Annotated in this window: 53 protein-coding genes and 11 pseudogenes (1 of these 64 only partly in view); 35 read left to right on the top strand and 29 right to left on the bottom strand. The window is 69.0% G+C overall.

Translation table 11 applies throughout. The features are described from left to right. On the bottom strand, positions 1-198 hold the 5' portion of the coding sequence (locus ACWC94_RS35210) for a hypothetical protein (RefSeq protein ID WP_450801345.1). 222 nt of this gene lie to the left of the window's left edge; 198 of the gene's 420 nt are visible here — the first part of the coding sequence; its start codon is at positions 196-198; the stop codon falls past the left edge of the window. A gap of 220 nt (positions 199-418) precedes the next feature. Then, positions 419-886, bottom strand: a complete 468-nt coding sequence (locus ACWC94_RS35205; protein WP_450801344.1) for a hypothetical protein — start codon at positions 884-886, stop codon at positions 419-421. 382 nt (positions 887-1,268) lie between these two features. On the opposite strand from ACWC94_RS35205, the gene ACWC94_RS35200 reads away from it, so the two are divergent. The 4 genes from ACWC94_RS35200 (at position 1,269) to ACWC94_RS35185 (ending at position 6,413) form a co-directional block, all read left to right on the top strand. Further along, the gene (locus tag ACWC94_RS35200) at positions 1,269-1,955 is read left to right on the top strand and encodes a response regulator transcription factor (RefSeq protein ID WP_450801343.1); all 687 of its coding nucleotides are present in this window, start codon (positions 1,269-1,271) and stop codon (positions 1,953-1,955) included. Then, entirely contained in the window at positions 1,949-3,574 is a 1,626-nt protein-coding gene (locus ACWC94_RS35195; protein ID WP_450801342.1) for a sensor histidine kinase, read from the top strand. Before ACWC94_RS35200 ends, ACWC94_RS35195 begins: the two co-directional genes overlap by 7 nt. 415 nt (positions 3,575-3,989) lie before the next feature. After that, the gene (locus ACWC94_RS35190; protein ID WP_450801341.1) at positions 3,990-5,249 is read left to right on the top strand and encodes a polyprenyl synthetase family protein; all 1,260 of its coding nucleotides are present in this window, start codon (positions 3,990-3,992) and stop codon (positions 5,247-5,249) included. A 93-nt stretch (positions 5,250-5,342) separates the two neighbouring features. Beyond that, positions 5,343-6,413, top strand: a complete 1,071-nt coding sequence (locus ACWC94_RS35185) for a polyprenyl synthetase family protein (RefSeq protein WP_450801340.1) — start codon at positions 5,343-5,345, stop codon at positions 6,411-6,413. Between the two features lie 247 nt (positions 6,414-6,660). Here the strand turns inward: ACWC94_RS35185 and ACWC94_RS35180 are convergent, their stop codons facing one another. Together ACWC94_RS35180 and ACWC94_RS35175 are read right to left on the bottom strand one after the other, a co-directional pair. Next, positions 6,661-7,242, bottom strand: a complete 582-nt coding sequence (locus ACWC94_RS35180; RefSeq protein WP_450801339.1) for a hypothetical protein — start codon at positions 7,240-7,242, stop codon at positions 6,661-6,663. 166 nt (positions 7,243-7,408) lie between these two features. Continuing rightward, positions 7,409-7,600, bottom strand: a complete 192-nt coding sequence (locus ACWC94_RS35175) for a hypothetical protein (protein ID WP_450801338.1) — start codon at positions 7,598-7,600, stop codon at positions 7,409-7,411. Between the two features lie 535 nt (positions 7,601-8,135). Between ACWC94_RS35175 and ACWC94_RS35170 the strand changes: the two are divergent. Then, positions 8,136-8,270: pseudogene (locus ACWC94_RS35170) on the top strand (IS5/IS1182 family transposase); the annotation flags it as partial. 65 nt (positions 8,271-8,335) lie between these two features. On the opposite strand, the gene ACWC94_RS35165 reads toward ACWC94_RS35170, so the two are convergent. Then, positions 8,336-9,076: a class I SAM-dependent methyltransferase gene (locus ACWC94_RS35165; RefSeq protein WP_450801337.1), complete on the bottom strand. Its 741-nt coding sequence runs from the start codon at positions 9,074-9,076 to the stop codon at positions 8,336-8,338. Positions 9,077-9,367: 291 nt separating this feature from the next. On the opposite strand from ACWC94_RS35165, the gene ACWC94_RS35160 reads away from it, so the two are divergent. Further along, positions 9,368-9,835, top strand: a complete 468-nt coding sequence (locus ACWC94_RS35160) for a hypothetical protein (protein WP_450801336.1) — start codon at positions 9,368-9,370, stop codon at positions 9,833-9,835. A gap of 793 nt (positions 9,836-10,628) precedes the next feature. Here the strand turns inward: ACWC94_RS35160 and ACWC94_RS35155 are convergent. Both ACWC94_RS35155 and ACWC94_RS35150 read right to left on the bottom strand, forming a co-directional pair. Further along, entirely contained in the window at positions 10,629-11,042 is a 414-nt protein-coding gene (locus tag ACWC94_RS35155; RefSeq protein WP_450801368.1) for a LexA family protein, read from the bottom strand. Next, a complete protein-coding gene (locus ACWC94_RS35150; protein ID WP_450801373.1) occupies positions 11,026-11,277 on the bottom strand; it encodes a hypothetical protein in 252 nt (83 codons plus the stop codon). The genes ACWC94_RS35155 and ACWC94_RS35150 overlap by 17 nt, the downstream gene beginning before the upstream one ends. On the opposite strand from ACWC94_RS35150, the gene ACWC94_RS35145 reads away from it, so the two are divergent. Further along, a complete protein-coding gene (locus ACWC94_RS35145) occupies positions 11,161-11,523 on the top strand; it encodes a DUF6233 domain-containing protein (RefSeq protein WP_450801367.1) in 363 nt (120 codons plus the stop codon). The genes ACWC94_RS35150 and ACWC94_RS35145 overlap by 117 nt on opposite strands. Positions 11,524-11,672: 149 nt before the next feature. Continuing rightward, a complete protein-coding gene (locus tag ACWC94_RS35140; protein ID WP_450801335.1) occupies positions 11,673-11,909 on the top strand; it encodes a chaplin in 237 nt (78 codons plus the stop codon). Positions 11,910-12,083: 174 nt separating this feature from the next. Here ACWC94_RS35140 and ku read toward each other — a convergent pair whose 3' ends face one another. Both ku and ACWC94_RS35130 read right to left on the bottom strand, forming a co-directional pair. Next, positions 12,084-12,845, bottom strand: coding sequence for a non-homologous end joining protein Ku (gene ku, locus ACWC94_RS35135; protein ID WP_450801334.1), 762 nt, complete (start codon positions 12,843-12,845; stop codon positions 12,084-12,086). A gap of 174 nt (positions 12,846-13,019) precedes the next feature. Then, on the bottom strand, positions 13,020-13,190 hold the full coding sequence (locus ACWC94_RS35130; RefSeq protein ID WP_037661814.1) for a hypothetical protein: 171 nt from the start codon (positions 13,188-13,190) through the stop codon (positions 13,020-13,022). A 573-nt stretch (positions 13,191-13,763) separates the two neighbouring features. Between ACWC94_RS35130 and ACWC94_RS35125 the strand changes: the two genes are divergently transcribed. Both ACWC94_RS35125 and ACWC94_RS35120 read left to right on the top strand, forming a co-directional pair. Further along, the gene (locus ACWC94_RS35125) at positions 13,764-14,348 is read left to right on the top strand and encodes a GNAT family N-acetyltransferase (RefSeq protein WP_450801333.1); all 585 of its coding nucleotides are present in this window, start codon (positions 13,764-13,766) and stop codon (positions 14,346-14,348) included. Positions 14,349-14,799: 451 nt separating this feature from the next. Further along, positions 14,800-15,693: a hypothetical protein gene (locus ACWC94_RS35120; RefSeq protein ID WP_450801332.1), complete on the top strand. Its 894-nt coding sequence runs from the start codon at positions 14,800-14,802 to the stop codon at positions 15,691-15,693. A gap of 21 nt (positions 15,694-15,714) precedes the next feature. Here ACWC94_RS35120 and ACWC94_RS35115 read toward each other — a convergent pair whose 3' ends face one another. Further along, the gene (locus tag ACWC94_RS35115; RefSeq protein WP_450801331.1) at positions 15,715-15,933 is read right to left on the bottom strand and encodes a helix-turn-helix transcriptional regulator; all 219 of its coding nucleotides are present in this window, start codon (positions 15,931-15,933) and stop codon (positions 15,715-15,717) included. A gap of 9 nt (positions 15,934-15,942) precedes the next feature. Next, positions 15,943-16,350 carry a hypothetical protein gene (locus ACWC94_RS35110; RefSeq protein WP_450801330.1) on the bottom strand — a complete coding sequence of 136 codons (408 nt, stop codon included), beginning with the start codon at positions 16,348-16,350 and terminating at the stop codon, positions 15,943-15,945. Between the two features lie 274 nt (positions 16,351-16,624). Here ACWC94_RS35110 and ACWC94_RS35105 point away from each other — a divergent pair, with 274 nt between their 5' ends. Further along, complete coding sequence (locus ACWC94_RS35105) at positions 16,625-17,479, top strand: IS5 family transposase (protein WP_450801329.1); 855 nt, start codon at positions 16,625-16,627, stop codon at positions 17,477-17,479. Positions 17,480-17,514: 35 nt separating this feature from the next. On the opposite strand, the pseudogene ACWC94_RS35100 reads toward ACWC94_RS35105, so the two are convergent. Both ACWC94_RS35100 and ACWC94_RS35095 read right to left on the bottom strand, forming a co-directional pair. After that, a pseudogene (locus ACWC94_RS35100) lies at positions 17,515-18,368 on the bottom strand (IS5 family transposase); the annotation flags it as partial. A 149-nt stretch (positions 18,369-18,517) separates the two neighbouring features. After that, complete coding sequence (locus ACWC94_RS35095) at positions 18,518-18,874, bottom strand: hypothetical protein (RefSeq protein ID WP_450801328.1); 357 nt, start codon at positions 18,872-18,874, stop codon at positions 18,518-18,520. Between the two features lie 336 nt (positions 18,875-19,210). On the opposite strand from ACWC94_RS35095, the pseudogene ACWC94_RS35090 reads away from it, so the two are divergent. The 3 genes and pseudogenes from ACWC94_RS35090 to ACWC94_RS35080 form a co-directional block, all read left to right on the top strand. Then, positions 19,211-19,516, top strand: a pseudogene (locus tag ACWC94_RS35090) (transposase); the annotation flags it as partial. A 120-nt stretch (positions 19,517-19,636) separates the two neighbouring features. After that, complete coding sequence (locus ACWC94_RS35085) at positions 19,637-20,143, top strand: DUF6624 domain-containing protein (protein WP_450801327.1); 507 nt, start codon at positions 19,637-19,639, stop codon at positions 20,141-20,143. Positions 20,144-20,350: 207 nt separating this feature from the next. After that, entirely contained in the window at positions 20,351-20,875 is a 525-nt protein-coding gene (locus tag ACWC94_RS35080) for a MepB family protein (RefSeq protein ID WP_450801326.1), read from the top strand. On the opposite strand, the pseudogene ACWC94_RS35075 reads toward ACWC94_RS35080, so the two are convergent. From ACWC94_RS35075 to ACWC94_RS35065, 3 genes and pseudogenes are all read right to left on the bottom strand, one after another. Beyond that, positions 20,866-21,832, bottom strand: a pseudogene (locus ACWC94_RS35075) (IS630 family transposase). The gene ACWC94_RS35080 and the pseudogene ACWC94_RS35075 sit on opposite strands and share 10 nt — an antisense overlap. A gap of 98 nt (positions 21,833-21,930) precedes the next feature. Then, complete coding sequence (locus tag ACWC94_RS35070) at positions 21,931-22,134, bottom strand: hypothetical protein (protein WP_450801325.1); 204 nt, start codon at positions 22,132-22,134, stop codon at positions 21,931-21,933. After that, a complete protein-coding gene (locus ACWC94_RS35065; RefSeq protein ID WP_450801366.1) occupies positions 22,134-22,265 on the bottom strand; it encodes a hypothetical protein in 132 nt (43 codons plus the stop codon). Before ACWC94_RS35065 ends, ACWC94_RS35070 begins: the two co-directional genes overlap by 1 nt. A gap of 519 nt (positions 22,266-22,784) precedes the next feature. On the opposite strand from ACWC94_RS35065, the gene ACWC94_RS35060 reads away from it, so the two are divergent. After that, positions 22,785-23,159 (top strand): hypothetical protein, encoded by a 375-nt coding sequence (locus tag ACWC94_RS35060; protein WP_450801324.1) that lies wholly within the window; start codon positions 22,785-22,787, stop codon positions 23,157-23,159. Positions 23,160-23,263: 104 nt separating this feature from the next. Here the strand turns inward: ACWC94_RS35060 and ACWC94_RS35055 are convergent, their stop codons facing one another. From ACWC94_RS35055 to ACWC94_RS35040, 4 genes are read right to left on the bottom strand one after another with little or no spacing between them, the layout of a single operon-like run. Further along, positions 23,264-23,806: a hypothetical protein gene (locus tag ACWC94_RS35055; RefSeq protein ID WP_450801323.1), complete on the bottom strand. Its 543-nt coding sequence runs from the start codon at positions 23,804-23,806 to the stop codon at positions 23,264-23,266. Continuing rightward, positions 23,806-24,489 (bottom strand): hypothetical protein, encoded by a 684-nt coding sequence (locus ACWC94_RS35050; RefSeq protein ID WP_450801322.1) that lies wholly within the window; start codon positions 24,487-24,489, stop codon positions 23,806-23,808. Before ACWC94_RS35050 ends, ACWC94_RS35055 begins: the two co-directional genes overlap by 1 nt. A gap of 25 nt (positions 24,490-24,514) precedes the next feature. Then, positions 24,515-24,877: a hypothetical protein gene (locus ACWC94_RS35045; protein ID WP_450801321.1), complete on the bottom strand. Its 363-nt coding sequence runs from the start codon at positions 24,875-24,877 to the stop codon at positions 24,515-24,517. Then, positions 24,874-25,566: a YqjF family protein gene (locus ACWC94_RS35040; protein WP_450801320.1), complete on the bottom strand. Its 693-nt coding sequence runs from the start codon at positions 25,564-25,566 to the stop codon at positions 24,874-24,876. Before ACWC94_RS35040 ends, ACWC94_RS35045 begins: the two co-directional genes overlap by 4 nt. A 387-nt stretch (positions 25,567-25,953) precedes the next feature. On the opposite strand from ACWC94_RS35040, the pseudogene ACWC94_RS35035 reads away from it, so the two are divergent. The 4 genes and pseudogenes from ACWC94_RS35035 to ACWC94_RS35020 all read left to right on the top strand — a co-directional run. Next, a pseudogene (locus ACWC94_RS35035) lies at positions 25,954-26,693 on the top strand (L-threonylcarbamoyladenylate synthase); the annotation flags it as partial. Continuing rightward, positions 26,694-27,012: pseudogene (locus ACWC94_RS35030) on the top strand (HAD family hydrolase); the annotation flags it as partial. It abuts the pseudogene before it with no gap. A 42-nt stretch (positions 27,013-27,054) separates the two neighbouring features. Then, a pseudogene (locus tag ACWC94_RS35025) lies at positions 27,055-27,821 on the top strand (transposase); the annotation flags it as partial. Between the two features lie 185 nt (positions 27,822-28,006). Then, the gene (locus ACWC94_RS35020) at positions 28,007-28,657 is read left to right on the top strand and encodes a DUF6518 family protein (RefSeq protein WP_450801319.1); all 651 of its coding nucleotides are present in this window, start codon (positions 28,007-28,009) and stop codon (positions 28,655-28,657) included. Here ACWC94_RS35020 and ACWC94_RS35015 read toward each other — a convergent pair. Together ACWC94_RS35015 and ACWC94_RS35010 are read right to left on the bottom strand one after the other, a co-directional pair. Then, positions 28,646-28,975 (bottom strand): annotated as a pseudogene (locus ACWC94_RS35015) (helix-turn-helix domain-containing protein); the annotation flags it as partial. The gene ACWC94_RS35020 and the pseudogene ACWC94_RS35015 overlap by 12 nt on opposite strands. Positions 28,976-29,329: 354 nt before the next feature. Beyond that, positions 29,330-30,001: a hypothetical protein gene (locus ACWC94_RS35010; protein WP_450801318.1), complete on the bottom strand. Its 672-nt coding sequence runs from the start codon at positions 29,999-30,001 to the stop codon at positions 29,330-29,332. A gap of 374 nt (positions 30,002-30,375) precedes the next feature. Between ACWC94_RS35010 and ACWC94_RS35005 the strand changes: the two are divergent. The 4 genes and pseudogenes from ACWC94_RS35005 to ACWC94_RS34990 all read left to right on the top strand — a co-directional run. Then, positions 30,376-30,497, top strand: a pseudogene (locus ACWC94_RS35005) (IS5/IS1182 family transposase); the annotation flags it as partial. Positions 30,498-31,270: 773 nt separating this feature from the next. Then, positions 31,271-31,660, top strand: coding sequence for a VOC family protein (locus ACWC94_RS35000; RefSeq protein WP_450801317.1), 390 nt, complete (start codon positions 31,271-31,273; stop codon positions 31,658-31,660). A gap of 280 nt (positions 31,661-31,940) precedes the next feature. After that, positions 31,941-32,369, top strand: coding sequence for a nitroreductase/quinone reductase family protein (locus ACWC94_RS34995; RefSeq protein WP_450801316.1), 429 nt, complete (start codon positions 31,941-31,943; stop codon positions 32,367-32,369). 268 nt (positions 32,370-32,637) lie between these two features. Continuing rightward, the gene (locus ACWC94_RS34990; protein WP_450801315.1) at positions 32,638-33,531 is read left to right on the top strand and encodes an NAD-dependent epimerase/dehydratase family protein; all 894 of its coding nucleotides are present in this window, start codon (positions 32,638-32,640) and stop codon (positions 33,529-33,531) included. Positions 33,532-33,573: 42 nt separating this feature from the next. Here ACWC94_RS34990 and ACWC94_RS34985 read toward each other — a convergent pair whose 3' ends face one another. Then, positions 33,574-34,368: a hypothetical protein gene (locus ACWC94_RS34985; protein WP_450801314.1), complete on the bottom strand. Its 795-nt coding sequence runs from the start codon at positions 34,366-34,368 to the stop codon at positions 33,574-33,576. Positions 34,369-34,620: 252 nt separating this feature from the next. Beyond that, positions 34,621-35,115 carry a cupin domain-containing protein gene (locus tag ACWC94_RS34980; RefSeq protein ID WP_450801313.1) on the bottom strand — a complete coding sequence of 165 codons (495 nt, stop codon included), beginning with the start codon at positions 35,113-35,115 and terminating at the stop codon, positions 34,621-34,623. Positions 35,116-35,196: 81 nt separating this feature from the next. On the opposite strand from ACWC94_RS34980, the gene ACWC94_RS34975 reads away from it, so the two are divergent. From ACWC94_RS34975 to ACWC94_RS34955, 5 genes are all read left to right on the top strand, one after another. After that, positions 35,197-36,048: a LysR family transcriptional regulator gene (locus ACWC94_RS34975; protein WP_450801312.1), complete on the top strand. Its 852-nt coding sequence runs from the start codon at positions 35,197-35,199 to the stop codon at positions 36,046-36,048. A 413-nt stretch (positions 36,049-36,461) separates the two neighbouring features. Next, positions 36,462-37,376: a hypothetical protein gene (locus ACWC94_RS34970; protein WP_450801311.1), complete on the top strand. Its 915-nt coding sequence runs from the start codon at positions 36,462-36,464 to the stop codon at positions 37,374-37,376. A gap of 822 nt (positions 37,377-38,198) precedes the next feature. Beyond that, entirely contained in the window at positions 38,199-41,291 is a 3,093-nt protein-coding gene (locus ACWC94_RS34965) for a hypothetical protein (protein ID WP_450801310.1), read from the top strand. Positions 41,292-41,484: 193 nt separating this feature from the next. After that, entirely contained in the window at positions 41,485-41,712 is a 228-nt protein-coding gene (locus ACWC94_RS34960; RefSeq protein WP_450801309.1) for a class I SAM-dependent methyltransferase, read from the top strand. Between the two features lie 36 nt (positions 41,713-41,748). After that, positions 41,749-41,886, top strand: a complete 138-nt coding sequence (locus tag ACWC94_RS34955) for a hypothetical protein (protein WP_450801308.1) — start codon at positions 41,749-41,751, stop codon at positions 41,884-41,886. Positions 41,887-42,016: 130 nt separating this feature from the next. Here the strand turns inward: ACWC94_RS34955 and ACWC94_RS34950 are convergent. The 3 genes and pseudogenes from ACWC94_RS34950 to ACWC94_RS34940 form a co-directional block, all read right to left on the bottom strand. Further along, positions 42,017-43,220: pseudogene (locus ACWC94_RS34950) on the bottom strand (PHP domain-containing protein); the annotation flags it as partial. 123 nt (positions 43,221-43,343) lie between these two features. Next, positions 43,344-44,498 carry a PP2C family protein-serine/threonine phosphatase gene (locus ACWC94_RS34945; protein WP_450801307.1) on the bottom strand — a complete coding sequence of 385 codons (1,155 nt, stop codon included), beginning with the start codon at positions 44,496-44,498 and terminating at the stop codon, positions 43,344-43,346. Positions 44,499-45,755: 1,257 nt separating this feature from the next. Beyond that, positions 45,756-45,971, bottom strand: a complete 216-nt coding sequence (locus tag ACWC94_RS34940) for a hypothetical protein (RefSeq protein ID WP_450801306.1) — start codon at positions 45,969-45,971, stop codon at positions 45,756-45,758. 38 nt (positions 45,972-46,009) lie between these two features. On the opposite strand from ACWC94_RS34940, the gene ACWC94_RS34935 reads away from it, so the two are divergent. The 5 genes from ACWC94_RS34935 to ACWC94_RS34915 all read left to right on the top strand — a co-directional run bounded on the left by ACWC94_RS34935 (position 46,010) and on the right by ACWC94_RS34915 (position 52,318). After that, on the top strand, positions 46,010-46,651 hold the full coding sequence (locus tag ACWC94_RS34935) for a carbonic anhydrase (protein WP_450801305.1): 642 nt from the start codon (positions 46,010-46,012) through the stop codon (positions 46,649-46,651). Positions 46,652-46,981: 330 nt separating this feature from the next. Beyond that, positions 46,982-47,290 (top strand): hypothetical protein, encoded by a 309-nt coding sequence (locus ACWC94_RS34930; RefSeq protein ID WP_450801304.1) that lies wholly within the window; start codon positions 46,982-46,984, stop codon positions 47,288-47,290. A gap of 140 nt (positions 47,291-47,430) precedes the next feature. After that, on the top strand, positions 47,431-47,688 hold the full coding sequence (locus ACWC94_RS34925; RefSeq protein WP_450801303.1) for a hypothetical protein: 258 nt from the start codon (positions 47,431-47,433) through the stop codon (positions 47,686-47,688). After that, positions 47,685-48,629, top strand: coding sequence for a pyridoxamine 5'-phosphate oxidase family protein (locus tag ACWC94_RS34920; protein WP_450801302.1), 945 nt, complete (start codon positions 47,685-47,687; stop codon positions 48,627-48,629). Before ACWC94_RS34925 ends, ACWC94_RS34920 begins: the two co-directional genes overlap by 4 nt. A 290-nt stretch (positions 48,630-48,919) precedes the next feature. After that, positions 48,920-52,318 carry an AAA family ATPase gene (locus ACWC94_RS34915; protein ID WP_450801301.1) on the top strand — a complete coding sequence of 1,133 codons (3,399 nt, stop codon included), beginning with the start codon at positions 48,920-48,922 and terminating at the stop codon, positions 52,316-52,318. Between the two features lie 46 nt (positions 52,319-52,364). Here the strand turns inward: ACWC94_RS34915 and ACWC94_RS34910 are convergent, their stop codons facing one another. Together ACWC94_RS34910 and ACWC94_RS34905 are read right to left on the bottom strand one after the other, a co-directional pair. Beyond that, positions 52,365-53,270, bottom strand: coding sequence for a TIGR03619 family F420-dependent LLM class oxidoreductase (locus tag ACWC94_RS34910; RefSeq protein WP_450801300.1), 906 nt, complete (start codon positions 53,268-53,270; stop codon positions 52,365-52,367). Between the two features lie 84 nt (positions 53,271-53,354). Further along, positions 53,355-54,038: a hemerythrin domain-containing protein gene (locus ACWC94_RS34905; RefSeq protein WP_450801299.1), complete on the bottom strand. Its 684-nt coding sequence runs from the start codon at positions 54,036-54,038 to the stop codon at positions 53,355-53,357. Positions 54,039-54,275: 237 nt separating this feature from the next. Here ACWC94_RS34905 and ACWC94_RS34900 point away from each other — a divergent pair. Beyond that, positions 54,276-54,545, top strand: a pseudogene (locus ACWC94_RS34900) (hypothetical protein); the annotation flags it as partial. A 132-nt stretch (positions 54,546-54,677) separates the two neighbouring features. Continuing rightward, positions 54,678-55,118, top strand: coding sequence for a hypothetical protein (locus ACWC94_RS34895; RefSeq protein WP_450801298.1), 441 nt, complete (start codon positions 54,678-54,680; stop codon positions 55,116-55,118). The last annotated feature ends 1,165 nt before the right edge of the window (positions 55,119-56,283 follow it).

Here is a 56,283-nt window from a genome sequence, read left to right as displayed (position 1 = left end):
CTGCGTGCCCTTGATGCGGATCTGCCTCACGCTGGCGGCCGAGGTGTTGTCGGACACCGGCACCAGTGTGGAGGGCTGGGCGGCTACATGCTGCGTGCCCTGCGCATCGGCGTGTGCGGGACCGGCCACGGCCAGGCCGCCGGCCGGAGCGAGGGCGGTCGCGGCCAACGCGAAGCTGCTGCGCACAGTAGAGGACATTGCTGTACTCCTTTCACTGGAACCGTACTTCGCGGCGCACTTGGGTCGTTACAGGGGCAGACCGACCCGATCTCGAGGCGGTCCGTGACGGGTTTTGGGCAACGGCCTTCCGCCCGAACAGGGCGGAGGACCGGGCTGCTGGCCGCTCCCCTCGCGCCGGCCAGCAGCCCGGCCCGGAATTGACGGCCCGTGATGAGGGGCCGCCCACCGGAGAGGTGGGTCAGTACGAGCGCCCAGTGGATCCCTTGGCAGCCGGTCGGTACGGCGCGCTCTGTCGTTTCTCGGACCCGTCGTCAAGTCCCATGACCACGTGGTAGCCGGGCCCGTGCCAGTACCAGGCGGTCTGATGGACCTTGTTCCTTCGCAGAACCCCGTGCGACAGAGTTCTGTACTCTCCGTGGCCCTTGTTGCGCCCCAGGTAGTAGGCGCAAATGCCGGCATCCGTCCTCTTGCGGAACGTGGCGACCACGAACCAGTGTCCGGGCGCCGTCTTCCTGGCGTCGAGTTGGGCCGTGCACGGGAGATTGGAGAAGCGGATGTGCCGCACGTCGGAGGAGTACTCGATGACCGTCGGCGATGCGGGCCTTGCCTGAGCGGGTTGTCCTGAAGCCGCGGCGCCCAGCCCGCCGCTCAGGGCCAGGGCGGCCACGGCCAGGGCGATCGGCCTGCTGATGGTGGTGATCGACACCAGGTGCTCCTTCGAACGAGGGGCTACTGCCTTCCGGAACGGCCGCGTGTGAGATGGCGGCCGGTGAACAGCCGGACCTGACGTGCAGATCCGGTGCCGTACGACCTCGACTTTCCCGGCCGCGCCATTGAACGGACAGCCGGGTCCGCCACCCTGATCAATGGCGACGTCGCAGTTCACGGGCAAGGCGCAGCACGCTCAATGAAAAGCGCGCGAGAGCCGTTGACGGCGTGGCGTGGGGAACGCCCTGCCAGGCGACGACTGTGGCAGCCAGGGGCTGTGGAGAAGCTGAAGGTTTCTGAAAGTAAGGCCCGTGCGTCAACTCCCGGACGGTGTCCGGTTCTTCAGGTTGGCCACAGGTGGATTCCCTCATGCTGGAGCCATGCGCGTACTGGTGGTTGAGGACGACCGGCGGATGGCGGAGCTGCTGCGGCGCGGCCTGGCCGGTGAGGGATGGGCGGTCGATGTCGTGCACGACGGACCGTCGGGGCTCGAGCGGGCGGGCGAGAACCCGTACGACGCGATTGTGCTGGACGTGATGCTGCCGGGCCTGAACGGATACGGAGTGTGCGGCCGGCTGCGTGAGGCGGGCATCTGGGCGCCGGTGCTGATGCTGACGGCGATGGACGGGGAGTACGACGAGGCGGAAGGCCTGGATGTCGGTGCGGACGACTACGTGACCAAGCCGTTCTCGTTCGTGACACTCCTGGCCCGGCTGCGCGCGCTGATGCGGCGCGGACAGCCGCAACGCCCCGCCGTGCTGCGCGTCGGGGACCTGGAGGTGGACCCCGCGGCCCGGCACTGCCGTCGCGGCACGGTGCCAGTGGCCCTGACGGTGCGGGAGTTCTCGGTCCTGGAGTACCTGGCGCGGCGCGGCGGTCAGACGGTCACGAAGACGGAGATCCTGGAGCACGTCTGGGACGACCGGTTCGACGGAGACGTCAACGTGGTCGAGGTCTACGTCAGCGCCCTGCGCCGCAAGATCGATACCCCTTTCGGACGGCGGTCCATCCGCACCGTCCGAGGGGTCGGCTACCGGCTCGACGTTGCCCCGGAGGGCGCATGCTGAGGGCTCGTAGGGACGGGCGAGCCGAGCGCGGTCTGCGCCTGGGCAGCGTGCGACTGCGGTTGACACTGGCCGCGACCGCCCTGGCCGCCGTCCTGCTGACGCTGGCCGCTGTCGCCAGCGCCGTCGCCGTGCGCAACTCGTTGGTGGCCTCGGCGATCGAGCAGGTCACCAACGGCACAAGCGCCGAGGTGGCCGAGTCGCCCGTGTGCGAAACCGGTCCCGACAACACGTCCTGCATCGAACCGCCTCCCGACTCGTCCCCTGACCAGCGTGACACGCGCCCCCTGGTCCGAGGCGAACACCTGTCCCTGTGGCCATGGACCGACCCGCACGACGCCACGTTCGTCGCATCGCAACAGGCCGACGGGACGTTCCCGCCGGACGTCTGGGCGGACCAACAACGCCTGAACACCACCGTGTGGTGGCTCGCCGGCGGCACGCTGGTGCTCACCCTGATGACTGCCGGCGGGACATGGTTGGTCGTCAGCCGGGCCCTGAAACCGTTGGACGGAATACGCAAACAGTTCGCCGCACTGAGCCTGAGCAGCCTCGACCAGCGCATACCGACGGCGCGCGGCGGCCGGGAGTTCACGCAACTGGTGGCGACGATGAACAACGCCCTGGACCGGCTCGATGAAGCGGCCGCCCGGCAACGGCAATTCACCTCCGACGTCGCCCACGAACTGCGCACCCCGCTCGCCTGTCTGCGCGCCGAACTCGAACTCGCGCTCGCCCCGTCCGGGAACGCCCACTGGCCCGACGCCGCCCGTGACGCTCTGCACGACACTCTTCATGTCCAGGACATCACCACGAACCTGCTGCTCCTGGCCCGCCTCGACACCCAGGCCCCACACTCGAAGACCCTCCTGACCAAGCAAGTCGACCTGCCCGACCTGATCCGCGACGCGGTCGCCCGCCGTGACGTACCCGATCACCTGAGCCTGGTCGTCACCGCACCCGACGAACCCGTGGCCGTGACCGGCCACCCGGGCCTGCTCGCCCGCGTCCTGGCCAACCTTCTCGGCAACGCCGCACGCCACGCGGCCACCACCATCGCCGTCACGCTCACCCTGGACCACGAACGCCGACAAGCCGTACTCGACGTGGCCAACGACGGCCCGCCCATCCCGCCCGAACACCGGGAGACCGTCTTCGAACGCTTCAGTCGGCTCGACGACGCCCGCACACGGGACGCCGGGGGCACCGGCCTCGGCCTGGCCATCGCCCGCCGCATCACCACACTCCACCACGGCACCCTCACCCTCGCCCCCAGCCACGAAGACCAACCAGGCGCCCGGTTCACCGTACGGCTGCCCGTCGCCCACGAGGACGTCCTGCCGCTGGTCACCGAACTCCTGCACGCTTGGGACCAGCCCGACGACATCCCCGCGCTCTTCACCCACAACGCCGCTCACCAGCCCCTCGAAGACGTCGTGCCCGACCTGGCACGCGCCCTCATCACAGCCGGACGTGACCACCACCTCCACGCACTGCTCCGCCACGTCGCCCGGCAGGCACCCGCCTGGGAAGTCACCGGCCTCGCCGACATTCTCCGCGACGAAGGCATGCCCGCAGCCGCCGACGAACTGCTCGCCGCCCGCACCGCACGTGTGCGTTGAACGGGCATGACCATGGGCTGACTTCGCGTCCTCGGGGCCTGGCAGCAAGCGGCTTCGGTCAGGGCCCGGGCGTCGCGCTTCCAGTACGGGAGCACACAGTGAAGCCGAGGACGGCCATGTCCGCCTCGATCATCTGCACCAGGGGCGTGATGCCTTCGAGCAGGCGGCGCAGTTGCTCGGGGGTTCGGCGTCCGGCTCGGCCATCCGCGTCAGATGGCGCTGGTCAGTTGGCGAGTACGGGGCTCGACAGTTTGCCAGTCAGCGCTGGCGATTAGTCACCGATGGTGACGGTGGTCCGCCCCGCTGCGAGGGCAACCGCTAGCTGCGAGTGTCACTTTGTAGACGGCCATCACCTGACCGCATTCTGAAACACACTGCCGGGTTGCCGAGATGAGCGAGTCCCCGTGTCCGGGAGATGACCACACCGCGCGTGCTGTTCAGCGGCCTGGATCGTTGGGCGGATCATGCAGATCAAATGGGTGACGCGGCTGCTGAGCGGCGTCGGTTGTCATCAGCGCCCTGGCACGGGATCCAGCCATCGCGCATCCTGGCCCGTCGCCAAGAAGCCGACATGCTGCCCGGCTGGGGGTGGTGTGTCGTGACGTCGAGTGTGATCGATACGCAGGCGATCGATCTGCGCGCGGTGCAACGCCAGGTTGATGCGGTGCTTGAGGACTTTCTCGTCGGCAAGGCCGGTGCAGCGGCGGAGCGGGGGCACCCGCCGGAGGTGGCCCAGACCGTACGCGACTTCCTGGCCGCCGGCGGGAAACGAATCCGAGCACTTCTGTGTGTGGTGGGCTGGCACGCCGCCGGCGGCCATGGAGATGCGACGTCGGCGGTGCGGGTGGCGGCGTCGCTGGAGCTGTTCGTGGCCTTCGCTCTCATCCACGATGACATCATGGACGACTCGCCCAGCCGCCGCGGCCGACCGGCGGTCCACCGCGTGATGCGCACCCGGCTGGGGGCCGACGAGCGGGCTGAACGGCTGGGTGCGGGCGGCGCGCTGTTGGTGGGCAACCTCGCGCTGACGTGGTCACAGGAACTGCTGCACGCCGGCCGGCTGGAGCCCGGAGGGCAGCGGCTGGTCCATGCGCTGTATGACGCGATGCTGGAGGAGGTGATGTACGGCCAGTACGTGGACGTCATGGGCACCGGCCGGGGCGCCGACGATGTCGAGGCAGCCATGCGGATCATCCGCTACAAGACCGCCACTGCGACCATCGAACGGCCGCTTCAGCTGGGGGCTGCCGTGGCCGGGGCCGATGAGGCCGTGATGGATGCGTTCACCAGGCTGGGGCTGCCGCTGGGGGAGGCATTCCAGTTGCGGGATGACCTGCTGGACGTTTTCGGCAGCCCGGACGGCGCATGCGCTCCGAGCCTGAGCGACCTGCGGGAGGGCAAGCGGACCGTTTTGCTGGCCCTGGGCCTGCAGCGTGCTGATCCGGTCCAGCGGGAGCTGCTTGGCCGCCTGGTGGGCCGAGGCGACCTGGAGGAGCGTGATGCGGCAAGGATCCGGGACGTGCTGCAGGCGACGGGGGCGCGGGAGGAGACCGAGCGGATGATCAGGTCCCGCTACGAGCAGGTCCTACGGGTCCTGGACGGAGCCGGCTTCCCGCCGGCCGCGGATCGTGCTCTGCGTGGCCTTGCGGTCAAGGCCACCCAGTACACCTCCTGACTCTTCCGCGACGGCAGGCCCGGGGCACCAACCCGGACCGTCGCACGTCTACAGCAGTGTCCCCCGACAGACCCCGATCAGGGAGAACGCGTCATGACCCAGCAGGTCCTCAGGCGTGCCGCCGGATACGAGCGCCGGTTCAACACGCTCTTCGAGGAGTACTTCGACCGGGTGAGCGCCGGACTCGATGCGCCGTCCTTCAGCCGGTTCACTCCGGACTGCCTGCGATTGCTGAGAGAGTTGTCCTTGCGGGGCGGGAAGAGGATGCGGGTCGTTCTGCTGCACGAGGCGGCGCGTCTGGTGACGGACGAGCCGGTCGAAGGACTGGACGCCGCCGCACTGAGCATCGAGCTGCTGCAGACCCACGGTCTGGTGCACGACGACCTCATCGACGACAGCTCCATCCGCCGTGGCGGCCCGTCCACCTACTACGCCTACCGCGAGCGGTTCCCCGATCACCCGCAGACGGCCCTGGGACTGACCGTGCTCGCAGGGGACCTCGCCCTCGCCCTGGCGCTGCAGGTGCTGCTGGAGGCGACGGTACCCATGGCGGTGCGGCAGGCCATGGTCGAGGTGCAGACCCGGACGGCAGCCGACACGTTCCTGGGCCAGATCATGGACCTGGAACGCGACTTCGCTGCCGCACCGGACGAGGAGATCCTGCACTGCGTGGCCGACTACAAGTCCGCCCGCTACTCGATCCTCGCGCCCCTGCAGCTCGGCCTCCTGGCCGCGGGCGAGGAGCCGGCCCTCTTCGAGAAGGAGTTGCGCGACTATGCGCGGCTGGTGGGAATCTGCGGGCAGATGCGCGACGACTACCTGGACCTGTTCGGGGACGCGACCGCCATGGGCAAGCCGAGCGGCACCGACCTGCGTGACGGCAAGCACAGCTACACCGTCCGTGCCCTGCTGGCGGCCGTCAACGATGCCGAGCGCCGCGTACTGCAGGCCGCGCTCAGCGACCCGTCCTGTCCACCGGAGGCCGTCGCGATGGTCCGGGAGATTGGGGAGCGCCGGGGCGTGACGGGCAGGATGCAGGCGGACATGCACCGCTATGCCCGGGAGGCGTCCGCAGTTGCCGCCGGCTGGCGGTCACGGTGGCGAGAGGAGGCGGTCACCTTCTTCGAGCAGCTGCCACTGTGGAGCGTCGAGCGAGCCGTGTGAGCAGTGCGCGCAGGACAGGCGTGACGGGTCCCGACGGTGTGGTCCGTGCGAGTGCGGGCGTCGAAGCCCGCGCTCGGCGGCACCTGGGCAGTCAGATCTGCCAGAACCTGGCGCCGGCGTCCGGGACGGCTCTCGACACCGGGACAGCGGCGTCGATGTGGAAGCACACTCGCCCAGGAGTGAGGGACCGGGCTGGGCTCATCCGGTACGTGCTCACGCAGGCCGACGAGAGCGAGGACTGAGCCCATCACCCCAGGAACATGTTGACACAAGTGCCGACCGTCGCACCGACCAGTGCCCCGACGGCCACCTGGCCCACCGTGTGGCAGCCCAACCGGACGCGGGACCAACCGATCAAAACAACCAGCGGCGTCAACACGAGCATCCAGGGCCCGAAAACCGTCACCAGGATCGCCAGAGCACCGGAAGCCACCGCGGAGTGCACCGACACCTTCCAGAAGAACGTGATCACCAGCAAGGCGAGCAGAACGGCGACCATCGCCGCCACCAAAGCCACCACCGCCGTGGAAGCATCCAGCGCGTACAGCAGGGCGGTGCCGGTGAGAACCGTGGCCATCACCCCGGGAGCGGCCACGATGCGGTCCTGCCGCCGCCGCACATGCCGGTCGCCCCAGTACCGGCGGCGCTCACCGAAACGAAGGATCAGCGTGGGCACCACCGCGGTGAACACCGCCGCCACCACGCCCCAGCCAAGCCCCGGCCACTTGCTGGCGTGCCAGCCCACCAGCGGGGGCAGGCCCAGCATCCAGTTCCGCGGTTCGCCGCCGTCACTGAGCAGCCACGCCCAGCGCGCCTCACCGCGCGGCACCAGCTCCTCGGCCTGGTCGGGAGCACCGACAGGAGACAGGGCTGATACGTCAGGTGAAGCCGTCGAAGCCCGGTTGCATTGCGCCACCTAGGTAAGTCCCGCCCTCCCCATGACGTTGCCGCCGTGCGCGGCGTCCATCAACCAAACGACGCACTCACCAGGCCGGTCACGGCACCGAAGCAGCCCGCTCGACACCCGTCGATGCTGCCCTGGCCGCCGTACACGACTGGTGGCTGCGGGTCCGGATGGCGAACGCGGCCATACCCAGGGCCGCCATACCCACCGCCCAGCCTCCGCCCAGCAGCAGGCAGACAGCCGGCACCATGTCCAGACCGGCCGCGGCCACCGAGGTCTGCACCGCTGCGTAGGCCAGCCCCGCTTGGGGAGCGACTACGGACGTGACTGTTCCATCAACCTGCGGCGCCTCCTGCCGTCCGTTGTTCGGCGTCAGCAAGCACCCCGGCAGTTCGCTCCTTGCTCACCATTCTCAGGCGCGCATACGGGAAGTCCGGTCCCATGTCGGTTCCCAGCCCGGTGCGTTCCGGGACAGATGCAGCAACGAGTGAATGCCGCGCCGCACGGCCACCTTATGAGCCGGCCGTCTGACGGAACTGAGCGCTTCCAACTGGTCAACGATGCGCTGCAGCAGATCGGCATACGCGCCTGCGCGACCGGGCCCCCACCTGAGGATCAGGCGAACCTGCTCATCCGTGAATCCACCGGCCCTCAACGCACTGACCCCCTCGTCCGTCGGCCCAGGCCAGCCCTCCCCAGCAACCAGAACAGGCGCCTCTTCAGCCTCGATACTCCCACTCAGGTACCGGATTTGATCACGCACAGTGTCGTCTCTCATGCGCCGCATCATGCCGCCCGCCGACGAGAGCCTGCCCGCCCAACCGCACCGGCAGCGGGCCCACCGCAAAAGACGCGGCGGCAGGGGCGGACGGCCCGCCGGCTTCGACAAACGCACCTACGTCTTCCACGGGACCGTCACTCTCGCCTCGATCCGGCTCTGGCTCCGCCGGTGATCACCCGGACAGGCCCTTAGGCCTGCCCGGCGAGGGGATGCCTTCGCGTCTCGGCGCGGCGGAACTTACGGTTTGTGGGTTACCCAGAGCAGTTCCGCCGGCCAGCGGTGTGCCCAGTCAGGTGGGTCGGTTTCGTTGTAGCCGTTGGGTGTTCCGAGTTCGGGCCGCGGCTCGATGAGGTCGTCGATGATGAGACCCGCGCCGCGCAGGACCTTGACCCAGTCGCCGTAGGTGAGCTGATAGCTGGTCGCGCCGTCGTCTTCGGCGATGGTGTTCAGCCCGAAGTAGTCCTGCTGCAGCGTCGTGGTCACGCGGCTGGCGGCTTCGTCGTAGCAAGCTTCGAACCATGGGCTGGCGACGTTGAACACCAGGCGCCCGCCTCGGCACAAGACGCGTGCGGCCTGCGGGACGGCCAGGTGCGGGGGCGCCCAGCTGAGCCCACCGAAGTCGCAGAACACCAGGTCGAAGCTGTCGGCGGCGAAGGGGAGCTGTTCGGCGGCGCCTTGCACTAGCGGGTAGCGGGCCGCTCCCATCGCGCGGGCCGCCGCGGCGAGTTGGGCTTCGGACAGGTCGAGCCCGACCACGGTGGCACCCTCGGCGGCGAGCGCCCTGGACCACTGACCGGCGCCGCAGCCGAGTTCGAGGACGCGCTTGCCGGTGACGTCGCCCAGGGCGTGCAGGTGCGCGTCGGGGATGGAGTACATGCCCCACAGCCGAGGCGCGGCGCCAATTTGCGGGTCGTGCTCGTGCTGGTAGGCGCTGCTGATCTGGTTCCAGAACCGCCGGTTGGCGGGGATGCTGTCCACGTGCCGACTCCAGCACTGCCTGCCGGGGCGGTCAACACCCTTAGGGCAGTGGCCGGCCCTCGCCCCGGTCCGGCCCTGACTCGGCCCGTGATCCGCCGGACGAGCCCAAGTGCTCCCCGCGCCCGCGGGGATGGTCCCCCGTCGAGCCGGCCACCTGGCCCGCTGACCACGTGACTGGCATCCCTCCCTCGCATGTCGTCGCATCCGTTGGTAACTCGTTGCTGTCTCGCCGCGAGGGCTGCCGAGGCGCAGTGTCGGTGGATTGTCGTACCGGGGCGATAACTTGCCGTTGTGGCGGACATCTACGAACTTTCCATGGCTCTGAACCTGAGCGAGGCTCTCTCGGATGAGGAGCTTGCTGAGCTTCGATGGCATCTTGGGTTGGGCCCCAAGCCGAAGAATCTCTGCATCGTGCCCGTTTTCCCGGTCGTGGAGGAGGACGGTCACGGCGAGCCCGTCATGGTGGACGACCCGGTGCCTCTGTTGGGTCAGCACGCTGAGGCGTGGAAGATCGGCGGAGTACTCGTCTCGGTGCTGCAACGCTCTGAAGAGGGCCACGCATGGGTCCTGACGGTTCGGCAGGAGATTCACCCCGACGAATTCGACCGCACTGGTGAACTGCTCAGCTGGCTGGCCACGAAAGTGGATGACCGGTACCGCGCTTCCATCGGCACGGTCCGCCTGGGCTGGACCAGGTTCTGCGAGTCGGACCAGTTCGAGCCCTTGGTGGTCCGAGACGGCGAGGTCGTATGGCCCTAGACTCCTCTGGAGCTCAGCAATTGTGCTCCTCACGCCAAAGCCGCCTCGAGCTGGCATCGCAGCCGAAGTAACCGACGAGCACCATGAATCGGTCGCTGGTGCAGAGGCCGTGGGCTACGCCTCAGCGAGACGGAGGGGCTTGGTCCGTGATGCCGAATTCGGTGAAAGTAATGAGAAGCGAGCTGACGGCGCGGTATGAATGCAGGTCAGCAAGTGCGCTCCCCTCGTGTGCGGGGATGGTCCCCCGATGCGGAGGGGCCGGAGCTCGCCCGGCTGCTGGCCGGAGCGGGCAGGCCGCCCACCCCCTGTTCGACCTGCCTGTCAACGAGCCGAGCCCCGCTCCCTACCGTTCGGCACGTCGCCGGCGGCCAGCAGGACGCGGGCGGTGTCGGTCGCCGTGCGGGCCCCCTGCGCTCCGGCGTGGGCAGCACGGCCGATTCTCGGACCGCGGCGTACGCCAGGGCGCGGTCGACGTCGCCGAGCTCGCGGTGGATCCCGACCCGGTACAGCACGCACTGAGCCGGCGACAACTCCCCGCCCGGCAGTACCCGCCCGCGGTCGAGGCGGGCCGCGGTCTGTTACCTGCAAGACATCTCAGGTCGCGTGCGCGTCAAGCGATCGGCGATCCTGTGGCCCATCTGTTGGGGACCGGTCCTGCACCGTGCTTGCGGAGGAAAGGACGGTGGGCCGATATTCAGCAGCTTGGGCGTCGATGGGCTGGCATCATTCAGGCCGTGGGTTCCCGGCATGTGCGTTTCGAGCGGTTCAGAGATCATGGCGGCAGGTTGTGGCGTTACGGCGGCCGGGTCCTGGTGCGATGCCCCCGGTGTGCGGGTTGCGCGACGGTGACCCGTCCGATGGTCGACGGGAACAGGCCTCCGCCGCGTACATTGCCATGCGTCCAGGGCGACTCCGCTGTCGTCGTCCAACAAGGTGACGCGGGCTGCGAGCATGGCGCCCGCGTACTGGTCGACGCTGTCGCGGAGCTTGTCACGCGCGACGTCCTCACGCCCCCACCAGCCGTGCTGCACCGACCGCCCGACGGTGGCCAGCAGCAGGTAGTAGCGGCCCGGGCTGGGCATGCGAGGCGGATCACTCTCGCCCGGCCCGGCGTACGGACGATCGCCTGCTTCGTCTCCAGCTCGACCAGCTGGTAGTGCACGCTGGCCCGGCTGCGCATACCGACCGTGTCACCGATCTCCTGCACTGCCGGTACCTCGCCGCGGTCGGCGATCGCCTGCCGGATGGGCAAGGCGAAGCACGCCAGCGCAGCGCGGAGGAACACCCAAGTGCACGACGATTCCCCGCTGACCCGTCTCGACACGCTGCGGTTCGCCCGCCGCGTCGTCGAGCAGCAGACCGCGCGACAGCTGGACCAGATCGACCAGTGGATCGCGGATGAGGAACGGCGCGAGCACGAGCGGCAGCAGGGCGAGCAGCACCGGCCGCCGGCACCCGACTGGCTGCTGGAGGTCGGCCTCAACCGTGAGACGGCGGCCGTATACGTCCACGCCGACGGCTGCTGGAACGCCGGAGGGCGCAGCAAAGGTGTCGAACGATCTACCGCAGTGAGGGCGCGGCCGAGGGCGTCGCGGCCTGCCCGCACTGCCGACCGGACGCCGAGTTGGGCGTCCTCAGCTAGAGGGTGTCCGGTGGGGCGGTTGCTCAACTGGCTTTGTGCAGGATGAATCGAGATCGTCACCGGTTCGATGGAACCGGGCGCCTGAATCGTTTGTACGGGACAGAGCCGGAGATCTTCTTCCCTGCGGCCGGCGCTGCTCGGGCAGTCCTGCCGACTGGCACCGCCGGTTCGAGACCACCATCCCTGGGAGGGAACATGCGTATCCGTACCACCGTCGCTGCCTGCACCCTGGCTGCGGCAGCCATCCTCGGAGGCTCCGCGGCCGCCTTCGCCGACTCCGGCGCCGAAGGCGCAGCGGTGGGCTCGCCCGGCGTCGTCTCCGGCAACGTGATCCAGGCGCCGATCCATGTGCCGATCAACGCGTGCGGCAACAGCATCGACATCGTAGGCCTGCTGAACCCGACGTTCGGCAACGTCTGCGTCAACGACTGACGCGAATCCGCCCGGAATAGCCTCGCGGCGGGCGCTCCCGGCTGGGACCGCCCGCCGGATCACGCGTGACATAAGCCGGACAAATGGGCGGCCAAGCCGGACCGTCGTCCGGCTCGGCAGTGCTCGGGCGTGTCCGGTGGGCAAGGAACCGTCCACCGGACACGCCTTCAGGCGCTACGCGGCGGGCAGTCCCGCCGTCTTCTTCGCGGTCGCCTTTTTCGCCGCGGCCTTCTTGGCGGGCTGCTTCTTCGCCGCTGGCTTCTTCTTCGGCTTCGGCAGTTCGTGCACCTCGGCCGGCCCGGTGTCCTCGCCGCGGGCGGCCTTGACCTTCGGCACGGACTCCTGCAGTGCGGCCATGAGGGCGAGCACCTGAGCCGGCTGTTCGGTCTCCGGCGTCTCGGGGAGTGGCTTCTGCTCGCGTCTCGCCCCGATGATCTGGGCGCTCGCCTCGGTGTAGCGGCCTGTGAAATCCGGGCCCTCCAGCTTGTCGACGGTCACGGTGTCCATGAGGGCGAGCGCGCCCTCGATCTCCTCGTCGGACACTTCAACCGGAGGAGGGAGCAGTTCGGTGGGGTCGCGGATCTCGTCCGGCCAGCGCATGGCGTGAAGGACCAGGACGTCGTCACGGACGCGGAGCAGGCCCAGTCTCTTCCTGCCGCTCCAGGCGTACTTCGCGACGGCCACCTTGGCCGTGCGGCCGAGGGCCTGAACAAGTAGTTTGTAGGGCTTGGCCGCGACCTGGCTGGACGGTTGAACGTAGTAGCCCTCAGCGATCTTCAGTGGGTCGATGGACTCCAGTGGCACGAACGCGTCGATCTCGATCGCCTTCGCGGTCGGCAGCGGGAGGTTACCCAGGCCCTCGTCCGTGACCGGGATGACCTGCGTCTTCGAGGTGGTACTGGTGGAAGCCGATGCTGTGGTCCGCGGTCGCGCCAACCACGGAGTCTGCGGGGCAGGTGCATGACTCACCTACCCTGCGGCGCGTCCGATAAGCCCGATCCCTCCCAACCGCCGCAAGAGCGTCTCTTTCACGCCAGTGGGCCCGGCCGTGTCGGCCGGGCCCACTCATTACCCGCGCGTGGCACGCTCCTCGCGCCGGGTGTCTTTCGTCTACCAGCGGTACCAGCGGCCCTTGCGGCCTCCACTGTCCGCGGAGCGGACGACGAAACCGAGCAGCCACACGATGAGCACGATCACCGCGATCCACCACAGCGCCTTCAGCGCGAAGCCCGCGCCGAAGAGGATCAGGGCCAGCAGAAGAACCAGAAGCAGGGGAACCATCGTTATCAACCTCCTGGCCACCGGATGCCCTTACTTCAGCCCTACAAGCCCACAAAACACGAGTTACTTCCAAGGAATGAGGGGCATATACGCCCCACACGTCGTGGACGGTTCCCCCTTTCTCGCACCTCACGCACCGCAAAGGCCGATGGAAGGCGCCCGCTCCGGGCTGGAACCGATGTTCACAAGAACAGACAGCTGCCCCGACTCACGTGATCCGTCTCTTTCTCACGGCGTCTCCTCGGGTTCGCCGCTGGCGTCACCCGGTTGTGTCCGCACGAGCCGACGGGACGCGAGAAGCCTCATCGTCTTCGTCGGTGCGGACATCCAACCTGCCCCTGGTCCACGTCAACGCGCTGCTGATGCGGCAGGTCCTCGCCGTTCCGAAGTGGGCCGACCGTTCTGGACCCACGCGAACCCCTACGGCGGGTTCGAGCTGGACATGACCAGCCGTCCCGACCTGGACCTGACCGTCCGGGTACCAGCAGTGCCCCCAGCACGCATCCCTGACGGTGAGCTGGCCGCCGCATCGAAAATGGTGGCTCGATCCAGTGAGCCGGGAGAATGGACCTCATGAACGCATTACCCACGCTGTCTGCCGTTGAGATCACCACTGATCGTCTTCGGCTGCGGAAAGCGCCCGACGCTGACATCGACGGCCTCATCGAGCTCCAGACCGATCCACAGGTCCGTGCCCACCTCGGCGGTCCGCGGCCCCGTAGCGTCGTCGAGCAGTACTTCGAAGCTAACGGCATCAGCGCGATTGCAGGCAAGCCCGGTACCTACGTCATCGCCGACAAGGAGACCGACCGGTTTATCGGGACACTCGTACTCGACCGCCGAGCCACCGACCTTCCCGGGCACGTCGCCAAGGAAGGCGGGGAGCTGGAGCTGAGCTACCTGCTCCCACGGGGAAGTTGGGGTGCTGGGCTGGCATTCGAGGCCGCCACGGCTCTGTTGCGTGCCGCTGCCGGTGAGCTGCCCGCTCAGCCGGTCCTGGTGGTGACCCAGACGGCCAACGAGCGTTCCCTCAAGCTCGCCGACCGTCTCGGCTTCCAGCGCATGGGCACCTTCGAGGCGCACGACGCGAAGCAAACCCTCGCTGTAGCCGACCTCCACTCGTTCAAGGCCCGGTCTCCTCTCTCTGACCCACGCTGAAAGTAGGGCAGCCGTTACGTCCTGCGACGCACGCAGGGTCGCGTTCGGCGACGTGCCGGGCGGCCGCGTCGACGCCGGGACGGGCGTACCACTCCAGGGAGCGGATCGAGAAGTGCAGGGTCATGCACTGGACACCCCCGCGGCTGCTGCACCGGGGATCGACCGCTCCATCGCGCGCTGACGGCGGTCAGGCGATCGTGGTCGGGCCGAGCCGCTGGGCGGTCCAGGTGGTCGTCTTTGGGCCCATATCGCGAGGAAGGCCACGCAGAGACCTCACCGAACGCATCGGCGCCACCTTCGTCTACGCCGGCATCGACGTCACCACCACACCCCTGTTCACCGGAGTACGCGGCGCCCAGCTCGGCCGGACGCGCCTCCCTCATCGACTGCGCCGCCTTCCCCGCCCGTCTCGGCGACCAAGAGCCGCTTCCGCGGCCGCCTCGTCAAAGCCATGGAGAGCGCACTCGACCTGCGCCACCACCGGCCCGGAACCCTTCCCCAGCTTGCCCCGTACCTGCACGAGCGCACCGCCGGCCGCATCGGCAGCCGCGCCGGTCTCATCCGTCAGGCCGCCATCACCGCACTCATCGACGGCACCGAACGCATCGCCAAAACCACCCTCGAAGCAATCCGCCTCGACCACCTCGCAGAGCAGCACCACCAACCCGCACCCGGCCCCGGAGACGGGATACCAGCACCCGTGAGCCGGACAGGCGTCGCGGCCCGGACCGCAGTCGCAATCGCCCCCGCGCAGCGCGGTGTCCTCACCACAGAGGCATGGCTGCGGACACCGTCAGCAGCACCGGGCATGCTCCACACACCGCTGACCGGCGAAGCGACAGACTCATATGCGCAACGCCTCGCCAACACGTACCAGCTGACGCTCGCCCAACTCCTCGACGGCGCCGGCATCACCCTCCACGGCCACGACACCCTGCCGGCAGACGAACTCCACCTCAATCGCAACGGGCCCGGGCACCTCACGGTCCTGGCCCGCACCCCGCTCCCCCACCTAACGCGCGCCCTGCCCCGCCTCGCCGCCAATGACGACGCCCACAGCACCCCGAGGTACGGCCAGGCCCACGGCTGTTGCCGTCAACGACTGCTCTCAGGCTGCCGCGTATTTGGGCGCATGCACTGGCAGCGACGCTCAGCCCGGGCTGCGAACACCCATCTGGTCCACCAAAGCCACGAGGCCGACCTGGACGCCCTACACGGGACCGTGTACTTCATGATGCACGGCGTGCGGAGCGAAGAACGAGCCCGCGAACTCGCCGCCGCACTCCACGCCGCGCTCTACGGAGACCTGGACCCTTTGGCCCGCGCCGTCCCTCCCGCATCCTGACTGGCATGCGCTAATTCAATGTCAGGCCGGGTTGTCCGTCGTCTCCGTCCGGTCAGGACGGAAGATTTCCTCGATGGTCAGGCCGAAGACGTCGGCGATGGTGAACGCCAGAGGCAGGCTGGGATCGTACCGCTCGGTTTCGATGGCATTGATGGCCTGCCGGGAGACTTTGCACCGGTCGGCCAGGTCGGCCTGGCTCCACCGGCGGGCTGCACGCAGTTCGCGTAGTCGGTTCCTCACTACGCGCCGTCACCGGTTCAGGCGGGTACGCAAGTCCGCGATCGTCATCCAGATCGCCACGCCGCCGAGGAGGATCAACTGTGCGAGCTGATGGAGCTGAACGATGCCTGCGGCATCGAGCAGGGTGGCCACTTGCAGCCCCACGAGGACTGCGGCGAAGGCGATGGCCATGCTCTCCAGCTGAATCCTGCGCAGGTATTCGTCCGCGCGCCGGAACGCCCGCAGCAGCACCCAGGCGATCGCGAGGGTGAAGACGGCGGTGGTCGCGATCCACCAGGCCTTCTGGGCGGTGCTCTGATGCGGGTTGCTGCCCAGCGCCAGGGCTATCACGCCCAAAGCGGACACGGGTATGCCGTCGATGAGTACAGCGCGACGGGCCGCGCGCGTCACCTGGTCCTGCTGTACCTGCTCTGCCATGCCATGAATGTAAAGCGTCCCTTCCATAGAGTCAACGTTGCTTGACTCTATGGAAGGGACGCTTTACATGGGGCGGTTCTGGAGTGTGGGATTGCGGTGGGGAAGAGGTAGCCGGGGGGTGGTCGGGGTCTGTGGGGCGGGCAGGGTGACGGGTGGGGAGAGATGCGGCTTGTTCCTGTCTCATCCCAGGGCGCCCGGTCTTCGTGGCTGTGTGCTTCTGTCGCCGCTGCTGTGCGTCTGGGCGCACTCAGGTCCGTGGCGATACGCCGGAGGCATGCCGACGCGACGCCCGTATCCGAGCGATCTGTCCGATGCCCGCTGGGAGTTGATCGAGCCCGTGCTCTCGGCCTGGCGCTTCGGGCGCCGTGACAGGGCCCTGGGCTTCGGCCGGCCGCCCGAGCACGACCTGCGCGACGTCATGGACGCGATCTTGTACGTGGATCGGACCGGCGTTCAGTGGCGCTACCTCCCGCGCGATTTTCCACCCTGGAACACGGTCTACGGCTACTTCGCCAAGTGGGCGGACGAGGGCGTGTTCGCACAGCTCAACGGCTTGCTCCGGCAGCTCCTCCGGGAGAAGGAGGGGCGGAATGCCGAGCCGTCGGCCCGTGTGATCGACGAGAGCGTCAAGACCTCCACCAGCGTCGCCGCCGCCGACCAGGGCGTCGACGCTGGGGAAAAGATCGTGGGCAGGAAGCGGAACATCGTCACCGACACCGTCGGCCTCCTGCTTGCCGTGCTGGTCACCGCGGCGAGCGCGCAGGACTCCGTCGCCGGCACCAGCCTCCTGGACCAAGTCGCTGCCGAACACCTCGGCATCCGCAAGGTGCGGGGCGACGCCGGCTACCGCCAGCACCTCGTCGAGCACGCGGCCGCTCTCGGCATTGACAAGGAAATCACTCAACGCAAGCCCGAGACCAGGGGATTCACCCCGATCCCGAAACGCTGGGCAGTCGAGCGGACCTACGGCTGGCTCATGCTCCACCGACGTCTCGCCCGCGACTACGAGACCCTGTCCGTCCACTCCGAAGCCGTGATCCACATCGCCATGACCGACCTCATGGCCCGCCGTCTCACCAGCGAGAACACCGTCTCCTGGCACGACCTGACATCACAGATCAAACGATAGGTTCCGTGATGAAACAACAGGAGAAATCGACCTCGGGCGCGCAGATGGAGGCCGGCGAGGTAGCTCTCCGGGGTCTTGTCGTACCTGGTGGCGATGCCTCGCCAGGCCTTCAGCTTGTTGATCAGCCGTTCGACGGTGTTCCGCTCGTTGTATAGGTCCACATCGTGGCTGATGGGCCGCCCACCCCTGGTGCCCTTCTTCTTCCGATTGGCAGTCTGGTCCCTCTCCTCCGGGATGACGCCTTTGATGCCGCGTCTGCGCAGGTGGGCACGGTTGCCGCGGGACGAATAGGCCTTGTCCCCGGCGACGGCATCGGGCCGGATGCGAGGGCGGCGGCGGCGAGGTGAACCTTGCTGGTCTGCCCGCCCCGCGAGCGTCTCAGGAGGGCGGCCTTCAGCCGCAGCTTCTGGCGACCGGACGCGTCGTTGCTCCTCCCGTTCAGGATCGTCTTCCGCATCCCGTCCGTTTTGTTCGTCGAGGCCGCCGCCCCCTTTGACCGGGGCTTCTCATCCTCGGCGGTCTTCTCCAGGGCAGTGAGCACGTCCTCGCTCATACGCATCCCGGCGGCGTCGTGGTGAGCGCGTGCGGTGGTGGAGTCGATGCTGACCAGCGACGGATCCACCTGGCCCCGCTTCGCGGCCTCCGCGATCAGCCCCTCCAGCAGGGCCGCGAACACGCCGGCGTCACGCCACTGCCGGAAGCGGTTGGAGACGGTGGACCAGGCGCCGAACTCCTGCGGCATCTCCCGCCACTGCCCGCCGGTCTTGAACCACCAGATCACGCCCTCGAACTGCTGGCGCAGGCGATCGCGGTACGGGCCGTACTTGCCGATCGGCAGGTACGGCCCGATGAACTCCCATTCGTCGTCGGACAGTTGTACTCGGGTCACACAAGGCGATCTACCGGATCGGCCTCCACCCGGAGGGGCGAATCCCGCAGGCGGGGCCTGGACCCGGGTAGCCCTTCTCGATTGACGCGAGTCCAGTTCACGGGCGAGGCGTGAACGGCGGCTCGACGCCAGGATTACCGTGCTGCGGGTCAGTGGCGGTCGGTCAGGAACACCGAGCGCAGTTTCAGGCGGTCCGTAGCGGGGTGTCCGTGCGGACGCAGTGTCCAGGAGTTTCCGGTGCAGTTCGGCTCGGTGAACACCATGACCCATACGTCGGTGTCGTTGTGCGGGGCGAACGCGGGCTCGGAGCTTCCTGGGTCCGCGACTTCGGGCAGTGTGATGCAGCCGGGGCTGACCGGGTCATGGAGTGTGACCGACTGGGGGCTGCCGTCGAGACCCACGAACTTGTAGGCGAAATCGCCCGTGGCGGCGCTCGCGGAAGACGGCAGGGTAACGACGAGTGCGAGCGCGCCCAAAGCGGCGGCGGCTGTGTGACGAGGACCCATGGAAACCATTTCCGTCAGGAGAGTGACTGGACCCGTAGCGGCATTCCCGACAGCGGCTCGCGCATGCGCGACATCCGCAGTGCGAGCTTGCCGTATCGATCCTGCCTACGCCGTGTGGGTTACGGCCGAAGTGTCCGCCGGTCTTGAATCGCCAGTGCACCCTCGGACTGTTGCCGCAGCCGGAGCCGTTCGGGATACGGGCCGTACTCGCCGATCGGCAGGTATGGCTCGATGAGCTGCCGTTCCTCGCCCGTCAACTGGACTCGCGTCACGCGAGAAGGGTTACCGGTCCAGGCCCCGCCCGGGGGAGAATCCGCAGATTGATCACGACTCGATACGCGCCCTAGTAGCGGCGACAAGGCCTATTCCTCCCGCCGTAACCGCCGCTACCCGCGAAGACGGCAGATCAAGCGCACCATCCCCGAGCCGAGGAACCAGCGGGCCAACCGCCAACGCCGCGGCAGCAAGGGCGGACGGCCCACCGGCTTCAACAAGACGATCTACAAGCGCAGAAACGAAGTCGAGCGGACGATCAACGCCCTCAAGAACTTCCGGGCCGTGGCCACGAGGTTCGACAAGCGTGCCCATGTCTTCCAGGGCACCGTGAACGTCGCAGCGATCCGGCTCGGGCTCCGGGGTTAGATCCATTATCCCGGTGCGGTGAGGCGCCTGTCACCGTTCTCCAGAATGATCTTTACGTCCGTTTTGCACCTCTAGGCTTGCGGGCGGACACAAAGCACGGTTCTGACCTTGGAGTTGAGAGTGGCGCACGACGTTGCCGCGCTGACGGTGGAACTCACGGACATGGCTGCGGCCGATCACCAGTCCGCATTCCGCGCGAACAGCGATGACCCTGACGAACAGCTGGCGTGGCGCCGGCTGACCGCACGGCACGGTGACCGACTCAGTGAGATCATGGAGGAATACGGCTGGCCAACGGCGGAACTTGTCGGCGAGGAGGCCGCACGCGCGGCATGGCTGATCGCCCAGCACGCCGACCGGCAGCTCGACGTCCAGCGTCGTGCCCGCCAGTTGATGCAGCAGGCGGTGTCGGCAGGCTCGGCCAGCCCACGCGAGCTGGCCTTTCTGCACGACCGCACGCTGGTCAATGAGGGCCGCAAGCAGGTCTACGGCACTCAGATCGCCGGCGTGAAGGACGGGTCACCGGTTCCGTGGCCCTGTGAAGAGCCCGAGCGCATGGACGAACTCCGTGCGGAAGTCGGCATCGAGCCCTTCGACGAGTACGTCGCCAAGTTCTCCATGGGATGACGCCCGCTTCCCCGTCGCGTCCGGTGGATCACTGCCCGGGCAGGCTGACTCTCCGCCCCCCTTTCGAACGCTTCGCAAGCAGACGGTGTGATGGCTGCCGGACTGTCCGCGCCGCGGTATGCGCCCGGAGAGCCACAGGCTCAGCCAGCATGCCACGCTCAACCCACGCCGCACCGACCAGTGTGGTCGCGATGGCAGGATGGCGGCATGGTGACGAATCAGCCGTGGGCGGGGCTTCACAGTGATCTGCTGGCGGCGAAGGCGTTGGTGTACGACCCGAGCGGCTTTGCCTGCTCGCTGCCGGTGCCCGAACCGGAGAGCGTCGAGTACGCGGCGTGCGGTTTCACGCTCGATGGCCGGTCGGTCCGGTTCCGCGTGGGCAAGACCACCCCGACGAAGGTGGGCCAGTTCGTCACCGTGTGGCAGCGGTCCGCTGAGGGGCCGATCCGGCCTTTCGACGCCGACGACGGGGTGGACCTTTTCGTCATCAGCAGCCGTGACGCCGACGGCTTCGGACAGTTCGTCTTCCCGCGCGAGGTGTTGTGTGGGCGCGACATCGTCTCCCGCAACGGCTCCGGCGGGAAGCGCGGATTTCGTGTGTACCCGCCGTGGGTGACCACGACCAACCGGCAGGCCCGAGGCACCCAGGCATGGCAGGTGGACTACTTCTTCCACCTTGGCCAGGACGGGCCTGCCGACCTGACGCGCGCCCACGCCCTCTATCACCCGTAGGTGCCCGCAGCTGCCGGGGAGTCCGACTGCTGGGCCGGAATCGGTCCGGTTTGGGCGATGAATCCGTCGAGCAGGCCGGGTTGGTACTGCATCCGTTTCAGGCGGGTGCGGGCCAGCGTGGCGAGCTCGTTGAGGCTGCACGGGGCCAGGTTGCCCAGGCTGTTCTTCAGATGTCCCCACACGCCCTCGGCGGGGCAGAGGTCGGGCGCGTACGAGGGAGAGCGGAAGACCCGGAAACCCTTCCGCTCACCCTTGCGGCCATGGTGCACCAGCATCCGGAAGATGAGCCGGGTGCGTCGGCCCGGCCTGCGGCACACCAGGCCGGCCAGCGAGATACGTCCCGAGCCGCCGGCCCGGACGGTGACGCGGGGCGTGGGGCCACGCCGGGACCAGGTCCGTGCTTTCGGCGGCCCGGAGCACCTGGCCCGACTCGTCGGCGAAACACAGCCACGCGCCCTGGTCCCTCACCGTCTTTCCACACGAGGCCACGTCTCCTCGATCCAAGTGGCCACTGCATCGGGGTCCCGCTCGGCGGCCCGGCGCTTTGGAAGCTGCACCGTGAAGCCCATCTGGTGCAGGATGCGCCAGGTCTGCGCAGGGCTGAAGCGGCCATGGAAGCGTCGCGCGATCACCGTGGCCACCCGGCCGGCGTCCACCGCTGGTCCTGCACCCAGCCGTGCGCGGCCGACCCCCTCTCCAACTCTGCGGCAGCCAGGCCCGCCAAGTGGGCTTGATTCGGGACGGCCGCCCCGGCGGTCCTTTGGAACGCAGCGCCTCCACTCCGCCGTCCCGCCAGCGAGCGTGCCAGTCGTAGGCGGACTTGCGGGACACCCGTAATCGCTGCGCGACCTGCGGCGGAGCCGCTCCTTCCGCAAGTAACTCGGTGGCCTGGAAGCGTACTTGCTCTCGCTGAGCGCGCTGTTTGGCCGTCAGGCCGCCCCCATCGGGATACCGCATGACACCGGGATACACCCACCACCGAGATCACCATTACCCCGAACCGAAAACCTCAGTGGCGCGGCCACGCCCAGTTCCCGGAAGAGGGCGGCGACGGGTCAGGGGGATCCAAGGCCGAAGTTGCGTCCGGCGACGACGATGTCGCCGGGGGCGACCTGGGCGGTCCAGCCGGGGCGCAGCTCGTAGAAGATGTGCTTCGCGGCTTCGGGGACGGGCAGTTTCATGGCGAACGCCGGGTACATGGCGTCCGTGGTGACGGTGTCGCCGACGACCCAGACCGTGCCGGTGAGTTGGGTTCCCATCAGTTCAGCTCTTCTCGTGGGTCGGTGATGTGGCCGGTGAGGGCCGAGGCGGCGACGGTGGCGGGGGACGCCATATAGATCTCCGCGTCGGGGCTACCTATGCGACCGGTGAAGTTTCCTGTCGAGGAGATCAGACAGACCTCGCCCGGGGCGAGCAGGCCCGTGGTAGCCGAAGCAGGCGCCGCAGGTGGAGGCCTTGCCCGGAGTGGAACCCGACGATGTCGATCGCGCCGGCTTCCGCGACACGATCGCCGTCCACAAGACCCCGGCGAGTACTGCGGTCCCGCATGGTGTGCTCCCGGAACACGTTCGGCTCTTCGCCTCCTTGAGCGGTCTGAAGGCCCCCGGACGGCAACTGCCCCAACGCGCGCGAGGACGCCTCGTTCTCCGCCAGGGTGATCTGGCGCCCGACCGGCTCCGGCACCTGTATCTCGACCAGGGGCTGTCCTACCAGCGCATCGCCCAGGACATCGACTGCAGCAGCACCGTCGTCGTCAACGCCCCTCACCCACGCCGGCCTGCCGGAACCCTCATTCCGCCGCCCCGGGATGGTCACCCGCGCCTGGCTCGTCAAGCAGTGCACCGTCCGCAACAGAGCACTCCGCGGTATATCCAAGGAATGCGGACTGTCGGTCCGGAAACCTCGTCGGATGACCGCGCAATGGGGCATCCCCGCCTGGACGGACTTCGATCACCCGCTCCCGGCCCCGTTCACCTCGCTTCCCCAACCACTGGCACCCGACCTCCACCGGGTCCTGGTCTCCACGAACGGACGGGACAACCTCCAGCTCATCTGCGCCTTTCCTTCCATGCCGAGCCTGTCGGCCGCTGAACGAGTCCTCAACAGCCCAGGAATCAGGCACCACCTCCTGCGGATCGAGCGCATGGTCGGCTTCACCATCATCGAACGCACCCGCCCGCTCACCGCAACACCGCGCGGCCAGGCGTTCCTGTGGCGAGCCGCACAAGTCCTCGCCCGGCCCTCATTCGGCTGCGGAACAGCCCTTCGCGGTGCGGAGGCGTGATCGTCTGTGCTGCCGGGGTTCGGCGGAAGACACGGACTTCCCGACGCTGCGGCTGTGCTGCTGAGCGCTGTCAGGTGTCGTGAGCCAGCCCGTGGCACCGTCACTCAGTCAGCCGTTGTGCGGAGTGCCGCTTCGGCTTGGCGGATGCGCCATTCCTCCACGGTGTCCTGCTGTCGTCGGGCTCGCTCCAACAGCCTGTCGAGCAGGGCTGGATCGAGGCGTTCGTCCGTCCCGGTGAGCTGGCGCAGGGTCTGCCATCCGGCCGTCTTGCCCTCCACCCCCAGCCGCAGCGCCTCCAGCTCCAGCACGGTGCTCAGCGGAGAGCGTCGCACCAGGCGGCCGTTGCCCTTCAGCCGTGCCAGTTTTTCCGCGACCCAGCCCGCGGAGACCTTGTAGCGGTGTACGGGGACACCCAGGTCCCGCATGATGCCGACAAGCGCCTTGCGGTCCTGGGCGATGTCGGTGGCGACAGGCCCGAGCGCGCGGCCGAGCGCGGAACCACGGGTGACACGTGCCAGGTGGCCGGCCCGCTGGGTGCCCGCGGTGGCGCCGGCGAGGTGGTCGTTCAGATAGATGCCGAGCAGCTTCATGTCGGCGCCGCGTGCGGGCGGGTGGCGCCGAGGTGAGCTCCGTGGTGGGGCGTTCATCACAAGCCTCCTTCTTGTGCGGGTGGCTGCCGTGTAGCCGGGGATGCAAGAGGTTCGGGCGTGCGCGGTGTCCTTACCGTCGTCGTGACGCGTACGAGGCAGGGCGTGCGGGGCGTGGAGCCGAAGCCGAACCGTACGGGCGGTTCCACCGCGGTGAGGGCGCCGAGGTGGCGGCCCTCGAGGATCACGGTGGCCGCGGTGATCAGATGGAGATCGTGGGCGCCGTACCACTCGCGTCGGCCGGCGCCGGCCGTGCCACGGGTGCGCACGCCCAGGAGGAGACGGGCGAGCGGGTCCGTCACCACCGTCCAGAAGGGCCGGGCGGCCAGGACATCGGGGACCGTCCGCAGGAGCAGCCCCCCGGGGCCGCGCCGGCCGGCTGTGAACCGGAGGTCGAGGAGCGTGCCTGCGGTGACCGTCCAGTCGGCGCCGGTGACCTGGACGCGTACGGGTTCGATGCGGCCCTCGTCGAAGGCGTAGGTGCCGGCGATGAAGTCCGCCGTCTGCCGGGTGGGTGCCAGCAACAGGCGGTGGCCGTCGGCCCGTTCGAGCATCACGTCGCTGAACGGCCCGAAGGAGGAGCGGGGCCAGTGGCCGAGGACCAGACGGGCGCCGGACGCCGTGCCGATCCCGGCGATCCAGCCGTCGAAGCGCCACCGGGTGGTCCGCGGGGATCGGCGCATCAGGGTGCCTCGGTGGTGGTCGGGTTCATCCGCCCGCGGGCGGCCCGAGCCGGCCGCACCGGCGCCATGCCAGGAGCCATCCGGCCTGCGTCGCCGCGTCCAGCAGATAGGTCGGACGGATCCGGCCGATGGGCACGTACACCAGGTCAACGGCCAGGAGGGTCACGGCCGTCCCGAGACCCGTACGGCGCGCCTGGCGCACCGCACCGCCCGGGGTGAACAGCGTGCTCCACCCTGCCGTGGCCAGCAGCCCGGCTGTCGTGCGCTGGAGCCATTCCTCGGACTTCGGTCCGAAGACGCACTCGAAGCTGCGCAGGTGCAGCAGCGGCCAGCCGCCCCCGACCTGGTTGAACAGCCCCTGGGCCCGCGCCACGAGCACCGGGTTCATCCCCGCCTCCTCCCTGTCGGCCGCACCGGGCGCGAGATGCCGAAGCGGACCTTGTGGACGCCGTCGGAGAAGTGCACGAGCGGCGCCTGCGCGGGCGGCGGCAGCCCGGCCGCCCGGGTCAGGGTCTCTTGGAGGTCTTCCAGGCGCGCCGCGCGCAGCAGCCAGGGCTCGTGGTCGACGGGCGTCTGCCAGAGCACGCCGCAGCCCCGTGTGAAGGCCCGCCACCGCGACGTCAGCCACACATCCCGCGGGCTCGGCCGGACCGGCTCGCCCGGACGGACCACCACGCGGTACGACGGCCCGCCATGCCCCCGCGTCCCGGCGTAGGTCACTACATCTCCGCCGCGCGACAGCGTCAGGTGCCCGAGGTGGTACGGCGCACCGATCGCACGGGCGGCCAGCATGACCCGGGAACCCACCTCGAGGGTCAGGAACCACAGGCCGTCCCTGCCGCCCCGTTCACGTACGTACGTGCGCAGGTTGGTCTCCGCGAAGAAGGGCAGAGCAGCAGGTACACCCGGCGGGCGCACGCGGGCCATCACGAACGGCGTGAGGCTCACCCACGCCCACTGATCACGGGTTTCCACCGTCAGCCCCTCCGGCAGCAGACGCTGTACCTGCTCGGGAGAGTAGGCCCAGTGCACGAATGTCCGGGTGAGCCAGCCGGCGCGCGGTGCCGGGAGACACACACGATGCTCTGGTCCATAGGACACCACGCGCACCGACTCCCCAGGAGGGCCGCATCAAAACCCGACGCGACCCGATGCGGACGGGCCCGGGTCTCCGACCTGCCCCGAGCAGACCAGGACCGGGTTCGGCCGACAGCGCGGGCAGCGCCCCGCTCGTTGTACGTGTGTGGACGACCAATGGGGTGTTCTGGGCCGGCAGCGCCCCCACTGCGCTTGCGCACTGAGCCGTCCTCGCCCGGCACCTGGGGGGATGCCCAAGCCGTCACCTGCGCCCGGATGCCGCGAGTTGCGGCGGGGCCGGGTGGTGCGACGGCTGGTGCCGGAGGCGCCGAGACTGATCAGGACCGAGACTGATCAGGACCGTCGCCGGTCCTTTGTGCTCCTAGGATTGCGAGAGTAACGGCAAGAACCAGTGACATCGAGAAGGCGGCCGACGTCTCCGCGCCGGCGGCCTGGTCGCCCTCCCGACCGAAACCGTCTACGGACTGGGCGCCAACGCCGAGGACCCCGCCGCCGTCGCGCGCATCTTCCAGGTCAAGGGACGTCCGCCCTCCCACCCGCTGATCGTCCACATCGGCGGCGCGGAGCAGCTGGACGACTGGGTCCAGGACGTGCCCCAGGCGGCGCGCCTGCTGGCCGAACGCTTCTGGCCCGGACCACTCACGCTGGTCCTGCGGCGCGGTCGCCGGGTGCCCCTCGAAGCACGGGTGGCTTGGAGACGGTGGCCGTGCGCGTGCCCGACCACCCTGTCGCACTCGCGCTACTGTCCGCCTTCAGCGGCGGTGTCACGGCCCCCTCCGCCAACCGCTTCGGCCAGGTCAGCCCCACCACCGTGGACCACGTCCGTGCCGAGCTCGGCGAGGCGGTCGACTTCGTGCTGGACGGCGGCCCCTGCGAGGTCGGCGTCGAGTCCACCATCGTCGACGAGCCGTGTCCGGGTGCCGGGCCAGCATCCGTCGCCCTACGCGCCGCGTGCGCGAGTCGTCCTCGTCGAGCCGGAGAAGGTGATCGCCGAAGCGGAACTCGCGCAGGAGCTGGGGCCCCAGGTGGGTGTCTTCCTTCCCTCCGCCTTCGCCGATGCTGCGGTGAAGGCGCACGCCGTGGTGGCTCTCCCGGGTTCGATGGACCGGGTGCGCGGCCGTTACCTGCGAACGGGCTTGCCGGTGCCGGGCGTGATCGTGGACGCGGCTGCTGTCGAGGAGGGCAAGCCCTCTCCCCTGCCGTATCTGCTGGCCGCTGAGCAGCTCGGCGCCGAGCCGGGAGACTGTCTGGTCGTCCAGGACGCCCCGTCCGGAGTGCGGTCTGGACGGGGCGCCGGAATGACGGTGGGGGGTGAACGCCGGCGTCGCGATGGAGGGCGTGCACCGCCACTTCACCAGTCTGCGCGAAGCAGTTCCTCACGTCCTGGCCTTTGCATCCGGCCATCACGAGAATGCCGCAGCCTGAGCCCGTGCGCCGACACCGGGCATCACTTGGGATGATCTTCGTGTGGCTGGTGTGATCACGGCGCGTCCGCGCCGTCGTGGATAATCCCCTTCACCGGGCTGAGCCCGAGCAGCTTCGGCAAACTGGTTACCGCCCTCCGGCGCGAAGGCGTGGATGAGGCACGTCGGGGACGGCCGTGGGGTCTGCCCTGGAGTACCGGGTACTGCTGGTCGCCGCCTACTGGCGCAACCTTACGCTGAGACAACTTGCCCCGCTGTTCGGCATCTCAAAGTCGGCCGCCGGCAGCACCGTCGACTACCTCGGGCCGTCGCTGGCGCTGCAGCCCCGTAATCGGTTCCGCAAGGACGCCGTGTTGATCGTGGACGGCACCCTGGTTCCCACCCGGAACCACACCGTCGCCGAGCAGTCGAAGAACTACGGGTGTTCGACCAACCATCAGGTTGTCATCGATGCCGACACCCGACTCGTGGTCGCCGTGGGCCGGCCGGTGCCCGGCAACCGCAACGGCTGCAAGGCATGGGAGCTGTCCGGAGCGAACGCCGCCGTCGGCTGCACGACCGTGATCGCGGATGGCGGCTACCGGGGGTGCCAGCCTGGTCATCCCGCACCGCCGTGAGCGCGGCCAGAGTGAACTCGCGACCTGGAAAGAAGAGCACAATCGCTCACACTGCAGGGCCCGCGCGCGCGTCGAGCACACCTTCGCCCGCATGAAGACCTGGAGGATCCTCCGCGACTGCCACCTGAAAGGCGACGGCGTCCACCACGCCATGCTCGGCATCGCCCGCCTGCACAACCTCAGACTGGCCGGACAAGAGGCAACGACGCTGGCCAACCGGCGTGTCGTAGATCATCAGGGCAACGCTTGGAAAGGTGCTCACCGAGCAGCCTTTCTCTGCGCCGCCGTACATCTATACACCATGTGTATACGACGTATGTATAGTACGGCAGGATGCACGACAAGTGCAGCAGTGCGAGCGTGAGCACGGAGGCCACCATGGCAATGACCGCGACCCCGGACGAGTCGGCGGAACGGAGCAGTGACCTCGGTGCGTGGGCCACCACGATGACAGCGACGACTGGTGGGGTGCTGCTCGGTGTGCTTACCAACCTGGCCCAGGGGTGGCTCCCCGGAGCGTGGAACCAGCTCGCCAACTCGGGCGCCGTTTGGTCAGCCGTCGCATTCGTCGGCGGAGCCCTTCTCGCCGGGCAGGGCACGGCTCTCCGGGCCGCTTTCGGCGGACTGGGCGCGGAGACCGGACTCGTTGTGGGGTACTACGGCTACGCCGAGTTCGGACGTGAGGGCATGGGCGCTCTGCTCTTCCCGCTTGTCTGGCTCGGCATGGCATGCGTGGCTGGGCCACTGTTCGGCGTCGCGGCGTACTGGTGGCGACGGGGCAGGGATGCGCGGGGCCGTGTCGCCGGCCTAGCCGCGTTCGCCGGACTCTTCGGGATGGAGGGGGTGACGGCTGCCTGGGGCCTCCACCGTGCGCCGCAAGCCTGGGCCTGTTTCGCCGTGTTCGTCCTTGTCCCTCTGCTCATGGCCCGCACGCACCGGGAGCGTGCGCTCACCCTGGCGGCAGCCGTGCCCTGCGCGCTCCTCGCCTACGCGATCGTCGCACTGCCCCTTCAGGCGGTCTCCTCCTGAGTCGCACTCGGCGAGGGTGCCGTCCAGCAGGACGAAGTCGGGGTCGGCCTCGCGCAGGACTTTCAGCAGACCCGGCGCTCGTTGGGCAAGCAGGTGGATGACCGCACTGGTGTAGGCGCGGGCGGTGGACTCGCTGATCCCGAACCCGGCAGCGATCTTCGCCAGGGTGACGTGTTCGCGCAGGTACACCAGTACCACTGTCGCGCGCTGGGATGGGCGGAGTTTGCAGCGCCAGTCGCCCTCACGGGTGACGATGAGCATGGTGACCCACTCCACGAGCGCATGGGGCAGATCGAGTGCGGCAGGATAGATGACCAACGAGGCCCCCGAGCAGCGTGATGGAGACGTCAGACACCTCGATCAACAGCCCGGGGGCCTTGCCCGTTGCGGCCTCGCCGACCGTCACCAGATCGGTGGCCACCTCGAAGAAGCTCACTCGTTCCACAACCCAGCGGTACTCCCATCATCCCAGGTCAGCTGGCACCTCTTCCTATTTCCCCGTCCGCAGGCCGATCATCACGCGGTGGATCCAGGCTCAGAGCACAGGGGCGTCAATCTCGGGTTGTCAAAAAGCTCAGCGACTCTCCTCAATCGAATAGGCTCGAAATGCCGGAGGTCTGGACCCCCTCGCGAAAGCGAATCCCGCAATTTGATCACGGCTCAATACGCGCCCTAGAAGGGGTGAGTGTGACTCGCGTGGGATCGGATGAAGTCCGGGTCGGAGGGCGGCTGTGCGGCGGCCTTCAGCGAGGTGATCACACCCGGATCGATATGGATAACGTGGGCGTGCCCGTCCTCGTCGAATTTCTGGTACGTGCGTCGGTAGTGCGCCTTATTGTGGGCGTCGACAGTCGAATCCGCGTCGCCCTTCACCTCTTGCGCCACGAGACCCGTGTGCAGCTTGTCCGAGTAGTCCGAGTTGAAGATGACCACCATGTCGCCAGGCTGAGCCTTGGCGGGACTGTCGCCGACATCCGTGCCGAGATCGTAGTCCATGATGAAGTCGTAGAGGCTTCGGTAGCCGATGACGTCCGAGATCAGCAGGAGATCGTACTCCTTGCCGTTCGGTGCCCTGTAGTGGTAGTAGGAGTCCTGAGGATCATCCGGCTTCAGTCCGGGGACAAGGCCGCCCGCGGCAAGGGCGCGAGCGACGAACTCGGCACACTCGAAATACGGCTGTGCCTGGCCGTCCTTCGCCCGCGGGGTGCTGTCGTCCCATGTGGTCCAGTTCCAGTGGGCATCCGCGTACTGGACGGCCGTCTCGCGCCATTTGTCGGAAGTCCGGGCAGTTTTCTGTGTTTTCTGGTGCCCGGCTGGAACCGCTTGCACGGGGCCGGCGCTCATCCCCATAAGTGCAACTCCCAGGGTGACGGCGGGGAAAGTGCGAAGGGATTTCCCCCGGAAGGACATGGCGGTCACCTCTCGGCAGTTCCAGGTATCGCGCGGTCGTGCACTCGTGTGGCGACACGCTGCCGCGCCTCACGACGATCTTGCCCGCGGAGCGACCTTTTACCAGGGGTCCGGATCGAAAACTCACTCGGTAGAGAGAAGCAGACCCCCTCCGCGTACTCTCAATGCCGCAAGGCTGCTCCAAACGAGACTTCAGCCGATGCGGCTGCGCCCTTGCGGACCGGCGCCGGGTGCGGCCGGTGCCTGGAGCGCGGTGACGGGCCCCGGGCCTTGCACTATGCATCCAGTGAGCTTCTTCAGCGTTGCCGCTCCAGGTCGAACGCGGCGTCGCCCGCTTGAAGTCTGGCGGATCTTCCGCAGATCCCGATGTAGTCCGAACCGCATGACGTCAATCGCCAAAGCCGTCCTCACCCTGGAGCGGCAACGCTGAAGAAGCTCAGTGGTCGTCGCTCCTGCCCCGCACGCACATGCGCAGGCTGTACCTTGAACCCTCGGGCAGGTTGTGGGTCATGCAGTCCTGCGTGGGGGCAGTCTTGCCCTTGGTGGAGACCTTGATGGGCAGCGCCGTAGTCCCCCGGCGTCTCACGAATGTTGAAGTACTGGGCTCCGCTGGACCAGGAGCCGTTGCATTCCATGAAACTGGCCTGGGCCGGTGCGGGAGCCAGGAGGAGAGCGGCAGTCGCGCCTGCCGCGGCGACGACGCGTGGTGCGCGTATGCGCATCGGGGTCCCTTTCGTTCTCGGCAAAAGGGGCTACGTCGTTAGCGCAGGGTGCACGAGCTGATTCGCATCCAGTCCACCAGAGGCAGACTGACCGAACGTCTGCGGCGCTGCCGGCTCACGGCAGAGGTCCCTTCAGCACGCCTCGGCGGCGGAAGGATTCGCCGCGTGCGTGGTGACCTCACGCGCGCTTGGGTGGGATCCAGCGTCCTACGGAAGGTGAGGCGATCTTCCGGGCCGAGTGCGCCCACCAGCCGCCGCTCATCGAGGAAGCGATGGGCCGCCAGATGCTCGCCCTCCCGCGCCAGCTCGGCGCCGTCTGCCAGGGTGGCTTCGTCGGTGTAAGGAGAGAACGGTTGATGCCAAGCTCGGGCATTTCTCTGGGCTGCCAGTACTCCAGTGCAACTTCGTGGCCTATAGGTCGATTTCCCCCTTGCCGGAGCCCCTGCTGAGCGGCCTTGCGCGACCCTGAGAGGATCAGGGCATGGCGGACTCATCTACGCGGATCAATGCCCTCATCGTCGATGCCGGCGACCCGGAGCGGCTTGCTACGTTCTGGTCTGAACTGCTCGGCAGGCCGATCGTGGGCCGTATGGGCCCATACGTATGGCTGCGGCGAGAGAACGACCTGGGGCTGGGTTTCCAGCGGACCGCCGGACCCAAGTTGGGCAAGAACCGCATGCACTTCGACGTCAGTTCAGCCGACCCCGCCGCCGAGCAACAGCGGGTTGAGACGCTTGGTGGACGCAGGCTGGAGCAGTACGCCGACGGGGGGTTCCTGGTGATGGCGGACCCTGAGGGCAATGAGTTCTGCATCATCCCAGAGGGGCCCTTCGAACTCGATGATGAGGGGCGCGCGGACTATCTCAGCTGACCGGCACTCCCGCATGAGGTCAAGGCAGCCCGGTGGCAGCAGAAGTGTCCTGAGCTGACCGTGCCGGACCGGCCGTGGGGCTCGGCTCTGCCCCAGGGGCACCGGGGAGCTGGCCAGCTGCCCGGTGCCCCGCGGGCCGCCAGGCCGGCAACGCCACCACCCCCCACGCCGACTCCGCTCCCCCGTGCCTCCCACCGCGGAGGTGGGCCCGGTTCTACACTTCCTGAACCGGGTCGCCACCAGCCGCTGGGCCTGCGGCCTCATGCGAGCAATGGTCCCCGTGGACGCACTACTCCAGCGCCGCACCACGGGATCACTGAGCATCGGACGGGCCGTCGGCCTCCACTCGCTCCTGCTCACCACCACCGGTGCCCGCACCGGACAGCCCCGGCAAGTCCCGCTGTTCCATGTGCCGTATGCGTGCGGCTTCGCCGTCATCGACTCGAATCTGGGCGCAGACGCCCCTCCAGCGTGGAGCCGCAACCTCCACAAGCACCCGCATGCCACCGTCACCACCCCCGGCGACAGCCTGCCTGTCATCGCCCGTGAGACCCACGGCCCCGAGCGCGAAGTGATCTGGCAGACGATCCTCTCCGTGTCACCCGGATACGCCGCCTACGACGCCCGCTGCAACCGCACCCTGCGGATCTTCCATCTGCAACCCACGCACAACGCGACGGGCCTGCCAGAAAGGCAAGGTGCGCCGTAGATGATCCGGTCCCGCGTTCCTTGAGGACGGGTTCCCGATCGCCCCCACCGTCCTTGCCCGGGTCTGCGCCCTGCGCACCGCCCAAGCCCGTCACCTTTTCCCCTTCCGTCCCCTCTCCGTCCCCGACGGTCTCACGGTTTGCCAGTCCTAGGTCTGGACCTTCGCCCAGGACGGGCGTGTCCTCGTCCTCCTCGACCTCGACAGCGGCGCGGCCTGCCTGCCCGGCGGCACTCCGGAACCCGCTGACCACGCAGACCCCGAGACCACGTTGATCCGTGAATCGCGTGAGGAGGCTACCGCCGAGCTGGCCGGCACCCGGTATCTATCTCGGGTACCTGTCCGACCCCGACGAGCCCTGCGCGCGCGTGCGCTACGCACCGCAGACTCGCCCCTGGCACCGCAGAGCCCCTACGCGCGTACCAAGGCCGTGTGCGAGGAGATGTTCGCCGACATCGCCGTGGCCGGGCCCCGGGTCTTGTCATTGCGGTATTTCAACTCCGTCGGGGCCGATCCCGAGCTGCGTACCGGTCTTGAGCCAAAGCGGCCCAGTCACGCGCTGGGCGTGCTCATCCAGGCGCACCAGGAGGGTCGCCCGTTCCCCATCAGGGGAACGAACTACCCGACGCGGGAGCGCACGGGCATCCGGGACTACGTGCATGTCTGGGGCCTCGCCGCTGCCCACGTCGCCGCGATCAACCGCTTCGACTCCATCCTCACAGAGTCGAAGCGGTCCATCGCGATCAACTTGGGCACGGGAGCTGGTACCACCGTCCGGGAGCTGTGCGCGGCGTTCAGCAATGTGGTCAGCACCCCTTCAGCCACCGTCGATACTGGCCCGCGGCCGGGTGACGTCGCTGGCGGCTACACGAAGAGCGACCGGGCGGCCGAGCTACCGGGGTGGGTGTCGAAGGTGTCGCTGGAGGAGGGCACCCCTTCCGCACCTTCACTCTTCCGGGGCGCTCACACGGATGGGAAGCGGGAGTCGAGAGATAGCAGCTGTCGTAGGGGGCAAGCCACGCGGTGTCCCACCGGTGTTTTGCTGGGGCGTCCCGGTATGCGCGTCGCCGACCGCTCCTCTCCTGATCGCCGGGCGTCTCGCGCTCCTCTTCGGCCCGGGCCGTTTCCTCTTGGGGCAGTATCCGGCTCCGGTACTGGTGTGTGACTTACCGGGTCGGGGGTGGTACGTCCCAGTCACTCCGTCCGGTCAGCAGGCGATCGGAACCCAGGTGTGCACGGGGTAGGTGAAGGTGGAGGAGTCTCGGAAGCTGGACAGGATGTCGAGTTCGGCGCCGGTGGGCGGGGCGACCAGCCTGAACGTCTGCCAGGCGTCACCGGTGGAATCGGTGGTGCCTGACGCTCCCGAGGTGTAGTCCTTCTTGCCGGGGATCCAGTAGTCGGTCCAGACCGGCACTCCCGCGAGGCCCGGCCCGTCGTGCGAGCGGTGTACGGTCACGTCCACCGCGCGGACGGAGAACGGCCATTTGCCGACGGTGGTGCACTGCTGGAAGACGGTGGTGGGGGCGAGGTCCGGCCACCATCTTTTGTCGACCTGGCTCGTGTTGTCCCGCGTGCAGTGGAGCAGGGGGCGTGTCAGCGTGTTGCTGTAGTAGGTGCCGTCGGTCCAGGCGATCTCGAAACTGATGCTCAGCGTCGAGTCCGCGGGTGGGTAGTCGACCGTGTAGGTGAAGGTGGCGTTTCCCCTGACCGGGTCGTACTGGCCGAAGAGGGTGCCGTACTTGCTGGTACCGGGGATGGTGTAGACGACAGTGATCTTGGATCCGGCGGGGTCGTGCCCGATGGCTTCCAGGTTCAGGCTGAGCCGGTCCACGGGTACGGCGATGGTCGTCGTACCACTCCCGAGGGTGTCGATGCCGCAGTGCTGGTCGATGTAGGGATCACGGGCATCTATGCCGGCGAAGGCGGGCGACGTTCCGGCGGCGGTCAGGCCGATGAGTACGGCCAGACTCGCGATCAGTGCTCTCCACGTTCTCCAGGTCATCGCGGATGCTCCCTCAGATGGTCGGTGCCGACGGTGCCGTCCACCCGCGGCGGCAGAGACGCCGCCACGGGGCACCCGGTTCCGGCTCTGAACGGCTTGTGCTGGAGCCAATCGACATTGTGTTCGGCATCTCGAAGTCCACGGCCGACCGCGTCACTCACACCGCCGTTGTACAGACGCCGCGTACGCACCTCCGGATCGGCGGTCCCCGGCCGCCATCACATCCATTGGCATGCTGGAAGCACGTCGGCTTCAGGCGGGGTCGGTGGCGGGCTCGGTCGCGTAGCGGCTCATCGCCTCGATGTTGGCCTGCGGCGTCAGCGGTCGGCCGCCGACGAGTACTTCCTGGAGGTCCCGGAAGTGCTGCACGTACAGGTCGGGGGTGAATGTGCTGAGCATGACGGCGGGTTGGTCGGTCAGGTTGGCGAAGGTGTGCGGGGTACCGGGCGGCACCATCACGAGCGTGCCCGTAACGGCGTCGTAGTCCTCGTCCCCGACGGTGAACCGCACGGTGCCGGACAGGACGTAGAAGCCCTCGTCGTGTCGGGTGTGGCGGTGCTGCGGCGGTCCCTGGGTGTGCGGGGCGAGGACGGACTCGGCGATCGCGAGGCGGTGCCCGGTGTGGCTGCCGTCCTCCAGAACCCGCATGCGCGTGGTACCCAGAACGATCATCTCACCGTCGCCGGGACCCATCACCGATACAGCGGGGTGGGTCTGCGGCTCGCTGGTCTTCGCTTCTTCGGTCATGCTCACGAGTTCACCGCCAGGGCTCCAGGGCTGTCCAAGACCTGTCCCGCAGCGCCGATACCTCGAGGGTATCGTTGCAGCGTGGAGCTACGGACCTTGCGCTACTTCTTAGCGGTCGCCGAGGAACTCCACTTCGGCCGGGCCGCCAACCGGCTGCACATGAGTCAGCCTCCACTGAGCCGAGCGATCAAGCAGTTGGAGGCCGATGTCGGGGCCCTGCTCTTCGCCCGCTCGCCTGCCGGCGTCACGCTCACCCCGGTGGGTAGGGTGCTCCTCGACGAGGCGCGGGCCTTACTCGACCATGCCGACCGCGTCCGGGGACGGGTGAGGGCGGCGGCCGGCGTCGCGACCATCACCATCGGCATCCTGGGCGACGGCACCGACCCGGGAATGGCCAGGCTGGCCACCGCCTACCGCCGACACCACCCCGGCGTCGACATCCGCATCCGCGACACCGATCTGACCGACCCGACCTGCGGGCTGCGCGCCGGACCAGTTGACGTCGCGCTGACTCGGGCGCCGTTCGACGAGACTGCCCTGACGGTGCGTGCACTGCGGACGGATCCGGTCGGCGTGGTCCTGCGCGCCGACGATCCGCTGGCCCGCCGCGACGGGCTGCGGCTGGCCGAGCTGAGCGACCGCCGCTGGTTCCAGTTCCCGCAGGGCACCGACCCTATCTGGCAGTCGTACTGGAACGGTGGCAGGCCGCGCGAGGGCCCAGTGGTGCGCGCGGTCCAGGAATGCCTGCAGGCCGTGCTGTGGAACGGCACGGTCGGACTGGCCCCGCTCGGACACGACCTGCCCGCGGAGCTGGCCGTGGTGCCGCTGATCGACATGCCGCCGAGCCCAGTGGTGGCGGTGTGGAACGAGGGTGACACCAACCCGTTGATCGGATCCTTCATCGAGATCGCGACAACCGCGTACCGTCACTGAGCACCGGCAACCGGTGCTGCCGCAACTCGAGCTCTGGCACAGATTCCGTGCAGCAGCCACTCTGAGTGACAGCTGAGCATCTCGGTCGGTAAGGCACGCCCGTGCTCAGCGTAGGCCGCGCCGGAGCCCGCTTCGAACGGGGACAACTCGTCGAACGGTCCCCGGCCCTCGCGGTATGAGCGCTCCCACTGAGTCGGTGATTGTGAGTGAGCGTCCGTGAGGGCAGTTCGCGCGCCCCGTCCGTCTGGAGGACGAGGTCGGGCCCCGCCATCCGGCGGAGGCGAACGCTCCCCGTGGGGGACGTGTAAGAGCAAGGTGATGTCCAAGGCTGGAGGTCCTGCTGAGGAAGGGGCATCCGGGTGGAACGCTGGGATCGGGTTGGACGGTGCGCGGGATACGGGGCGGCGTTGGCAATGTCGCCCTATCTGTTGATCAAGGTGTCGTGGGTCGTCGGCTCACTGCTGGGACTGGCGCCGATCGGGGCGGGTTTCAACCTGGCCGGATGGGTCCTCCTCAACACCGTGACCATCGGCATGGCGGGGATCGGTATCACCCTGGCGCTCGCCCTGGTGCGGCCCTGGGGCATGCGGATACCGGGGTGGCTGGTGGCCTTCTGCAGCTGGACGGGAGCAGGGTTCCTCGTGTCGATCTTGCCCTACGCCGTGCTCCGTACGGTGCTGGACGCAGGGCGCGGCGGCGCGACGAACAGCGGGGGCGACGACTCTGCCATGCCTGGCTGGGAAGGCGCACTGATCCAGTTCAGCTTTGTCGGGATGGGGCTGGGGCTGGCCCTCGCGCTCCCCGCCTACCTGCGGCGGCGCTGGCCGGAAGCCTTCACGGCGCGAGTCGGGGACGATAGCCGTACCACTGTGCCATGGGCCGCTGCCGTCGCAGCCGTCGTCGGTCTAGCCTGGGCGTATTGGGCAGTTGGTGGCACCCTCGGAGTCGCACACCCGGCACAGAGGGACACCAATGGGTACTTGCTGACGGGCGTGGGCGCGCTCTGGGCCCTTACCGGATCCGCCGCCGTCTGGATGCTTGCCGGACAACGTCCTGCCCGAGGGCTCCACTGGCTCCTGCTGACGCTCGGCTGGCTCGGGTCGGGCTCGCTCTTCGCGTGGAGCGGCTGGAAACTGCCCCTCACGCTTTTCGTGGCAGTGGCCCACCCCAACGGCTTCACCCTGCCGGAAAACGTCGCCGTCGCAGCGGCGCTTCACCTGGCTGCGGTCGTGGCCGGAGTTGGCATGCTGAGATCACTTGTCGGGTCGCGCTCACGCACCCCCGCCAGCACCAGCCCAACTTCCCTGCACGCATCAGAGCTGGGTTGATGCTCACGGCGAAACCCGCCGCCGAGCAGGCAGCGTCAGTGGTCCAGGGCGCTGGTGAGGTGGCTTCGAGGCCAGAGCATGGGCAGTCACTGCCGCGACCGAGCTGTACGGCGCCGCTGAGCTGGCACCCGGTTGCGGGCTTGGCGTTCGCGGTGGCGCATCCACGCCAGCAGCACGTCGCGTTTTGTGCTCGGACTTCTCCGGGACGAGGGTCTGGGCCAGAGCGAGCAGGCCAGGCACCGCAATACCTACAACCGCGGCGATGGCTACGACCCCCCATGGGGCGCCCGCCATCGTCAGTGCGGTGACCGCCGCCCCCGCGCCTCCGATCGCCCCTCCTGTGATGCGCCGTCCCCTGCCCGCCCGGACAGAGGACTGGGGCTGGGGCGGAGCGGTGTCACGGGGCATTGATGCACACATGCCATTTCCTTGCTTTGGGCGTGACGGAGCCACGCGCGGATGGACGGCTGGACCTTGACCTGCGGAGTTGTTAGCCCCGCAAGTGCCGATCCGCCGGCGGTGCCTCCCGTACACGGAGGAGAGTCATCGCTGGCATGGCCGTGTCCTCAACGTGTCGTTGTCAGGGATAGCCGGCCGGCTTGCTCTCCACCTTCAAGGCGGTGGACTGGCACAGGATGAGATGCGATCGGGGCTGATCTGCTGCATGGAACTTGCTCAGTTCAGCAGCGTCCGGAGTGCTGTGATGGGCACGATGGTGCGATGAAGCGCGACGGGGCAGGAGCAGGGGCGGGCGCTCGTCGGCCCACGGGGGCCAAGCGGCTGATACCTCGACCGACGCTGCCGCCTGGTCCGCTGCGCGCGTTGAAGACCTTGATCTACGAGGCCTACCTCGCCGCCGGCGCGCCTACCTTGGACGAGATGGCCGCGGCCGTGGCCGACGATGACGCGTTGGCTGCCAGCCCCTCACGAGACACCATCAACCGGGTGATCGGCGAGCCCAGCGTGCCGGCGAAGCAGGCGGATGTAGTAGCGCTGCTCACTGTGCTGACGCAGATGAGCGGAGCCGACGGTACGCACGGCGGCCAGCAGGCGGCTGCCCTGTGGACACAGATACAGCTCTTCGAACCTCTGGGCCGTCCCATCAAGGAGCTTGATCCGTACGACCTGGAAGTGCACCACGCCATCACCATGGACGGTGAGACCGGGCTGCCCGCGTACGTAGAACGCGCTCACGACGGGGAACTGCAGCGCATCATTGGCGAGTCCGCCACAGGGCAAAGTCGCCTGGTCATGTTGGTGGGGACGTCTTCGACCGGAAAGACCCGCGCTTGCTTCGAAGCCGTACAACGCCTGCCGCCCGACTGGCGGTTGTGGCACCCCATCGATCCGGAAAGGCCGCAAGCCGCACTCGCGGACCTCTCCCGAGTGGGCCCGAAGACGGTGATCTGGCTCAACGAAGCCCACCACTACCTTCTCCACCCACAACACGGAGAGCCCATCGCCGCGGGCCTGCGTACCGTGCTCAGTGACACCAGTCGGGCCCCGGTCCTGGTCATGGGAACAATCTGGCCGGGGCCGGGCTACTTCGAGGACCTGCGCGTCACGCCCCCGCCAGGCGCAAAGGACCACCACGCTCAGGCGAGGGTGCTGCTGGCCGGCAGGGTCCTGTACGTGCCGCCGGCGTTCGACCCATCCGAGGTCGCAGGCATTCAAGGCTCCCAGGACCCGCGTCTGGCCGCTGCCGCACGCTCTGCCCAGGACGGGAAGATCACCCAATACCTGGCGGCCGGCTTCGAGTTGATGAGCATCTACCAGACGGCGGCGCCGGGCCCCAGAGCGCTCCTCGAGGCAGCCATGGACGCCCGCAGACTCGGCCACCCCACCACTCTTCCGATGGCCTTCCTTGCTGCAGCCGCCGAGGCGTACCTCACCGATACCGAATGGGATCTGCTGCCGGACAACTGGCTCGAACAGTCGATCGCTCAGCTCACCAATGCCGTCAAAGGTGCCCGCGGGCCTCTTCACGCCCAGCGGCGTCCACGAGGTGCCACGGTCGCAGTGGCGGGTAACGGCCAGGCCTACCGGCTGGCGGACTTCCTCGAAGCCCACGGGCGGTCGACACGACGCCTCGCCCCGGTCCCTGCGCTGTTCTGGCAAGCAGCCGTCCAGCGCTGCGATCACGAGGCTGCTCACCGCCTGGCACTGTCCGCGGAAAAACGGGGGCTCGCTGAGACGGCATGCCGTCTGTGGGCACGCAGCGGCCACTACGTTCGGGTGGCCCGGGTGCTGGAGAACCTCGAGCGGCGAGAGGAAGCCAATGCATGGTACGAGGCCGCAGCCGCCGCGGGTGACACCCACGCGTGCAGACGTCGAGCGGACGACCTGGCATCCGAGGGACGTCTGCAGGAGGCACTTGTCTGGCTTCAGCGGGCAGCCGAGGCCGGCGACCGGGACGCGCTCCTAGCGGGTGGCAGCCAGCTCGCGGCAGCAGGACACCTGCAAGACGCTCTGAAGTGGTTCCAGCACCTTGGGGATGCAGGCTCGCCTCGTGCATTCGTCACGGCAGCTCACTGGCTTGCGACTGAGGGCCGACTGGACGAGGCACTGGAATGGTGCGCCCGAGCCATAGCCGCGGGAGTCGACGATGCGACCGAGGCGGCAGCGAGGCTGAAAGAACAACAGTGGCCTCAAATCGCCACAGCGCCTGGGTCTCCCCCGTTCGCCTCTGGGCCCGAGGAACTCCTTGCATGGGGCGGGCGGCTAGTCGCCGCAGGACGGATATCCGAAGCCCTTGCGTGGTTCGAGCGAGCGGCCGCGGCAGACATGGGCCCCACGACCCTGGGAGAGGCGGGCTGGCTGCTGGCTGATGCGGGCCACCTGGACGAGGCTCTCTCGTGGCTGGAACGCGCGGTGCGGGCGGGCCATCCTGACGCGCTCCGTGTTGCCGGTGACAAACTGGCGGCTTCCGGCCGCATCGAGGACGCGCTCGTCTGGTTCGAACGAGCGGCCGTGAACGGCGACGCCGCGGCTCTGCGGTCAGCTGGTGACTGCCTCGCCGCCGCAGGGCGCCTCGAGGAGGCCCTCACGTGGTTCGGGAAAGCATTCGACAGAGGTGACTCGCTCGCCCTCATGATGGCCGCGGAATGGCTACTGCAAGCCGGCCGTACGACGGACGCGCTCGCACGTTTCCAGCAGGCAAGCCGGATCGGTGAAGGGCATGCGCTGCGCGCCGCGGCGCACTTGCTTGTTGAAGCAGGTCGTGAGGATGAGGCACTCATCTGGTTCCAGCGTGCCGCCGCAGACGGAGACGTTCCGTCACTTCGCGCGACAGCGGGGCTGCTCGAAGCCGCAGGCCGCCTGGACGAGGCGCTCACATGGTTGGAGCAAGCGTTCAACGCCGGTGATGCGGACGCTCAAGAGGAGGCCGTCACTCTCCTGCTCCGCACTGACCGCATGCAAGAGGTCGACGTGTGGGTTGAGCGCTCAATCGCCTCAGGCCACGCTCGGGTACTGAGGCAGATCGCAACACACCTGGCACGCCGCGGCCGCTCGCAGGAGGCCCTGGAGTGGCTCAACCGTGCGCTGTCGCACGGGGACAGCGAAGCCTTTCGAGAGATAGCAAATCAGCTCTCGCACAGCCGCCGGTTGGATGAGGCCCTCCCGTGGTTCGACCGCGCTGCCGCCATCGGCGACATCCAAGCCCTGCGCGTGGCCGGCATGTCGCTGGCGAACGCGAACCGGTGGGGTGAGGCGCTCAGCTGGCTGATGCGCGCGGCAGCGGCCGGACTCGCCGACCACACCCTCACAGTCCGTGCACTAGTCGAGCTGGGCCGAACGGAAGACGCCGACCGGCTACGGCACTACGGGTGGGCTAGCGACGGCGCCATCGCCCGGCCCTGGCGTATCCAACCTCCGATCTCTGGCAGCATCCGCCCGCTCCACCTCGATGACTAGGCATCCAGACCGTTCTTACGGGAGGATCCACCGGTCTGGCTCGTAACGGGCCACGTTGTGGGCACGTCGGCCGAGTCAGCTGGCGCTGCGGAGCTCGCCGACCTGTTCGACCAGCTCGCCGCCGACTGGGACACCACCCGCGCCACCGGCCGCGACGACCCCCTACACGACGCCCTCACCCGCGGCGGCCCCCATGCCCCAGGGACCCTGGCTCGAACTCGGCTCCGGTACCGGCCTGTTCACCGCCACGCTGACGGCGGCCTTCTCGCAGGTGATCAGTGTCGACCTGTCAATGCGCATGCTGCGGCAGGCCCAAGGCCGCTCCCCGTCGCGGGTGCGCGCCGACGCGAGCAAGCTGCCGCTGGCGGACGACTCCGTCACCGCGATCGCGGCGATCGACATGCTCCTGTTCCCCCGCTGAGACCGCCCGTGTCCTGGCACCCGGCGGAGTTCTGCTGTGGACAACCAGCTCGGCACCGACGGGCCGCTGTACCTTCCCGCAGCCACCGTCGCCGCCGCTCTGCCCAGCACCTGGCAGGTTACGGAGCGCGAGGCGGGCTGGGGCAGCTGGGCCGTCCTGCGTCGCATCAGCTGAGCTGGGAGGTTCACTCCGCCGAGTGCCTCATCCCACAGCACCCTCTTCGCCGTAGGCGATCTCGAGAGGGTTCCCCGCTGGCCAGTTGCGGCCCGACGACAATGGCTCAACACGTAGGACTTGCAGGGAACCGGAGGGCGTGGCGGGCACGGTAGATCTCCGGCATGCCGTGACGGCGACGCGTTCAGTGCCGAACCGTTCGATGATGCGGTCGTAGACCTCGAGCCGGCGGGCGGACTCGACGTCGATGTCGATGTCGAAGTCGAAGTCGATGCCGATGTCCGGCAGGCTCGCGCGGCGCACCGACAGGAAGCGCTCGAAGAGCAGGTTGAAGTCCAGCGGATTCGCAATGGCGATACCAAGCGTGTGGTTGACCATGCTGCCGGCGCCGGAGCCGCGAGGGGCGACCCGGATCCCGAGCTCGCGGACGTCGGCGACGACTGGGGCGACGGTGAGGAAGTAGGTGTCCTATGTGAGCGTGCGAATGACCGCGAGCTCTTCCTCCAGTCGCTGGCGGGCGCGCGGGTCGCGATCGAGGCCGCGGCGGACAAGGCCGGCCTCGGCGCGCTCGCGCAACAGGCGGGCGGCGTCCAGGACGTCGGCGAGGCGGTGCTGGCCGGCGTCGGCGTAGCGGACGGCATTGGTCAGCACGACCGGGATGCCCAGCTGGTCGGCGAGGCTGAGGGTGCGGGCAGCGCCAGGCGCAGTGAGCCGGGCCCGGTACCGGGGAGGCCGAGCCAGCAGGTTTCCAGGCGCGGCTGGATGCCGGGCAGCTGCCGCCAGGGGGCGAGGAGGTGTTCGGCGCGGTCGCCTCGGCCGGCGGCCAGGGCGCGGACGGGTTCGGAGGCGGGGTCGAGCAGACGGTCAGCCCCTCCCCCGCGTGCCGGTGCAGGTCGTCCCATGTCAGCAGGGGCGGACCGTCGCCGTGGGCGTGGGCGGCAGAGGTCAGCCGGCACAGCCGGGGCCCAGCCGGTGCGGGACTGGGCGAGCAGGACGACGCGGGGCGGCGACTCAAACACGTGGGCGCCGCTGCGGACCGGGGTGTGCAGGCGCTGCACGGGGGCAGGGGCGAGCGGGGCGACGGCCAGGTTGATGCCGAAGATCGGCCGGATGCCGTGGTCGAGCGCGGCCTGCGCGAACCGGACGGCGCCGGTGACAGCGTCGCGGTCGGTCAGGGCCAGGGCGGTCATGCCGCGTTCTGCGGCGCGCTGGACGAGCTGCTGGGGGTGGGCGGCGCCGAAGCGCGTGGAGAACCCGGAGACGACGTTGAGGTGGTAAACCCCCCCATGGCGCGCCTCCCATCTCCTGCCCTCTTCGCCCCGCTGTGTGAGCACCACTCCCCCTGATCACGAGTCTTTGTTCGAGCATCGAAGCGCGCGAGATCCCAGGTCACGAGTGGGACGGTGCGACTTTTCGACTCAGGGAACGCTTCACACGCTTCCCAGCTGCCCCAAGTCTCAGACGGCCGACATACCGACTCCTTCGTCGAGCCGGTCGACAAGGATCATCGCCACGTCGTCCGCCAAGCGGCCTTCGGTGTGCCTGAGCAGCGCCTGGTGCAGTTGCCCAAGAAACTCCTGAGGAGTGGTGCTGCAGTTGATCGACTCCATGGCCTCCGGCAGAGGGAAGAAGCCGTTGCCAGGGTTGCGGGCTTCGATCACGCCGTCGGTGTACAGGAGCAGACGGTCCCCAGGTACGAACGGATAGGTCTCAGGTTTCTCGGCAGGGCAGGTGATCAGGTCCTCCAGGCCCAGGGGCGGCTGCGGCGAGGAGGGCATCAAAGCCTGGGTTCGGCCCTGGTGGAGTACCAGCGGGGGCGGGTGGCCGCGGTTGACCAGTTGCACCACGGGGTCGTCGTTCGGCACCTGGGCGATGAGTGCAGTGGTGAACCCCTCCATCAGGGCTTCCTCGGGAAAGGCGCCCGGCACGGCCGCCTCCCGGCGCAGCGCGGCCGCGCAGTGGTTCATGACCCCCACCAGGTCGTCCTCATAGTGCACGACCACCCGGAACGCACCCAGCGCCACCGCGACCGCATGCATGCCGCTCAGCCCCTTGCCGCGGACGTCCCCCACGATCATCCGGACGCCGTACCGCGTCTGCACGGCCTCGTACAGATCACCCCCTACCTGCGCCCCGGTCCCGGCCGCCAGGCATAGGCTGGCCGCCCGCACGGGGCCAAGGCGCTCGGGGACCGGTCGCAGAATGACCTCCTGTGCGGCAACGGCGATCCGGCGGACCTGGTCGAGCTCGCTCTTCCTGTACGTACGCATGACGCTGCTGGTGATGAAACCGGCCACCGAGACCAGAGCCAGAGCCAGGAAGTTGGTATAGACCTGCAGGGTGCCCCATGCCTGGTTGTACGTGGCCGTGGTCACGCTGACCGCCAGCGCGAGAGCCACCGCCACGGCCGTGCGTTTGGGGCCCATCGTCACCGCCGCCAGCGCCGGCACCGCGGCGAGAAAGGGGCCGGTATAGATGAAGTGAGCAGGGGTGAGCTCGATGACCAGCACGGCCAGCGCGATCACAAACGGCACGCACTGCGCCAGCGCGAGCAGGACCCTGCTTTGACCGCCCACTCCTGGTCGAGAGGGTGAGCGGAAGAGCGACACCACACCTTCAGCGTGCCTCGCCGACGCCCTGACGGCCTCCCGACTCGGCGACCAGGACGCCTGACCGTGGGGCGTCAACGGACTGCATCGCGGGGATGGATCTCCGGTGGCATCGCGCTGCAGGCCGTGATCAAGACGGTGCCCTGGTATGCGGAGTCCGAACCAAGCGGTCTGTGGCTTTTACCGCGCGGATGGTCATAGTCGGCATCTCCACGGCCACTGTGATCACCGCGGTGGTGTCGGGGCTTGTGCGGTGAACGTCTGTGCGCCGTCCAGGGAACCAATGAGGTGGTGCTGGCGCGCCACGGTCGGCCACATGCGCCCGGGCGGCAGGGTGATCAGCCGGACGGGCGGGGCGTCTGGCCCGGTTCCCCGACGGCGCCTGCGCAGCCCGCGGACACCCATGCGGTCTGCGGGACCGCCCGCCCGGCTGCACCGTGCTCCCAGCGGTGCAGCCGCGCAGTGCTCTCAGCGGTGCAGCCGCGCAGTGCCCGTCACCGCGTTTCACCGGGTCCCTCACCGAGGGGCGTGCCCGGCCCGACCAAGATCAATACCAGCGCCACCCACGGCTCGCTCGAGTCCAAGGCTGATCTACTGGTGTGCAGCTCCGCGTTGGTTCAAGGCCTGGGTCAGCTCACGGTTGGCGACGCGCATCGCCTCGAGTTCCGCGTCTCTTTCTTCCAGTCGTGCGGTCAGCTCGGTGTTCACCCGCTGGCGGCGACGCAAGCTGTGGGCGTCGGACACCGGCGGGCTGCTGCGGGACTTGCGCCGGCCTGGATGAGCTGACTCCGGCGATCCGGCTGCGAGTGGTCGCCCAGCTGCGGGAGGGGCTAGGAAACGTGACGGACGGTGCGCTGGACGCTGGGGATGGCCGCGGCGAAGGCCGAGGGGTGGGGCTCCTGGCCCGCGCCTGACGGCACGGTGCGGGAACGGCCCCCACCGCCCACCGCACCCCCAGGGAGCCCCGAGCGCCCTGGCACCGCGCTCCCGGGCTGCCGGATCGGCACACCGTGGTTGGGCCCACCGGTACACCCGGCGCACGGGCACGGGGCGGCTGCACCGCTGGCAGAACGGTGCAGCCGGGCGGGCGGTCCGCAGGACCCGCACACTCCGCGGGATGCGCAGGCGCCGCCGGGGAGTCGGGCCCGCCGCACCGCCCGTCCGGGTGGTCATCCTGCGGCCCATCCGGTGGCCGGCCGGCTGCGGCACGCCACCTGCGCCCCACCGGTCACCCAGTCGGTTTGACTCTGTCATGGAGACTCACCCGGGCAGGTCACGCACCACGACGGACACCACCGCGAGGATCACGGTTGCCACCGCGATGGCGACTATCACCGCCCGTCCGTTCCACGACGCCGGCCGGTCCGTCGCGCGTTCCTGCACGCCGGCATCGGTGTGACTGTCCGGCCAGGGCGGGAGCCAGTACACCTCCAGCGAGGCCGTAACGGGCTGCGCATCGCCGTTGTGAGCATTCACGCAGTGCCAACGAACGGTCCGGCTCGTAGGCTGCGGCCATGACCGAGATCCACACCCCGACGCCCCGCGACGCCTTCGACCTGCTGCTGGCCGGCAACCGGCGCTTCGTCGCCGGTACCCCTGAGCACCCCAACCAGGACGCCGTCCGCCGCGCCGAGACCGCCCCGTCCCAGCAGCCCTTCGCCGTGCTGTTCGGGTGCTCCGACTCCCGGCTGGCCGCCGAGATCATCTTCGACCGCGGCCTGGGCGACCTGTTCGTGGTGCGCACCGCCGGCCACGTCATGGGCCCGGAGGTGCTGGGCAGCATCGAGTTCGGCGTGGACGTGCTGGGCTGCCCGCTGGTCGTGGTCCTCGGCCACGACTCGTGCGGCGCGGTCGGCGCCGCGTGTGCCGCCCTGGAGAACGGCATGACGCCGGCCGGGTACGTCCGGGACGTCGTCGAGCGGGTGACCCCCAGCGTGCTGGCCGCGCGGGCCGCCGGAAAGGTCGAGCCCGATCAGATCCTCGCCGAGCACATAAGGCACACCGCCGACCTGCTCCTGGACCGCTCCCGGGTCCTGGCCGACAAGGTCGCCGCCGGGCAGGCCGCCGTGGTGGGCCTGCGCTACCGCCTGGCCGACGGCAGTGCACAGCTCGTCGCCGCCCGCGGCCTCGACGCCACAGTCCCCGCAGCGTCCTGACCGCCCCGGCCGTGGCTGCTCAGCGTGATGGCTACGGCGACGTCACTTGGGACCACCGAGGCGTCTCGAAGCGGCCCCGGTCTGTGAAGATCGCTTCCCGTGAAGGCGGCCTGGAATGGCTGGACTTGGACAGCGCAACCGAGCAACCTTAGCATCGGTCATTCCGGCTCTTGGCTGGGCTGGTTCTCAGCCCCTCTCGTCTGGCGCCCGGTCAGCTGACTTGGGCTTGTTCGGGCTTGGGCCCCATCGGACTTATTCGTCTAGCACGAGTCGTACGGCTACCTCGTTTTGGACGGGGAGCTGACTCCGGCGGAGGTCGGCACGGCAGTTATGCGGATCGCCGACTGCAACGACTTCGAGCTGGAGGAGGAGCACGGGCCGTGCCCGCCCGACCCGCTCGGTACGTTCCTGCACGGGCTGCTCACCATGCCCAACCTGTTCGCCGCCGGCGGGCTCCGGGTGACCGACAACGCCACCGACGCCGTCTTCGTCGAGCCGGGCTGCCGCAACGGCCTGGAGACCTGGCGGGACTGGCTTGAGGTGCTCGACGGCACCGGCTGCTGCTGCTTCGGCCACGACCCGTCCCCGATGGCCGAACGCGGGCTGACAGCGCCGTTGAGTCGGCGCAGGCTGCGGTAGGCGGCCGCATTCAAGGGCCGTCATGGCCTCATATGCCTTCGGTATCCAGGAGAACGGCAAGTCGGCACCAAGTCCACGCCAAGGCCCGGTGGGCACCGTGTCGTATCCGCCGTCGGCATTCGATCCTGGAGCAACCGAGCGTGTCACCCAGCAGTACCTCCGAACAGCCCCGCCCCTACGAGACGATCGCGGACCACCGCGAGCGGAAGCCGCTGGCGCCCCTGCTCCCCGCAGCCCCGCACGGTGCAACGGGCCGGGCCGCCTCGGTCGCCCACCGCTTGACCGAACACGGGCTGCACCGCCGCCGCAACGGTGAGGACGAGTCCGTCCGGTCATTCCTCCGCGAACGCACCGCGCAACGGACGCCGGCCGTACTCGTCCGCGGAGCGGCGCGATGACGGTACTCGACTGCGCTCCCCACGACGTCCTGGACGCCTACCGCACCTGCGAGTTCGTCACCCTCGGCAAGAACGGAACGCCGTTGGCCTGGCCGACGGCCGTGGCTCGGCGCGAAGACGGAACCCTCCTGCTGACCACGTCCCTCGCCTTCGCCCAAAAGGCGCTGAACGTACGCCGCGACGGCCGGGTCGCGCTGCTCTTCTCCGACCCCACGGGCAGCGGACTGGACCGGCCTCCGCAAGTGTTCGTCAGCGGCCGCGCCCACTGCCCCGACGCGATCATGACGGGGCCGGAAGGGGCCGTGGAGTACTGGCGCAGGCTCTTCGAACGCCAGCCGCACAGCCGCGCCTACCTCAAGCGCCCCATGAGGCCGCTGATGTCCTGGTACTACCTGCGCCTCCTCATCACCGTCGAACCCGAACGGGTGAGCATAAGGCCGAGCCTGGAGGAGCTGCCGCGGCTCGAGGCGCCGGCTCCCGCCGCCGCGACGCACACGCTGCCCGGGGCCGCGCAACTCGGCCGTATGCCGACGGCGGTACTGGCCGGCCGGGACGCCTCGGGGGCACCGCTGCTCGCCCGTACCCGCCCGCGGCCGACACCGTCGGGCTATCTGGTCGAGGTCCCACCGGACTGCCGGGTCGAGCCGGGGCCGGCCAGCCTGCTGGTGCACCGGCACGACGAACTGCTGAACCACATGTACAACGCGCTCGTACGCGGAGACCTGAGGCAGACCGGTTCGGGCTGGCTCCTGGTGCCGTCCAGCGTGATCGAACCCATGGGTTCGGGCCGGGCCAGCGATGCCCTGCGGGTCCTGCGCCAGACCAAGCGGTCGACCGACCGCTATCTCGCGCGGCGCGGTCTGCCCCACCCGAAAGTGCAGTGGGATCAGTTCCGTGCCCTGGCGGCACCGTCGCATCCAGGACGGAGCCGACCGTGCTGAACTGCCGCTCCGTGCGTGAGGAGTCTCCGTGCGAGCCCTGATCGGCCACCTCGCCGCAGCACTCGCCCGTCTCGGGCGTCGCTCTGCCCGCCCAGCGTTCCCCGCACCGTCGGACGGGGACCGCCTGGCGGCCGTCATGAAGTCCCCGCACCATTGATCACCACTCCGGCTCGTTCGGGGCACGCGGACTGACGGCGCGGCGGGAGAGGGGACCGGGCGAGGTTCTTTGGGTTCTCGGCACGGTCGCCGGAGATCGTCCACGGTGCCTCGCCGTTTACGATGTGGTTGTCATGGTCACAATGAAGGTGCTCGGCGCGTTCCGGGTCGAGGTCGACGGCCGCCCGGTTGCCACACCGGGTCGGCTCGCGCGGATGGTTCTGGTCCAACTCCTCCTCGCCCGTGGCGAGGTCGTCTCCACGGAGCGGATCATCGAGAGGTTGTGGCCCACGCGTGTCCCGTCGAGTGCGCAGGCGTCGCTGCACGCCTACATCGCGCGTCTGCGGCGCCTTCTCGAACCGGAACGAGCACCGAGGACCGCCGCTCGACTCCTGCTCAGTGCGCCGTACGGCTACGCCCTCGCCCTGGAACGGGACGCGCTGGACGCCTGGGTGTTCGAGGACCGGGTCGCGGCCTGCTCGGTTGCGGGTCTGCCCGCCCACGCCGCGGCCGAGGGCTTGGCCGAAGCGCTCGCCTCGTGGGGCGGGCAGCCGTACGCGGAGTTCGCGGACGAGCCCTGGACGGCCGGTGAACGCACCCGCCTGGAGGAACTGCACCGCGCTGCCCGCGAACGGCTCGTCGCCACGCGGCTGAGCCACGGGCAGGTTGCGCAGGCCCTCACCGACGCGGGCGCGCTGACCCGGGAGCAGCCGTTGCACGAGGAGGGATGGCGGCTGCTGGCGCTGGCGCTGTGGGCCCGCGACCGGCAGGGGGACGCCCTGGCGGCACTGAGGCAGGCCCGGCACGTCCTCGGAGAGGAACTCGGCGTCGAACCCGGTCCGGCCCTGCTGGAGCTGGAGCAGGCCCTGCTGCACCAGCGTCTGGACGTCCTTCACCGAGAGACCGGGGCGCCCACCGCGACCACCGCGCGAACCGGGATGGCCGCCGCCGTGACGCTCCGCGGCTCCGTCACGGCTGCCGGACCGGGGACGCCGACTGCGCCGACGGTCCTCATGGCAGGCCGGCTCCTGGGCCGTGACGAAGAGCTGGCGGCAATCGCCGACGCGGCGGAGCGGGCACGCGGCGGCCGTGCGCAGGTGGTCCTGGTCTCCGGCGAGGCCGGAATCGGCAAGTCGAGCCTTCTGCAGGCCGCACTGCGCCAACTGCCCCCACAGGGCTGGCTGGTCGGATCCGGGCAGTGCCCGGAGACCGACGGCGCCCCGCCCGGCCGGGCCTGGTTCGATCTCCTCCCCGGCCTCGCCGAAGACGCGCCACCAGGACCGTACGCCGACGAGCTGGCCCCCCTGCTGGCCCCGGGTACCGCGAGCGGCTCCGAGCAGCCGGACGGCAGCCCGGCCCGGCGCTTTCGGCTGCACCGGGCGCTGCTTGGCTGGATCCGCGACGCAGCCGCGCGGCAGCCGCTGGCGATCGTGCTGGACGACCTGCACCGGGGTGACCAGGAGAGCATCGAGTTGTTCCTGCTCTGCGCCGAGCAGGTGCGCGACGCACCACTGGTCCTGGTCGGCTCGTACCGCACCGGCGAGGGCGACCTGACCGGCGCGCTGGCGCGCCTGGCCGCCTGCTCGCCCGTACGAATCAAGCTCTCGGGCCTGTCGGACACGCAGGCGAAGGAACTGCTGCGGCGGTCGGCGGCCGACATCAGCGAGCAGGCCGCGGCGGCCCTGGCCGAACGGGCCGGGGGCAACCCCTTCTACCTCCGTGAAAGTTCCCTCCTGCTGGCCGACGAGGGCGAGCAGCAAGCCCTGGCCCGGATCCCGCAAGGGGTCCAGGACGTACTGCGGCGCAGGCTCGCCCTGCTCGCACCGACCGTCACGGCCGGACTGCGCCTCGCAGCCGTCGCCGGCCGCGAGGCCCCGATCGCCCTCCTGGTGCAGGCCGCGGACTGCGATCCCGAGCAACTCCTCGACGCCCTGGACGCCGGCGTGACCGCCGGGCTGCTCACCGAGCCGCGGGCCGGTACGGTCCGCTTCAGCCACGCCCTCGTACGAGACGCCCTGGAGGCGGACCTCACGCGCCTGCGGTTGGCCCGGATGCATTCCCGACTGGGCAGGAGCCTGATCGCCCTCGGCTCGGACGACGTCGCCGCCACCGCCCACCACCTCCTGCGGGCGGCCGCGGTCGTGACCGCCGACGCCGGCCCCGCAGTCCACCATGCCCGGCTGGCGTGCGAGCAGGCCGTGCGCCGCTATGCCCCGCAGAACGCCGAAGCCCTGCTGAACACGGCCCTCGGCCTTCTGGCCGACCATCCGGCAGCCTTCGCGGACCAGGACGCCGCCCTGCTGCGTGTGATGCTGCTGGGCCAGCTCGTCGACTGCCGGATCCGGATGGGGGCCGTCGTACCGGCCCGCGACGCACAGCAGCAGGCCGTCCGGGTGGCCCGTGCCGAGGGCCGGGCAGACCTGCTGACCGCCGCCTACACGACATGGACCGAACCGACGCCCTGGCGCGTCCGCCCGTACGCGGCCTGTGATCCCGAGGCCGTCGAGGAGCTCACGAACCTGCTGGAGAATCACCACCCGGACGACCGGCAGCGGTGCCTGCTCCTCGACCAGCTCGCCGACGCACTGGACGACACCGACCCCCGTGCCGTGGCCGTGGCACGCCAGGCCGTGGAGCTCGCCAGGACCATGGGCGATCCCCGGCTCCAGGGCCTGACCCTCACCTCCTTGCTGCGCCGCATCGACTGCGAACTGGAACCCGCCGCCTATCTCGAACTCCACGAGGAACTTGCCGAGGTCGCCGCCTCCCAGGACAGCCCCGAGTACTCCTGGATGAGTTCCTACATCGCCGCCCGGATCGCCGCCGCCGGCAACGACCCGGCGCAGATGGAGCGGTGCCTCGTACGCGCCGACGAGATCGCCCGCACCTACGAGCTGCGCGGTGCCTTCGCCATCGCCAGGCTGCGCCGCCCCATGGTTGCCATGGCCCAGGGCCGATTCGACGAGGCGGAGCAGGACCTGGCGTCCGCGGTGGCGGAACTGCGAGCGCGTGGGGCGGTGGACCTCAGCGGACTGGCGGGCCTGGCGGCCGGATGCATCCGCCTGCAGCAGGACCGGCTCGCCGAGGTCCTGCCGGTGCTGCTCGCGGTGTGGGAGCAGTACCAGCCGCACAACGAAGCCCTCACCGCCCTCGCCCTGCTGGCCGCGGACCGCGGCGAAGAGGCCCGTGAGGTCTTCGCCCGCAGGGCGCCGATCCGCCGCGACTTCGCCTACTCCATCCTGGCCGGCCTGCGCGGCATCGCCGCCATCGCCTTCGGCGACCGGCAAGCGGCCGCCGAGGTCTACCGCGATCTCCTTCCCCTCCAGGGGCTGGCAGGCGGAGCGAGCAGCCTCAGCCTCGTCTTCCGGCCCGTCGCGCAGACCCTGGGCGAACTCGCCCAGTTCCTGGGCCATGCGCAGGAAGCGGAGCGCCACTACCGGGAGGCCGAGCGGGTGGCAGCCGCATGGGACTCCCCGCACTGGTCGGATGCCGCCCGGGCGGCCCTGGCCCGGCTTCCGCAGTCGGGCGAGTAGAACGGGAGGCGGTCACGGGGGTGGGGCCGGTCCGGATCGCGCGACGCTAGGCCAGCTCGGCCATGAACTCCGCCGCCAGCTCGAGGAACCGACCGGGCGAGTCCGTCGTCAACTGGAGGTCCACGAGCACCTCGTCGGTCTCCGCCGCGCACATCGTGCGCAGGTGGTCGCAGATCTGGCGCACGGTCCCACGGTGGTGGCCCTCCGCCAGGTCGGCCGCGGACTTGGTGACATCAGGGTTCACTCGCAGCACCCGCCGCAGTCCTGCCGGGTCCCGCCCCGCCCGTTCGGCCGCCTCGGAGGCCACGGCCCACAGACCGCGGAAGTGCTCAAGCGGCATCGAGGCTGCGAGCCAGCCGTCGGCACGCCGGCCCACCCGCTCCAGGGCAAATGGGGTGAATCCGCCCAGCAGCACCGGTGGCCTCGGATTCTGGAGGGGCTTGGGCAGGATGGTCGACTCGCGGATCGTCCACAGCGGGCCGGTGTGGACCACCGCCCCGGGCCGCCATACGGCGTCGAGGACGTCAAGAGTCTCCTCCAGCCGGGCGCCCCGGCCTTCCCAGGGCACTCCGGCGGCCTCGTACTCCTCCCGCATCCAGCCCAGCCCGATGCCCACATCCAGGCGCCCGCGGCTGAGCAGGTCGAGTGTCGTCAGGGCCCGGGCGAGCACGAGGGGCGGCTGCCACAGGGCGTTGAGCGTACTGCTGCCCAGTCGTACCCGTTCGGTCGCCATGGCTGCCACGCCCAGCGCGAGCAGCGGGTCGAGGTGGGTGCCGTACCGGACGGGCATCTTCCCGCCCGGGTACCCGTCGGGCGGGGTGAGCGGGGCCAAGAGGCGGTCGGCCACCCAGAGGCTGTGGCAGCCCAGCGCTTCCAACGCCGTGCACATGCCGACGGAGAGGCGGGGGTCGGCGAACGGACCGAACTGGGGTACGGAGAATCCGATGCGCATCGGTGAGGTTCCTCGATCGGTGAGGGGTGGGCAACGGGGCCGGACGCACTGGCGCGCATCCAGCCCAGCCGGCGGGGACGACGGTCACGCGGTTGTACGCCGGCCCCGGATCCGGTCGGTCTCGCGGCGGTACTGCCGCTGCCCGAGCAGCTTCCACAGCACCCGCGCCGGAACGGGCAGCCGGGCGAGGAACTCCCTGCACTCCTCGGGAGAGGCGTCTTCCAGGATGGCGCCGAGCGCGATCATCAGCCGGTTGCGGGGCGTCTCGGCGAGGCCCCGCTCCCCGACCGCATGCCAGTCCTTCTCGTTCACATGGAGGGCGACAAGAGGCATGACCTGCCGTTCCTCCTCGTCAAGATGGGCGCACAGGTGCCGGTGATGCCGGCGCAGCGCCTCGGCCAGTTCGTCACGGTCCTCGGACAGGGCCTTCTCCTGCCACCGGTCCATGAGCACCTGGACCTCGCTGATCCCTTCGGAGAGCTCCCGGTGCTGCGCCTCCATGGCCAGCACCTGCTCGGCATCGAGGTCCAGATGGGGCAGCAGGACCGGCCAGAGCATCTCGTCCTCCCCGGTGTGGTGGGCGTGCAGGCCGATTGAGTAAAGCCGCCAGTGCTCGGCGAGGATCCGGGCGCGGGCGGTGTCTGCGGGCCGAACGTCCTGGACGAGGTCGGCCAGCAGGCGCGACTCGCGACGGAACACCTGGTGGATCATCGCCATCTCGCGGGTGTAGGGGTGAACGGCGGAGTCCGAAGCATGGTTCGTGGTCATGATCCCCAGTCTTCGGAGCCCGATTGCCGGGCACTTGCACCCGACTTGCCGTACCTGGCTCACGTGAACGCCGGCTCGAGGTTCGGCTGCCTCGTAAGCCGGTCTCGTCCGCTGGCGCCGATCGTGTTCGGGCCGATGGTTACGGGCTGCAAGCCTCTCTCCTGGTGGAGGGAAAGACATGGAGCGCCTAGGCAAGGGCGTGGTCCACCGCGCGGATGAGCTTGTCGGTCGATGTGTTCACCGCACCTGACCACGAAGAAGTGCCAGCGAGTCGGCACACGGGCGGCGGCGAACAACGTTGAGATCGCCTGCACGCCGACCAACTCCTCCTGGCTGAATCGGACCGAGGCCCAGTTCATGGCCCTGCGCTACTTCACCCTCGACGGCACCGACCGCGCTGACCACAAGAAGCAGGGCAGCATGATCCGCCGCTACATCATCTGGCGCAACCGCCACGCCGACGACCGGCACCTACGCGGCGTCGTCGACAGGGCACACGTTGCCTGATGCGGCACTAGCACAGCCCTCAGGTCCTGTCCGGCGGTCCATGGAGGCGTCACCGGTTTAGAGTCATCGGCACCGTATCGACGTGATCGCCGGAAGGGGCAGCTTGACGTGTGGCCGGACTCATGGACAGTGGTGGCCGAATCGGACCGAGAGCAATGGGACTACGCGCCACTGGAACGGGTCGGCCCGCTGCGGTTTGGTATGAGCGTGGAGGAGGCGACGAGCGCGATGCTGACGTGCGGCTTCATGTCCGACGGCGTTGCAGAGCTCGGCGAGTTCGGCCCGTTCAGGCAGTTGCGCGCGAGCTTCCGCGCGGTGGACCCGTTCTACCGCGAGGACGTGGTGGCCTACTACGCCGGCCCGATGGGATTGACCTGCATCGCGGTCGATGCCCTGACCGGCCCCCAGGTCACCTTTGAGGGGATACGTCTGGTCGGTCGGCCTCCTTCCGTGCTTTCGGGTGAGCTCACCACTTACCTGGAGAGCACTGGCAGGACCGTCGAGATCACACCCGGCGGCGACATCGGCTCGCAGGATCTGGGCATCATGTCGCGCGCGCAGCGTGCGGCATGATGCGCTCCTGACACGGCTGGTCTTCGGTAGGCCCAGCGACTGGGCCAACACCATGAGCGACTGCATTCCGGCCGACGAAATGCTCGGACACTACTGAGCTCCCCCTGTGCGCAGGCCGGGGACGCGCATGTTCCACTCAGGGCCTGAGCCAGAGACGGATCGATGAGGCGGTCACAGTACCGGTGTGGACAAAGGCGGTCGGTTCGGCGCCCACCGCTGCAGCCGACCCGGGGCAAGTGGGGACAGCAGCCTGGGCTGTTCCCGGGAGCCGCTGGCGGTAGGGGCTCGACCGACGTAGTACCAGTCCCAACGCCGCCCGCATCTCGACTGTCCCCGGCGGTCCACGGCCGCCAAATGAAGCTGCAGGTCAAGGGCACGTGATCGGTCGATCTTGGGTGGGCTGTAAATCCGCTCCCCCTGGCCACGCGCTGTCGGAGGCGACTGGTACAGCTAGTGCATGGCCTCTGTCTCGCCATCCGTGGTGTCTGACGTGCCCTTTGACCGGCTCGGTGTGGCTGACCTGGTAGTTGGTGCCGTCTACGCCGGCGGCCTGGCAGGGAGCACTGGGATGATCCACTCGGCAAGCTCCTGCCGGGGACAGGCAATCAAGGAGGCTTTCGGAGTGCCGGGTCACCGATGAAGGGAACCGCCGAGTTGCGCATCGGCACCGCCGCCGCGCCCAGGCCGCCGACACAGCGGCGGCATCCGTCAGGAGCCGGGGACATGATGTAAGCCCCGCCCTGGGGCAGGCCCGCTCGCGAGGAGCCAGCCCGGACAGGCGATAGCCCCTGGCTTCGAGGGGAGGACCAGGGGCTACCTGCCATGACAGGACGGTCACGGGAAAACATGACCTATTCGATCCCGGCTCCACGCCGGCGAGACCCGGGGACCGCACGACACTCCGATGCACGCGCGTGTCCCCCGGCTAACGCGCACGGCCCGGCATGGTCACGGGTGTCGTCGCCGACTCCTTCGTCCTGGACGAGGTCGGTTAGGTCCACTGTCTCTACCTGTCTCAGCTCGTTGAGGGGGTGAGCGGCGAGGCGGCGCTGGGCTGGGCCGCTCCTGGCCGTGACTGCGTGCCTTTTGAAGAATGAGCCTGCGAGTTTGCGGTGTGTTGCGAGGTTAACCCGGGTGGGGAAGCCGTAGCGAAAGCGAGTCCGAA

Source organism: Streptomyces sp. NPDC001135 (genome assembly GCF_053598395.1).
Note: the sequence above shows the minus strand (reverse complement) of the source record. Positions and strands in the feature narration are given on the sequence as shown.

Coding starts and splice junctions, on each gene's coding strand:
- ACWC94_RS35080 (WP_450801326.1), top strand. CDS start 20,351: ATGGTGACGAATCAGCCGTGGGCGGGGCTTCACAGTGATCTGCTGGCG.
- ACWC94_RS35195 (WP_450801342.1), top strand. CDS start 1,949: ATGCTGAGGGCTCGTAGGGACGGGCGAGCCGAGCGCGGTCTGCGCCTG.
- ACWC94_RS35050 (WP_450801322.1), bottom strand. CDS start 24,489: ATGCGCCGATCCCCGCGGACCACCCGGTGGCGCTTCGACGGCTGGATC.
- ACWC94_RS35105 (WP_450801329.1), top strand. CDS start 16,625: ATGCCGACGCGACGCCCGTATCCGAGCGATCTGTCCGATGCCCGCTGG.
- ACWC94_RS35120 (WP_450801332.1), top strand. CDS start 14,800: ATGGAGAGCGCACTCGACCTGCGCCACCACCGGCCCGGAACCCTTCCC.
- ACWC94_RS35110 (WP_450801330.1), bottom strand. CDS start 16,350: ATGGCAGAGCAGGTACAGCAGGACCAGGTGACGCGCGCGGCCCGTCGC.
- ACWC94_RS34985 (WP_450801314.1), bottom strand. CDS start 34,368: ATGACCTGGAGAACGTGGAGAGCACTGATCGCGAGTCTGGCCGTACTC.
- ACWC94_RS35130 (WP_037661814.1), bottom strand. CDS start 13,190: ATGGTTCCCCTGCTTCTGGTTCTTCTGCTGGCCCTGATCCTCTTCGGC.
- ACWC94_RS34910 (WP_450801300.1), bottom strand. CDS start 53,270: ATGCGCATCGGATTCTCCGTACCCCAGTTCGGTCCGTTCGCCGACCCC.
- ACWC94_RS35060 (WP_450801324.1), top strand. CDS start 22,785: ATGACCGCGCAATGGGGCATCCCCGCCTGGACGGACTTCGATCACCCG.
- ACWC94_RS35010 (WP_450801318.1), bottom strand. CDS start 30,001: ATGAGCGCCGGCCCCGTGCAAGCGGTTCCAGCCGGGCACCAGAAAACA.
- ACWC94_RS34935 (WP_450801305.1), top strand. CDS start 46,010: ATGACCGAGATCCACACCCCGACGCCCCGCGACGCCTTCGACCTGCTG.
- ACWC94_RS35125 (WP_450801333.1), top strand. CDS start 13,764: ATGAACGCATTACCCACGCTGTCTGCCGTTGAGATCACCACTGATCGT.
- ACWC94_RS35185 (WP_450801340.1), top strand. CDS start 5,343: ATGACCCAGCAGGTCCTCAGGCGTGCCGCCGGATACGAGCGCCGGTTC.
- ACWC94_RS35140 (WP_450801335.1), top strand. CDS start 11,673: ATGCGTATCCGTACCACCGTCGCTGCCTGCACCCTGGCTGCGGCAGCC.
- ACWC94_RS34905 (WP_450801299.1), bottom strand. CDS start 54,038: ATGACCACGAACCATGCTTCGGACTCCGCCGTTCACCCCTACACCCGC.
- ACWC94_RS35045 (WP_450801321.1), bottom strand. CDS start 24,877: ATGAACCCGGTGCTCGTGGCGCGGGCCCAGGGGCTGTTCAACCAGGTC.
- ACWC94_RS35070 (WP_450801325.1), bottom strand. CDS start 22,134: ATGGGAACCCAACTCACCGGCACGGTCTGGGTCGTCGGCGACACCGTC.
- ACWC94_RS34980 (WP_450801313.1), bottom strand. CDS start 35,115: ATGACCGAAGAAGCGAAGACCAGCGAGCCGCAGACCCACCCCGCTGTA.
- ACWC94_RS35020 (WP_450801319.1), top strand. CDS start 28,007: ATGGCAATGACCGCGACCCCGGACGAGTCGGCGGAACGGAGCAGTGAC.
- ACWC94_RS35200 (WP_450801343.1), top strand. CDS start 1,269: ATGCGCGTACTGGTGGTTGAGGACGACCGGCGGATGGCGGAGCTGCTG.
- ACWC94_RS34960 (WP_450801309.1), top strand. CDS start 41,485: ATGCCCCAGGGACCCTGGCTCGAACTCGGCTCCGGTACCGGCCTGTTC.
- ACWC94_RS34920 (WP_450801302.1), top strand. CDS start 47,685: ATGACGGTACTCGACTGCGCTCCCCACGACGTCCTGGACGCCTACCGC.
- ACWC94_RS34915 (WP_450801301.1), top strand. CDS start 48,920: ATGGTCACAATGAAGGTGCTCGGCGCGTTCCGGGTCGAGGTCGACGGC.
- ACWC94_RS34930 (WP_450801304.1), top strand. CDS start 46,982: ATGCGGATCGCCGACTGCAACGACTTCGAGCTGGAGGAGGAGCACGGG.
- ACWC94_RS35095 (WP_450801328.1), bottom strand. CDS start 18,874: ATGGGTCCTCGTCACACAGCCGCCGCCGCTTTGGGCGCGCTCGCACTC.
- ACWC94_RS35190 (WP_450801341.1), top strand. CDS start 3,990: ATGACCACACCGCGCGTGCTGTTCAGCGGCCTGGATCGTTGGGCGGAT.
- ACWC94_RS34970 (WP_450801311.1), top strand. CDS start 36,462: ATGTCGCCCTATCTGTTGATCAAGGTGTCGTGGGTCGTCGGCTCACTG.
- ACWC94_RS35000 (WP_450801317.1), top strand. CDS start 31,271: ATGGCGGACTCATCTACGCGGATCAATGCCCTCATCGTCGATGCCGGC.
- ACWC94_RS35055 (WP_450801323.1), bottom strand. CDS start 23,806: ATGAACGCCCCACCACGGAGCTCACCTCGGCGCCACCCGCCCGCACGC.